Source organism: Candidatus Pedobacter colombiensis, assembly GCA_029202485.1.
In the GTDB taxonomy this organism is placed as follows: Bacteria; Bacteroidota; Bacteroidia; order Sphingobacteriales; family Sphingobacteriaceae; genus Pedobacter; species Pedobacter colombiensis.
This window is the reverse complement of the sequence record CP119313.1, coordinates 2,825,903-2,883,573: the sequence shown is the minus strand read 5'-3', so window position 1 is coordinate 2,883,573 and position 57,671 is coordinate 2,825,903. Positions and strand designations below refer to the sequence as shown.

Sequence of the window (57,671 nt, the reverse complement as noted above, 5' to 3'; positions counted from 1 at the left end):
CTTAAAATTTTTTCCTTTTGTATAGGTCAGTTGGCTCAGTACTTCGTAGCCGGCAGAGGCCGAATCGACCCGATATTTTAACCAGGGGAATTTGAAATAGTCGCCATAAACCGACCAGCTCAGGTTTCTCGGTAATAAATAATTTAGGCCTACATACCAGCCCCTTTCATTATTGGTTTCTGAGCCTTCACCAACAGCTCTGCTAAAGAAATTATGGTAATCTTTGCTATAATTGCGGTGCAATAATACAACAGATAGTTTACGGGATAGGGTCGTCATAGCACCATTAATAAAAGCGTGCCCTGTGCCCACGCTGTATGCCAGTTCTCCATAAAAGTAGGTGTTTCTAAAAGTGTAATTGTAGTGCAATCCGGTATTGGTTAGATGTTTGCCTGTAAAACTGTACTTGTTGTACAGTTGTGTGCCGGTAATGAATTGGTGTTGGTAGTCGGATTGATAGGTGATAAATCCAATATTTAGGTTGTCCGTGATATATTGTAGCGCCCCTCCGTATACTACTTGCTTCAATGATCTTTGGTTCTTAAGTTCTGTTTGTGTGCGATGTAGGCCGGTTATAATAATGTTGGAAAGTGTGTAGTTGTTGTCTGCTGTGGCTTTTAGACTCGCATCAAGTCTCCTGACGGATATAAAAGGGCTTAGATGGATGTTGCGGCCAAGGTTAATGGTGCTTGCTATTCCACGGAAAAAGGAGGCTTCGCTGGCTGAAGTGTAAGGTTTTATGCCAACATCTTTGGCGGCCACACTGGTTACATCAGGGCCTTTCCCAAAAGCAAATCCTGACCATAAGGTTAGTCCCTGGCCAAATTGTAAACTATAGTCTCCAATAATTAGTTTTTTAACCCGTCCAAGCTTAAATAAGGCTATGTTGGCCGAAAGGTGATCTAATCCTGTGTTGCAATTGAAAAGCTGCTCTCCGGCATCCTTTGCCATTACCAGTGCGGCAGATAGGATGTCATGGTTATTGAATCTATAGCGCAATAGTAATTTTTCGGGAGTTCCCAGGTATCTGCTGCCAGGTAGGTCTCTAAAACCTTTCTGTTGCTGGAGTAAGCGCCCGTATCGTAAAATCAAGTCATGATTACTCGTCTGTATTAGTTTTTTTAATTTTAACTGCTCATAGCCCTCCAATGTGCTTATGGTTACGAAGGGTAGTAGTTTGTTGATGGTTTCCGGATCAAAGCCAGGGATAGCCTGCAATTCCAAAACGTTGACTAGTTTGGTATTTGCGATGTAGCTGAAGAAATTACTGATCTGAAGTGGAGAAAGAAAGATCAGATTTTTTAGCTCTTCGGGAGAGGTTTTGTGAAGGTTTATGGGATGTTTACGAAAGAAGCTGATTCGGTCTGTGAATTCCGACAGGTCTTCGCCTTCCGATGAATTTTCGGCAAGATGCTCGATGAGGTCCCTGATTTTTTCTTCTTCTTGAGCGATAGCGCTCATTCCGCCTTGTAGCAGAAGCAACAAGCATAACATTCTCATAGTGATTAGCTTAAATTGGCCAAATCACCGTAGAATTTACTGAATAAAAAAATAATTAAGAAATAAATTAAATTTCTTCGTTAAGCTTTAGTAAGAAGTCCTTTAGCTTTTCAAGCGAAGCAATGATCTTTTGGTTTTCCTTAACCTCACCACTATTTGTTTTTAAATGCTCTTTGGCACCTTTTAAGGTGAAACCTTTGTCATCAACCAGGTGGAAAATGATTTTTAAGTTTTCAATGTCCTCGGGAGTAAATAACCTGTTGCCCTTTTTGTTTTTCTTGGGTTGCAGCACATCGAATTCCTTTTCGTAAAAGCGGATTTGAGATGCGTTGACACCAAACATTTCGGTTACTTCACCCATGGTGTAATACATTTTATTTATTTCCCTTTCTTTATAAGGCATATTTTTGTGTTGATTATTAGTTGATTACAGGTTTTATTTAAAGTATTCAAACTTAGGAAAAGTTATGCAAGTATCAATGCACAGATTGAAAAAAAATCACAGGGGATTTTGCGCTTAATGTAAATGTATCTTAGCGAAATAATCCAATAATATGTTAATTTTGCTCAATATAAATCAAGAGAAGGATGACAGCTAAGGAAATCAGACAGGCATACTTAAAATTTTTTGAATCGAAACAACACCATATCGTTGCATCTGCACCAATTGTAGTTAAAAATGATCCAACCCTGATGTTTACCAACGCAGGGATGAACCAGTTTAAGGATTTGTTTTTAGGTGAAGCAACTATTAAATACCCTCGGGTTACCGATACGCAGCGCTGTCTTCGTGTTTCCGGAAAACACAATGACCTGGAAGAGGTGGGTATTGATACTTATCACCATACAATGTTCGAGATGCTTGGTAACTGGAGCTTTGGTGATTACTTTAAAAAAGAAGCCATTGCCTGGAGCTGGGAATTGTTGACTGAAGTTTATAAAATACCAAAAGATAAGCTTTATGTGTCTATTTTTGAAGGAGATGAGAAGGAAGGTCTACCAAGAGATACAGAAGCCTATGAGCTTTGGAAGCAGTATGTGCCGGAAGAACGCATTATATTGGGAAATAAAAAAGATAATTTCTGGGAAATGGGCGATACGGGACCATGTGGCCCGTGTTCTGAGATCCATGTAGACTGCCGCTCGGATGAGGAACGTAAAGCTGTTGATGGTAAGTCACTCGTTAATGCTGATCATCCCCAGGTAATTGAGATTTGGAACAATGTATTTATGCAATTTAACCGCCTTAAAGACGGTTCGTTGCAGCTGTTGCCTGCTCAACATGTTGATACCGGAATGGGCTTTGAGCGTTTGGTACGTGTGTTACAGGAAAAATCATCTAATTACGATACTGACGTTTTTCAACCATTAATTCAGTTTATTGCTGCTAAGGCAGGAATTGAATATGGAGCAGACGAAAAAACCGATATTGCCATGCGTGTAATGGCCGACCATATCCGTGCAATCTCTTTTGTGATTGCAGATGGACAGTTGCCTTCAAACAATAAAGCAGGTTATGTAATCCGTCGTATTTTACGTCGCGCTGTTCGTTATGCCTATACTTTCCTCAACTTAAAAGATCCTTTTTTAAATGAACTGGTTCCGGTTTTGGCTGAGCAGTTTAAAGGTGTTTTTGATGAGTTGGCGTTACAGCAGGATTTTGTCCAAAAGGTAGTTTTGGAAGAAGAAGTTTCCTTCTTAAGAACTTTAGCCACAGGTATCCAACGCTTTGATAATTATACTAAAAAGCAAGGAGAATTGCTAATGGCTGAGAATGCCATTGAACTTGAAAAACCATTTGAAGACCAGTGGGTATACAGCATTCTGAAAGATCAAATGGTGATCTCAGGAGAGTTTGCATTTGAATTGCAGGATACTTATGGCTTCCCGATAGATCTGACAGAATTGATGGCCAGAGAGCAACGCTGGATCGTTGATATGGATGGGTACAATAAAGAGTTGCTTAAACAAAAAGAACGCTCGCGTGCTGCAACAGCTGTAGATACAGGCGACTGGGTATTGGTTAATCCCGATCTGGAAGTTGAGTTTGTTGGGTATGATGATTTCGAAGCTGAAACGGAGATTATTAAATACCGTAAGGTGATTGCAAAGGGAAAAGAACAATACCAGATCGTATTGAGTAAAACGCCTTTCTATGCAGAAAGTGGCGGACAAGTAGGTGATACAGGTCGTCTGGAAGATCATAGTCGTCTTTTCTTCGTTGAAATTACCGATACTAAAAAGGAGAACGGTGTAATTGTACATTATGCTGATACTTTACCTGAAGATGTTGAAGGGCATTTCTGGGCTGTTATAGATGAGAATAAACGTCTACTTTCGCAGGATAACCATACTGCAACGCATTTACTGCATGCAGCATTGAAAAAAGTATTGGGTGCGCATGTGAACCAGAAGGGATCATTGGTCAACGCTGATTATCTACGTTTCGACTTTTCACATTTTGCTAAGGTTACCGATGAGGAACTGGCTCAAATAGAGCATCTGGTGAATCAGAAAGTGAGAGAGAATATCCCATTGAAGGAGCAGAGATATGTGCCTTATGACCAGGCGATCTCAAGCGGCGTAACGGCTTTGTTTGGAGAGAAGTATGGTGATCTGGTTCGTATCATAACATTTGATGACCATTACTCTAAAGAACTTTGTGGTGGCACGCACGTTAAGGCTACAGGTCAGATTGGTTATTTTAAAATCACCTCTGAGAGTGCCGTAGCTGCAGGTGTGAGACGTATAGAAGCAATCACAGCAGATAAGGCTGAAGCATTTGTTTTAGATCAGAACAGAGAGTTGAATGAATTGCGCGCTTTGTTAAAAGGTAATAAAGATTTGACTTTAGCGGTTTCTGCTTTAATTGAAGAGAATAATAAGTTGAAAAAGGATGTAGAGAAAGCTGTGTTAGAGCAATCTGCTAACCTTAAACATGAAATCGTACATCACCTTAAAACCGTTAATGGTGTTAATTTGATTGCTACTCATGTCGACTTACCTAATGCAGATGCAGTTAAAAACCTGGCATTTGCTGTAAAGGATATGGTTGATGACTTGTTCCTTGTATTTACAACTTTGATTGATGATAAACCGGGTATTACGGTGATGTTGTCGGAAAATCTGGTAAAAGATAAAGGCCTGAATGCATCAAATATTGTACGCGAATTGGCTAAAGATATTCAAGGTGGTGGGGGTGGACAACCCTTTTATGCAACTGCCGGAGGTAAACATAAAGATGGGTTAAAGTTAGTTCTGGAAAAAGCAGAAGGCATTTTAGCTTAAAAGTAATTGCTATTCTACCTGGCCTTTCAGTAAATGAGATATTGTATCTTTTACTGAAAGGCTTTTTTTGTCTCTTTATGCCTTAGAATTCTCCAGGTATACTTTGAGTATATTTTTCAGATAGATTTCAGGCTTAGGCATCGTAATGATGGTGCCTGGTTCTTTATCCTGTGATTGTTTGATGTAATTGGCTTTAATCTTTCCCCAGTCTTTCGAGTAAAGTTGAATAAACATGTCAACAAACTGTTTATCAGTGTAATCTTTAGGAAGTTTACTAAGCACAACTTCAATTTTCTCTTCTTTTCTATGTAATACTGCCATGAGGATCTTTTAATGATGCTCCAAAGTTACAAACAATTTGTGGGATAATTGGGAATGGATTGATTACACTACCTGCGGGCCAAAAGCTCTTCAACCATGATTGGAACCCCAATAGTGGCCGGCTGTTCAATCTTTTTGAGGTGATCACTACCTGAAATATGAGGCACATTTACATCAATTACGTACCTGATCGTTTCTTTTGGTACATATTCTGTTAAACCAGCAGCAGGATACACCTGTAAGCTCGTTCCTATTACCGCAAACACATTAGCTTTACGGCACAGCCGGGAGGCAAACACCATATTAGGCACCGCTTCACCAAACCATACCACATGTGGACGAAGTGGTTTTCCATGGACACAAAGATCGGTAAAACGCAGTTCCCAGCCGGGTATAGGGTAGGTTAAGTTAGGTTCGACATCCGACTGCGATCGGGTAATCACTCCATGTAAATGTAGTACGTTTTTTGAGCCCGCTCGTTCATGTAAATCATCGATATTTTGAGTAATGATTTGAACATTGTATTTGTCCTGTAATCTTGCAAGTGCCTTATGTGCTTCGTTGGGTTGTGCTTCCAACACCGATTTTCGACGTTCATTGTAAAACTGTTGTACAAGTTCCGGGTTACGCAACCAGGCTTCGGGTGTAGCAACATCTTCGATGCGATAATTCTCCCATAAACCATTGGAATCCCTGAAGGTTTTGAGTCCACTTTCAGCGCTAATGCCAGCACCTGTTAATATCACTATGGTTTCCATATGCACGATTTAATAGCGAATATAATCAACTGTATTTCAGTTTTGATAGGGTTTAATGATTGATTTATCATTAATATGAAGGTATATTTTTTTTATTTCAAAAAAAACATACCTTTATTCTATGATTAAATGCCTCTCTGTTATGATATTAGCGGTAATTTTTACCTCGTGTGAGTCGACATTGTCTTCTTCAACCTCAAATGCCGCTGTATCTGCGGTAAGAAAAAAAATACCTTACAAAGAATGGTTGGAAGTGGCTAAGGAAGACATCCGTCTCTATCCAAAATACGGAAATAAGGTTAAAACTCCGGAACAAATTGAGGCGGATAGGATCTTCTTAAAGACGGTTATAGATAAAGACGGGAGTGCAGATTCTGCATCCAATCATTATTTTTTGAAAGCCTGTGATTACCTTAACCATGATGATTTGCAAACTGCTATGTATAGGCTTAACCAGGCATGGATGTTAAACCCTAAAAATCCGGATGTCTTTAGAGGCTTTGGATGGGTTTATAATCGTTTAGAGCAATACCAGTTGGCCTTGGAGCAATTTGAAGAGGGGTTAACTTTCGACCCTAAAAATGAAGAACTCCTTTTAGAGAAGTCATTTGTAGAAAGAAGACTTAAGGAAGCCAAACGGCCTACTTCTTTGTAAATTTCCCTTACCAAATACTGCGCTCCATATATTTAATTTATGGAATTCGGCTTTCTTGTGCATCACTCTTTTAAACCTAAAACAAAAGATTATGGCCGAATTAAACGTTTCCCCGAACAGAAGAGCGGTTCCTAAAGTTGATTTAACCGCTATGGTTGATCTTGCATTTTTGCTGATTACTTTTTTTATGCTCACGACATCACTATCTAAACCAGTAGCAATGGATGTTGTAAAGCCGGATGAGCCTGTTGATGATATACAGGAACCTGTTCCTGCCTCCCGCTCAATGACTATTTTGCTTGGTAAAGACAATAAAGTTGCATGGTACATGGGAGAAGCCGGCAAAAGCCAACCTGTAATTGAAAGTATTGAGGATGTAAGGCAATCTATTTTAAAAAATAAGATGAAAGTTGATGCTGTAAATGTCAACAATCCTAAAAAGTCTTTATTTGTAATCATTAAGCCCACAGCAGGAGCACACTACAAGAATTTTGTAGATATTTTGGATGAATTAAAAGTAGTAGGTATTACCGCTGCTCCAGCAATTGATGATGATCATATTACTAAAGAAGAGCAGGACTTTATGAAACAGCAACAGTTACTATAGTAGCTGTTGCTAATATCGTTGACGTCCCAATTCTGCTTTGAACTCATCTTTTACGCTTTTGACTTTTTCCATCCATTCCGGTGCCTTATCTTTAAGGTCATCTGCTAATGAACGTCCATTGATATCTTTTTTTGTAATATACTTAATAGCGCCGTATACTGCGGCGCCTATTAATGCTGTCTTTAATAGTCCCATGTTTTTAGAGTTTGATATAGGTTAGAACACATTAGATGCGTAAAAGTTCTTACATTGTGCGACAAAATGAAGATACAGGTCTAATGAATTCAACAGATACTTTATTAATTAAACAAGCAAGGCTTGACTCAAACAGGTGTATAGCAAAAAAAGATGTGGCAGGAGTTTCGAAACATTGGATGAAAGATTTTGTGCAGATTGCCGGAGATGGCAGTTATACGGTTGGAAAAGCTAAAATTGCTGCTAACTGGAAATATATGTTCTCAAATAGTAGCCCATTGTTTGAACGCATTCCAGATGTCATAACCATCAGCAAGGCGGGGGATACAGCTTGGGAAAGTGGAACATGGAATTATAAAAATGATAAATATTACGGTAATTATGCCGCAATGTGGCGTAAGGTAAATGGCAAATGGTTAACACAAAATGAACTTTACGTTTCTCTGAATTGATCCGTCAAATTGCATTAACCCATAAAAGTAGAAAAGCCGCAACTAGCGGCTTTTCTACTTTTATGGGTTTGTAGACCAAAGGCTAACATCTTTAACCAATGCACGGTTTGGAAGTTTTAAATGTGCCACCAACAGCTCTGCAAAATCTTGCGGTTGAAGGGTTGAGTCTGGATTGCCATCGGTAAGCTTATTTTCTATTGCCAAATCTGTTGCAATAGTACTAGGAGTAAGTGTGAATACGCGTACGTTAGACTTTCTTGCTTCGAACATCAATGACTCCGATAGGCCAATCAGACCAAACTTGGACGCACTGTAGGCACTTGTTAACGGAGAACCTTTAAGTCCTGCTGTTGAAGAAACATTTACAATATCACCGTTTTTACGTTCCAGCATTTGAGGTAAGATTTGCTTAATAAAATAGTAGGGACCAAATAAATTGGTTTTTATAATGCTTTCCCAATCGCTAACTTCCAGATCCAGGAATTTACCAAATTTGGCTATACCTGCATTGTTCACCAGGATATCTATGTTGCCAATTTCCGTTGTAATTTTTGCACAGGCAGCAGTTACCTCATCAAGGTTAGCAACATCTGCAGTAGCATATACAACTTTAATAGCAGGATTAATTTGTTTGGCTTGCTCGCTTACTTTTTCAAGGTCGCTAACTGTTCTGGCCACAAGCGCCAGGTTTACACCCTCTGCCGCAAGGGTAAGGGCTATTGCTTTGCCTAAACCTTTACCCGCACCCGTAATCAGCGCTGTTTTGTTATTTAGAGTTTCCATAGTTTAAAAGATATTAATGTGATGAAGCTATTTGACAGAAATAGCTTGCTTCGCAAAATTACAGAACAGTATGCAATAGTAGGGTCAAAAAAAAACATCCACCTCAACAGGTGGATGTTTTTAACAATTTATAAATATTTTGATTAGCTAATCTTAACATTAATTGCGTTCAAGCCTTTTTTACCTTGCTCGATGTCATAACTAACAGAATCATTCTCACGAATACTATCTATTAAGCCAGAAGAATGAACAAAAATTTCGGCATCACCATTAGCAGGGATGATAAATCCAAAACCTTTTGTCTCATTGAAGAATTTTACTGTTCCTTGTTGCATTGTATTATTATTTAAATATTCAACAAAGGTAGTGTAATTTATTGTAAATCAAAATATTATTTATTGATGCTGCTGGTCGCTAAGCTAAAGGGTACTATGAACGTTCAATTATTTAATTACCGAATACCCCAATGCAAGCCATATCAGGCCTTTAATCAGAAAGAAAAGGAATCCCCATACTCCAACTTTTTTCAGCCATTTAAATAATGCTGTTTTTCTTTCGGATGTAGATTTGGACGCCATAATGCAAAAGTAAATTGATTTACAAATAAAATTACCGTGGATTTATATTTAGGAAAACGCATTATCATAACAGTCAGTATATGATATTAAAAAAATATTACAGGCAAACTGTAAACTCCCCAAGATTAGTCTTTGCTTAATTTCTTAATCGGTTTAAGTACAATCTTCCTAAATTCTACTTCCGAACCTTCTGCTTGCAATGCTATTTGTCCACTTTGAGCTGTACAGTTCGTGCCATAATTTGCCAGTTTATCGTTTACCCAAACTTTCACTTTATCGTCCAGACACTCTACTACCATTTTATTCCATTTGCCAACAGGTTTTTCCAAACTATCAGCTAGCTTCTTTATCCGACGTTGTTTATTGCCGTTTACTCCCCAGCTTTCTTTTGGACCACGTCTGGCTTCCATATCAGGTACTGTAATGTCTTCTTCAATACACCAAAAATCACCGGCATTTTTATGTTGCATTTGTACTTCTATTGATTTTGGGAACATATTATAAAGCGCCCTTGGTGTGGATGCGTGTACCAATACCCCGCAATTTCCCGGTTTTGCCGAAAAACGATACTGAACTTCTATGCGGTAGTTTTTATAGTTTGCATCAGTAATCAGGTGACCTCGAGGATCGCCCATGCTAACCAGCATGTCATTGCGTACAATAAATGAGGGTTTAATATCAGGGTTTTTATCTTTATCAGGCACATCACTATGCCATCCTGTTAAATCTTTTCCATTAAATAAATCCTTGGTTTGGGCAAAGGATAAAGAACCTGTTAAACACAGGACTCCTATTAGTAATGTGGTCGTTAGCGTTGGTTTCATAAGCTAAATATAACATAACCTAATATAAGCCGGGATAGAATTAAAATAAAATTTTAGTATTATACAATATTCTATTTAAAAGAGCGTCTATATATTTGAGAGCGTTAATTTAGATGAGCGGGAATAGTCGGAGGATTATTCCCGCTTTTTTCTTTTAGCGGGTTTTGCTACTATATTAGGCGGGTCAATCGGCCTTTACTATCCTTCGTTTAGGATTAATGCATAATAGAAATATAAAAGGAGTATTATATTTGCCGCTCGAAATTAAAATATGATGTCTTTAAAACGTGTTGCTCTCCCTGTAATTCTGTCCTCAACGTTCTCAATATTATCTGTTCATGCACAACAGCCCATTAAATTAAAAGGGGATACCATTAATAAACTGAATGAAGTCGTTGTAAAAGAAAATAGGCTTCAGTTACCTTTTTCTAAACAAAATAGAAACATTTGGATTATTGACCGGGAGAAAATTAAAACGTTGCCTGCCCGATCAATTAGTGAGCTATTGAGTTATGTGTCCGGTGTGGATGTTCGTCAACGTGGACCCGGTGGTTTGCAGGCAGATATCAGCATAGATGGCGGTACATTTGATCAATCCTTAGTTTTGATTAATGGAATTAAGGTCTCTGATCCACAAACAGGGCATAACATGATGAATTTGCCGATCAATATGGATGACATAGATCATATTGAAGTTTTACGAGGATCGGCATCGAGGGTTTACGGCATTAATGCTTTAACAGGTGCTATCAATATTGTAACACGTAATCCTGCACAAAGCGGCGTTTTGGCAAATTTATTTGCAGGAAGCAGTTTTAAGAATAACGCATCCGGAGATAAATATTATAATTATGGGGTACGTGCCAGTGGCAATTTAGTACTCAACGGATCGAGCCATTTATTATCAGCAGGTCAGGAAGCAGGCAATGGTTACCGATACAATACGGCTTTTAACAATCAAAAGGTTTATTACCAGGGGAAATATGCGATAGGGAAAACGGATGTAATTGATGTTCTTGGTGGGTATATCTCCAATAATTTTGGTGCCAATGCTTTTTACTCTTCACCAGGTGATAAGGAATCCGAAGAAACAGTAAAAACTGCGCTAGCTTCGATTGCCTATACGACTAAATTAAGTGAAAACTGGACAATCGTACCAAGAATCAGTTACAGGAATAATGTAGATGATTATTTATATATCAAACAAACGCCAGATAAGTTCCATAATCTGCACAAAACTAATGTGTTTGATGCGGAACTGAACAATACCATACAGACTAAAATAGGAACCTTTGGGCTGGGCTTCGAAGCCAGAACAGAGCGTATTAATAGTACAAATCTGGGCAAAAGAAACCGTAATAACGCAGGTATGTTTGCAGAGTATAAATTTGAGCCTGTGGCACGCTTATTAGTTAATGCAGGTGTGTATACCAATTACAACTCAGATTATGGTTGGCAGGTTTTCCCCGGGTTAGATGCAGGCTATAATTTTTATGGCAACTGGCGGGTGTTTGCAAACGTGGGTACAGGACAGCGCTTACCAACTTATACAGACTTGTACTATAAAGGGCCAACAAATATTGGTAACGATCAGCTAAGGCCAGAGAAATCGCAATACGCAGAAGGTGGACTAAAGTTTAACAATGAACATCTGGCATTGAATGCCAGTTATTTTGTTCGTAAGATAGACAATTTCATAGATTGGGTAAAAACGTTGCAGACTGACCCTTGGCAGCCTCAAAATTTTAGCAGGGTTGATACCAAAGGCTTTACCTTAAGTGCAGATTATACGTTAATGCCAGCTATACAAAGTGCATTGGGCAATGTTAGGCTTGGTGCTTCATACACTAATTTAAACCCAAGTTTTAAAAAGACTTTGGTAACAGCGGTTTTCTCACGCTATGCTTTAGAGAGTTTAAGGAACCAGTTGAGTGGTACAATAAGTGCTGATTTTTATAAGCTATTTTCTTTAACAGTAACTAGTCGTTACAATGAACGTATCAATTATAAGGATTACGTGGTAATGGATGCTAGAATAGCTTTTAAACAAAAGCATTACAGTATTTACGCTGATGGTGCAAACCTTTTTAATGTGCAGTATATTGAAGCAGGGGCAGTGCCGATGCCGGGCTCATGGTTTACATTAGGGGTTAAGGCCGCCATTACAAAATAAAATTACTATTGCAGGCATAAAAAAATGATGGCTGCAAAATCAACGATATTTTATGAAAATTGTCGTTTTTTTACTATTTCTATTTTTCGAGTTTGAGCAACTTTAGTTATGCTTAGCGCTTGCTGTGTGTTCTATCTAAACATCGCTCAAACTATGAAAAAACATCTATTTACTTATGCTATGCTGGCGGTCAGCAGTACAGCTTCCGCTCAGCAACTATCCCGATCCGTTACAGCTACCACTGGATCAGGAGTTGTCCTCAACAAAACCATTATTCAGTATACTGTTGGTGAAGTTGTTGTTGCTACACTCCAAAATTCATCGGTATTACTTACCCAGGGTTTCCAACAGCCCGAAGTAGCAGGGAATAATGCTATACCGGACCCCATTTTGGTAACAGGCTTTATAGTATTTCCCAATCCGGCAAATAGCCAAACCAAATTGGAGTTTGATTTACTGGAAGACACTCAGGTGAATATTCAGCTGGTTAATAATGCCGGGCAAACGCTTAAAAATATTGCAATAAATATGCTTGCCGGAAAAGTTCGTTATCCACTACCCTTGACTGGTTTTGCCCCAGGTTTATACTATGTGGTGGTCAAAGCAGGGAATAAAAATTATAGCGAAAAATTGGTCATACAATAAGCTTATGAAACCTAAGATTTACCTTATTGCAAGCCTAATGGTTTGCCTGGTAGGTTGGTGCCAGTACAGTATTGCTCAGGAAGACAACCGGGTAGTAACCAGCGGAGCCTCATTTCTTCTTCTAAGTCCGGACGCCAGATCTGCAGGTGTTGCTGAGGCTGGGACAGGCTTATCAGCTGATGCCAATTCTATATACCTTAATCCCGCAAAATTGAGTTTTGCCGATAATATGGGCTTCAGCCTATCCTATACTCCATGGATGCGGGAACTGACTAAAGATGCAAAACTAGGCTATTTATCTGCCTTTAGAAAACTGAACGAAAGAGAAGCCATAGGCCTTTCGGTGAAGTACCTCGATCTCGGGATGATCAATTTTAGAGATGAGCTTGGCAATATGCTGCAAGAATATAAAGCCAACGAGTTTGCTATTGATGCCAGTTATGCACGAAAACTTGGAGAAACGTTTGCAATGGCCCTAACCGGTAGGTTTTTTAGAAGTGATTTGGGTAATGGGAATTACAATAATTTGCTTTTACAACGTACCAGTGCCTTTGCTGCAGATATCTCCATTTACTCGGAAAAAGATTTGCAAAGTGGGAAATATGCAAGACGTTTTAGCTGGGGTATAAATCTTAGCAATATTGGGACTAAGCTCAAATATAGCGAACAAGAAACTACTTTTTTACCTATGAATTTAAGGATTGGGGCAGGTTATACCTTTTACACTGATCCTGACAACAGGCTTACCTTATTGGCTGATGTGAATAAATTGATGGTACCTACGCCACCAAGGTATAAAAGAGATGAAAATGGTGATCTCACGAATCAGATTGAAAAGGGGCGGGACCCCAACAGGAGTGTGCCAAGTGCGTTGTTTACCTCCCTTTTTGATGCACCAGGTGGGTTTAAAGAAGAATTGTCAGAATTTGTTTTTTCGGGTGGATTAGAATTCTCCTACTATGATCAATTGTTTATCCGAACGGGCTATTTATACGAAGATCCCAAGAAAGGAAACCGCCAGCATTTTGCCGCGGGACTTGGATTTAAAGTGCGTCCCATACGCATTGATATAAGCTATGTATTCCCCAGTGGTGATAGGTATGTGTTGAGAAATACAATGAGGTTCACGCTAAGCTATACACCTGGTGCTAATGAGCTTTCGACAAAAAAATAATAGAGAAGTAGAGCTTTATCAAATAGAATCAAAAACATCTAAATATAATAACATCAGTAAAAAGCATCTAAAATCATTAAAGACATGAAAAGAATATGTTTTACTATTACGTTTATTCTCTTTGTAGGAATACATTGGGTTAATGCTCAGGATGGATTGAAGGGGATAAATTATCAGGCTGTTGCCAGAAATACAAATGGAACAGTACTATCTAATCAAGCCGTTAAAGTAAAGATTTCCATATTAGGTGGTGCTGCTAATGGGCCTGCCCAATATGTTGAACAACATGCTGTGAGTACCAATCAGCTTGGACTCTTTACATTGCAACTTGGAAAAGGAACACCTTCTACAGGAACTTTTACTGGCGTGCCCTGGCAAAATGCCAATCAGTATTTAAAGGTTGAGCTTGCACTTGGAAATGGTGTTTTTAATGATTTAGGTACTACGCAATTGATGAGTGTACCATTTGCATTGTTTGCTGCAGCAGGCAATCCCGGTCCGCAGGGTATACAAGGACCTATTGGGGTGCAGGGGCCGCAAGGTGTTCAAGGGCCAGCCGGAGCAAATGGTGTACTTACCGGACCTGCCGGAGGTGATTTATCCGGTAATTATCCCAATCCTTTAATTGGTAATGATAAGGTGACAACAGCTAAAATATTAGATGGTTCGGTTACGCTTCCTAAGCTGGCACCAGGCGTTATTCCAACTGCCTTGCCTCCAAATGGTGCAGCCGGTGGTGATCTTTCTGGTACTTACCCTAATCCTTCAATTGGTAATGATAAAGTGACTACGGCTAAAATTTTAGATGGATCAGTTACACTTGCTAAACTAGCTCCAGGTATTATTCCTGTTATTCCCGCTGCGCTGCCTCCAAATGGAATAGCAGGAGGTGATTTGTCTGGTACTTATCCTAATCCTGCAGTAGCAAAGTTGCAATCCATACCAATAGATCCTGTGGCTCCTATACTAAATAGTGTGCTAAAGTTTAATGGCGTATCCTGGACACCAGGTTCTATAGGGGGAGGAGGGTTTGTACTGCCTTTTATAGCCAATGAAAATAATGCGGGGACGTTATTTTCAATAAAAAATGCAGGTGATGGCACCTCCGTTGAGGGGATCAGTGCTAGTACTAATGCAAATATTGCAGCGGTCAGGGGCGTGGTGACATCAGCTAGTCCTGGTAGCTTCTCCTCGGCTGTAAGAGGGATTAACAATGGAACCGGCGGGTTTGGGATAGGTGTTTGGGGTTCGCAAGCCGGATCCGGTTGGGGTGTTTATGGGGATACACCAGCTGGCATAGGTGTTTATGGCAATTCATCAGGAAATGGTGTTGGCGTACTTGCCAAGACCGAAAGCGGTACTGGTTTGTTGGCTACAAGTTTTCTCGGTTCGGCAGCTGAGTTATACATAACCAATAATGCAAATAGTAATAATGTAGTTAATGTTTCAACTATAGGTAACGGATCGGGTATACAAGTTACAGCAAGTGGATTCGGTAATGGTATAACTGCTAATAGTTCTAATGGTACTGGTGTGCAGGGAATTACCAAATCTCAGGCTGCCGCAGGCATTATTGGTGATAATACCGGTGGAGGTGAAGCCATTGTGGGGAGGGCAAAAAGTGATATTGCTGGTGCTGTGGTAGGTCGTAATGACGGAGGAGGTTATGGTGTGCATGGCTTTATATCAACTAATGCAACAGGTACAGGAGTTGGTGTTTTTGGGAGGGTTGGCGAGGGAGGGAGTAAAGGTCGCGCAGGCAGATTTGAAAATGTGAATGGGGCTAATCTGTTTAATACATTGGAAGTATATACCATTAGCGGTGGTCAGGTTTTAGATAATAAGGTTGGAAACGCAGCATCTTTTGTGGTGAATAACACAAATAGTGTTTCAGCAGGTGTACGCGCAGAGGTAAATACCATCTTTGCTAACTATGGGGCAGCAGCTGTATTTGGGCTTGCATCAGGAACTGGTGGTTTTGCAGGATTGTTCCATTCTTCTAATTCTTCTGGAAATGGACCTGCTGTGGTTGCTATAACAGATGGTTTGGGTAATGCGATTACAGCAAGTGCAAATAAGAATGGCAATGGCGTAGAAACTAGCGTAAATGGTACAGGAAATTCGCTTTATGCCTGGGTGCCATCATCTGGTACGGGAAGGGCTGGGAGGTTTGAAAACTTTAATAATGCAAATACAAACGACGTAATTACAGTAAAAACAATAGGTTATGGTATTGCAGGTAACTTTAAGGTTGATAATACTAATGGGACTTCTGCTGCTGTAAAAGGTGAAGTGAATTCACAATTTTCAAATTTTGGAACGGCAGGTGTTTACGGTGTATCATCCGGTACCGGAGGGTTTGGAGGCTTGTTTTATTCTTCTAATCCGGTTGGAAATGGACCCGCACTAATTGCTATAGCTAATGGTAATGGTAATGGTATAACCGCAAATGCATCAGCGTTAGGAGATGGTGTTGAAAGTACGGCTGATGGAACTGGAAATGCTTTTTATGGATGGGTATCTAATTTTAGTAATGGAAAGGCAGCCAGATTTGTAAATTTTAATACTGTAAATGTTAATCCTGTTATTACTGCCGAAACGCATAGTAGTGGTAATCTAGCCGTATTTAAAGCAGGAAACCCCAATACAGTAAATGTTGCCCGAATTGATGCTGCAGGCAAAGGATTCTTTAATGGGGGTACCCAAACCGGTGGTGCTGATATAGCAGAATCATTTGATGTTTCCGGAAATGTTTTAAGTTACGAGCCGGGTGATATCCTTGTGATATCTACCAGTAAAGACAGAACAGTCGAAAAATCAACAGGAGCGTATTCTAATTTAGTAGCTGGGGTATATGCTACAAAACCAGGTGTGTTGTTGACCGAGGAATATATAGATTCCGACTTAAAAACGCAGGTGCCTATGGGGGTAATTGGTGTGTTGCCTACCAAAGTTTGTCTGGAAGGCGGGGCAATTTCCAGAGGTGATTTGCTGGTTACTTCTTCATTCTCTGGTGTAGCCATGAAAGCAGATCCTGATAAGGTTAAAATCGGACAAGTACTGGGGAAAGCACTCGAAGCTTATGATGCTAAAGGTGTAGGGAAAATCAAAGTATTGGTGAGTGTTAAATAATTAGTTTAGAAAATAAAAATATGAAGACAATTTATAAAATTAGTTCTGCAGTTATGATTAGCGCTGGTTTGCTGATCTGCTCAGCCGTACAGGCGCAAGAAAAGTACAAAACTACGGAGAGTATTGGAAAGCAATTTATGCAAAACTCGGTACCTGGATTGAAATATGGACCCGAAGGTCAGCGAAAGCAAGAAAATGAACCTGTAGATTCAAAACGAGATACAAAAGGAGACATTAGAGATGTTTTATTTACAGGTGGGATACCAACAGCAGCAGGACAAACATCGAGAACAAATAACCCAGGTTCAGGGAAATCAGCACCTGTAAAGTTATTAAGTGATAGCAAAGTCCCAGAATCGGATAAAAAGCCAGCTGAAGCTGTAAAGCTACCTCCAATGCAGGGTGGGGCGAAAGAGCCTGTTGGTCAGCCAAGCCCTTCTATTTGATCAGAATCATAAGTAAATATACCAGTCAGTGGTTTTAACGACTGCTTTAACATCGCTGAAGCCACCTTTTCTATTTTAATGCTGCGGTATTTTTTAAGTCCACCAATAAGCAATGGATTTAAAACCCGCATCAGCCTGATCATGATGCCTTCAGCGCTGCGATGTTCTTGTCGATCACCATCCAGTAGGGAGGGTCTGTAGATATGTATGCTTTTAAATGGAATGGTTTTAAGATCACGTTCTACTTCGCCTTTTAGTTTGGAATAAAAGATAGAAGAGTTTGGATTCGCCCCGAGTGCCGACACTAAATGGTATTGAGAAGCTCCATTTTGCTGTGCAATAAGTGCAATGTCTAATGGGTATTGGTAATCTATTTTGCGGTACTGGGCTTTGTCGGGCGTTTTATTTTGGGTTGTCCCCAATGCGCAAAATACCACATCACCTTTTATATGTTCCTGATGGTTTTCGAGTCGATCAAAATCAACTACCACTTGTTGAAACTTAGGGTGCTGCAGGTGTATTTCCCTCCTCACTACAGCGGTTACCAATTTATAATCAGGATGATCTAGTAGCTGTTGTAATAAACTGCTTCCAATCAAACCAGTAGCTCCTACGATTATTGCCTCCATTTTATCCAAATATAGGAGATTAACAATTGGATGGGGTATAAGTTCTACCTCCAGGTATAATTATGGCGACATAACTCCGATTGTAAAGTATAAATAGTTATGTTTGTATGTCAAATACATCAAAAATTAAGAAAATTATTGCCTATAAATGAGTACGAAAACTGCAGTTTCTCCATCAGAATTCGAGTTGGTATCAGGTTTAGAGATCCACGTACAATTAAATACACAATCGAAAATATTCTCGTCTGATAGTGCTTCCTTTGGTGCAAAACCTAATGAACATATATCTGCAGTTTCTTTGGCTCTACCAGGAGCCCTACCTAAATTGAATAAAGAGGTTGTGGCAAAAGCGGTAAGAATGGGGTTAGCCTTAAATTGCACCATTAATCAGATCAATTATTTCGATCGTAAAAATTACTTCTATGCCGATTTGCCTAAGGGGTATCAGATTACGCAAGACAATAAGCCCATCTGTAAGGATGGTTTTCTCAATGTAACTTTAAGTACCGGGGAAGAAAAACGGATAGGCATTAACAGGATTCATCTGGAAGAAGATGCAGGTAAAAGCTTGCACGATCAGGATGATAAATATTCGTATGTTGACTTGAACAGAGCCGGTGTGCCATTAATTGAGATTGTAACAGAACCTGATATCAGAAGTGCCGAAGAAGCCTCACTGTTACTAACAGAGATCAGGAAACTGGTTCGTCATCTGGACGTGAGTGATGGAAATATGGAAGAGGGAAGTTTACGTTGCGATGCCAATATCTCTATTCGCAAATATGGAGTTGTTGAATTTGGTACACGCTGTGAGGTGAAAAACCTAAACTCTATCAGAAATGTACGCAGAGCAATAGATTTTGAATATGGACGTCAGAAGGAAGTAATTCTGTCCGGCGGAAAGATTATTCAGAGCACACTTACTTTTGATGCTGATCAGGGCTCTACTGCACCTATGCGAAGTAAGGAAGAAGCAAATGATTACCGTTATTTCCCGGATCCGGATCTTGCTCCTGTACATATCTCTGATGAATGGCTGGCACAGCTAAAGTTTGAAATGCCCGCTTTACCTCAGGAAATTGCTAAAAAGCTGATAGCGGATTATGGTGTAAATGATTCTGAAGCAACTATGTTGTCCGAAGATCATGACCTGTTTAGCTATTTTAATGAAGCATTGCCTTTTGTAAATAATAAAAAGAACCTGGTAAACTGGCTTACCGGTTCCGTTAGGGCATTGCTAAATGAACAGGAAATAGGAATTGTAGATTTTAAAGTGATACCAGAGCAACTTGCCGATGTAATCAATATGGTGGATGATAAGAAAATCACCCAGCAGATTGCATTGCAAAAATTGTTACCAGAGCTGCTTAAAGCACCGGCAGACAATGTAATGGAGCTGGCAGCTCAGTTAAACCTTTTAATTGAAGAAAATAGTAATGAATTGTCGACCTTTGTAGACAATGTACTGGTAAAATATCAGCCACAGGTTGATGCATATAGAAAAGGAAAAAAAGGTGTGTTGGGGCTTTTTGTTGGCGAAGTGATGAAGCTTGCCAAAGGAAAGGCCGACCCTCAGAAAATAAATGAATTGTTACAGGATAAGTTAAAATAATGAAGATTATGATGAAGAGAATAAGCTATATATTATTGTTGTGTGTGGTATTTGCAGCATGTAAAGATAAGGCAAACTTTGTAATAGAAGGGCAGTTTAAGAATGCAACGCCGGGTAGCAAAGTTTATTTGTTTGGCTTACAGAAAGATCATGCACTGCCATTGGATTCTACAGTGTTTTCTGAAAAGGGAGAGTTTAAGTTTACCCACAGTACACCTGCAGTTGACTTTTTTAGAATTTCTTCCGGAAATAGTGAATACATGATCATTGCTAAGAATGGTGATCATATTAAGATTAATGCTGACTTGGCGGACAAAACTCTTGCTTATAATATTTCTGGTGCTATGGAAGCAGATAAACTGGAAGAACTGAATAAAGTGAAAAACCAGTATATGGTCAAAATCTCTGAGATACAGAAGAAATTTGATGAGGCTGTAGTTGCGCAACCTGATAAAAGGGATGTGATTATGGAGCAATTGAGACCAGCATATACTCAGGAAGTTGATGGTTTAAATAAGGCGGTGTTAAAGTTTGCTCAGGACAATACCTCTTCTTTGGCTAGTTTCTATGCCGTTAACCTTTTGAATCCTGGTGAGTATGAAAAGGAGCTGGTAGATTATTCTGATAAAATCAAAAATAATTTTAACAATAACCCAGCTGTAACTGAGTTTTTGGTAAGAATGTCTAAGCTTAAAACTGTACAGATTGGACAGCCAGCACCGGAGTTTACCATTAATGGTATCGATGGCAAACCAATTAAATTATCTGATTTTAAAGGTAAATATGTGATGCTTGATTTTTGGGCTTCATGGTGTACGCCATGCAGACAAGAGAATCCTAACGTAGTTAAGGCTTATAATACTTATAAAGACAAAAATTTCACCATTTTGGGTATATCTTTAGATAAAGATGCTACAGCATGGAAAAGTGCAGTTGCTGCCGATAAATTGACCTGGGCGCAGGCCAGTGATTTGAAGGATTTCGAGAGTCCAACCGCAATGTTGTATGCTATCGAGGCTATTCCAAGTTCTTATATTATCGATCCAAGCGGAAAAATCATTGCTAAAAATCTTCGTGGTGAAGAATTGGACGCATTTTTGAGTAAGACTTTACGATAACCCTAAATTCATGTTAATATACATGAGCTTATTAACAATTTGTTAACCCATGTTTAACTTTACATTGTAATTGATTACCTAATTTCGTAACAAATAATTAAAGCTATGAGCACCGTAAAACAGAAGATACTTATTGTTGATGATGAACCAGATATTTTAGAGCTGATAGAATATAACTTAAAAAAAGAAGGTTATCAGGTTTATTTGGCTGGAAATGGGCAAGAGGGAATTACGATTGCAAAGAAGGTACATCCTGATTTAATTATTCTGGATATTATGATGCCTAAGATGGATGGTATTGAAGCCTGTAGACTTATGCGTGCAATTCCTGAATTTAAAAACACATTCATGGTATTTCTTACCGCCCGCAGTGAAGAATACTCTGAGATTGCTGGTTTTAACGTTGGAGCGGATGATTATATTGCCAAGCCCATCAAGCCTCGGGCATTGGTAAGTCGTATTAATGCAATATTAAGAAGAAATTCAAGTGCTGATGAAGTATCTGACAATAAAGTTGAAATAGGAGATTTGGTGATTGACAGAGAGGCTTACCTCGTTTATCAGAACGGTCAGAAGGTTGTATTGGCTAAAAAAGAATTTGAATTGCTTTATCTGTTAGCCTCTAAACCTGGAAAAGTATATACCAGAGAATCTATTTTAAAGAATATTTGGGAAGACTCTGTAGTAGTTACCAATCGTACTATTGATGTGCATATTCGTAAGTTGCGTGAAAAATTAGGCGAAAGATATGTAGCTACAGTGAAAGGAGTGGGGTATAAATTCGAACTTTCTTAGTACTTTTGCGCTAAGAAATTCTTATCATATTGAAATATCCTTCCTTTAAAGATCTTATCCTATTCGAAAACGATGATTATATCGTAGTAAATAAACCGCCATTTGTAGCTTCATTAGACGAGCGTGGTGGTTCAGGAGAAGTTAATATTCTTCGCCTTGCAAAGCAGTATTGTCCTGACGCACAGGTTTGTCATCGTCTTGATAAAGAAACCTCAGGTGCTATTATCATCGCTAAAACATCAGAAGCCTACCGTTCTGTCTCAATACAGTTCGAAAAACGTAAAATCAGCAAAACTTATCATGCAGTTGTTGACGGACAGTTTACTTTCAAAGATCTTTTTATAGACCTGCCAATCTTAAATGATGGCAATAAAAGTGTTACCATTGACCGTAAGGAGGGGAAACGCGCGGAAACTATCTTTAATACTTTAAAAAACTACAGACACTATACTTTGGTAGAATGTAAGCCCATTACAGGGCGTATGCACCAAATCAGAATCCATTTGGCAACGCAACGTGCTGCAATTGCGGGTGATGATATGTATAGGGGTAAACCAGTATTCCTTTCCAGCATCAAAAAAGGCTATCGCATAGCCAAAGATGATGAAGAACAGCCTATTATGAAGCGTTTTGCCCTACACGCCAGACACCTTGTATTTAAGGGGCTGGACGGACAGGATATTGTAATTGAAGCCCCATATCCTAAAGATTTTGCAACACTCATTAAATTATTGGATAAGTTTGACGCTTAAAAATTAGATAGAAATGTACGTAAGGTTAGTGAATTATTTAGATGCAATTAATCAGTACAGGAAAACAAAGATCTCTAACAGGAACTTTCTTGTAATTGCAGCACTAATTGTAGGTATCCTCGCAGGTCTTGCCGCATCTTTACTTAAAGCCATAACGCATCATATCGAAGATTTTTTGCAGGTAAGCTTTCACTGGAAGTACAAATATTATCTATTTTTCTTCTTCCCTTTTATCGGGATTTTGTTGTCGGTTATGTATGTCCGGCGCTTCATCAGGAAAGGGAAGTTTGAAACAGGGTTAACCCCATTACTATATACAATTTCTAAAAAATCAAGTAAAGTTGAGCCTCATAATGTCTATTCGCAAATCATTACAGCTGCCTTAACAGTTGGATTTGGAGGTTCGACAGGGTTAGAAGCACCTATTGTAACCAGTGGAGGTGGTATTGGCTCAGTTGTTGGCCGTTTCTTAGGCTTATCTTACAGAGAAACCACAATGTTGCTAGCCTGTGGAGCAGCAGCAGGTATCGCAGGAGCCTTTAACAGTCCAATTGCCGGAATTGTATTTGCTATTGAAATTCTTCTGCCGGAATTCACTATTCCTGCATTTATACCTTTATTGCTGTCCTCTGCCACAGCTGCAGTTGTGGCACGTCTATTCTACAACGAACAGCTTTTTTTTCTGGTTACAGAAGGCTGGAAAATGAATGCCCTGATCTATTACGTTTTACTTGCCGTCTTGATTGGTATTTTCTCTGTTTACTTTGGGAAAATCAATGCATTTATAAAGTCTACATTTTATAAGATAACCAATCCTTATAAAAAAGTGGTGATAGGGGGCTTGATGTTAGGTTTATTGGTGTTTTTGTTCCCAACCCTATACGGAGAAGGTTACATCACTATTAAAAGCCTTTTAAGGGGTAATTATACCGCTTTACTTACAAATAGTATATTTTCTGACTACAGTAGTCTTCCCTGGGTGATCATTCTGTTTACTGTAGTTACCGTCTTTGCTAAATCAGCAGCAACGTTAATTACTTTAAGTGCCGGAGGCAATGGGGGAATTTTTGCTCCAAGCTTAATTATGGGCGGTTTAATTGGTTTTGTGGTGGCGTTCTCTGTTAATACATTGGGCATTGGTAATTTAAATGTGGCAAATTTTATTGTTGCTGGTATGGCCGCATCATTAAGCGCTTTAATGCATGCGCCACTTACGGGTATCTTCTTAATTGCTGAAATCACCGGTGGATATGTTTTAATGGTTCCTTTAATGATTACATCGGCCATAGCTTACCTGATTAACAGAAGTAAAAATCAATACTCTATCTATACTAAACCACTGGCAGAAAAAGGAGAGCTTTCGTCACTTGAAGACAAAGATACTACAGTGCTGAATATGATGAAATTAAGATACCTGGTAGAGGTTGATTATTTGGTGTTGAATGAGAATGATTTAATCTCGGCGCGATTGAATGAAATTTTGCAATCTAAAAGAAATCTGTTCCCGGTTGTAGATGATGAAAAGGTATTTAAAGGGTTGGTTTATGTAGAAGATGTTTTAAGAAAAGGAACAAACCATGCAGAAGAATGGTCTGTTAATAACTTAATGCAGGCAGCTCCTGATGTAGTGATCATTTCTGATCATTTGAAAATTGTCTTACAAAAGATGGAAAAGGAAAATGCCTGGTTGTTACCTGTGTTGGGTGAGGGTGGGCAGTATTTAGGCTTTGTGTCCAAGACAGCCATCTTCAATAAATACAGGGCGCTATTGAGCAGGCAGGCTGATTATATGGGTTAATATCCATTTCAATAACTCCCGATGCAATTAATTCATCAGGAGTTGTTGAAAATTGATTATTCTATAGCTCTTTTTAAGCCAAATTTCTCTATTTTACTATACAAATGACTGCGTTGAATTTCAATATCATCAGCAGTTTTGGATACATTCCAATTGTTTTTCTCCAGCTTAAATTTGATAAATTCTCTTTCAGCATGATCTTTATAATCCTGAAAATTGTTGAATTTATCATAGTCAACTGACTGATCATTGCTTGCATTGGCATGACCATTATTTGAACCTATAGCTCCAATGTTTGTTCCTCCTCCGGGATTAGCAAAAGAGATCACATCATTTTCGGTAATGGCCTTATCACTTAAAATAATTAAACGTTCAATCATATTGTGTAATTCACGAACATTTCCAGTCCATGGTAACGCCTGTAGTGCTGACATTGCGCCATCATTGATCTTTTTAACTGGCATGCCATAATCACGACAAATTTCTTCCAGGAAGTTCTGCGCAATTTCAGGAATGTCTTCAGTACGTTCAGTTAAATGAGGAACATGAATATTGATTACATTTAAACGATGGTATAAGTCCATACGGAAATTACCGGCCTCAATTTCTTTTAATAGGTCTTTATTGGTCGCAGCAAGTACCCTAACGTTTACTTCCTGTTCTTTTTCGCCACCTACCCGGGTAATTTTATGCTCTTGTAAAGCACGTAGCACCTTTGCTTGTGCAGAAAGGCTCATGTCACCAATTTCATCCAGAAATAATGTGCCGCCATTAGCCAATTCAAATTTACCGATGCGTTGTTTTACTGCGGATGTAAAAGAACCTTTTTCATGACCAAAAAGTTCGCTTTCAATTAACTCAGATGGTATAGCTGCACAGTTTACCTCAATAAGTGGACTTTCGGCACGCTGAGACTTTTCGTGTAACCAGCGCGCAACCAGTTCTTTACCGCTACCATTAGCTCCGGTTATTAAAACTCTGGCTTCAGTAGGGGCTACACGTTCAATGGTTTCTTTAATTTTATTGATGTTATCAGAGCTGCCGAGAATATCTCTTGTTTTGCTTGCTTTTCTTTTTAAGACTTTAGTTTCGGTAACTAAAGTACCTCGGTCCAGCGCATTTCTGACAGTAATTAATAGCCTGTTTAGATCAGGTGGTTTAGAAATAAAGTCAAAAGCACCTTTTTTACTTGCTTCAATTGCTGTTTCAACTGTACCATGTCCGGATATCATGATAAAAGGAAGATCAGGGCTAATGGCTAATGCCTGTTCCAGCACCTCCATGCCGTCCATTCTGTTCATTTTGATGTCGCAAAGAACAAGATCGTACTTTTTTTTCTTTATAAGTTCTAATCCATCAATACCATTATCAATATCTTCAACCTCGTAATTTTCGTATTCTAAAATCTCACGAAGGGTGTTTCTTATTGCCCTCTCATCATCAATTATCAATAATTTTGCCATAGGTAATGCTAATCATTTTTGCGTTAGGCTACTAATATAATTCATATTATCAATAACCTCTTTATAAAATAAAAAAATGCAAGCCTGTAAGCCGGGTTCTGTTCCCAATGAATTGGGATTCTACCATTAATCTACTATAAATGTTGCCATTTATCTCTAACGACCTACCCACTAACATCGGACGAGTAGCCCTACATACGTTAGCCTATTTGGTCTTTCAACTCCCGGGGTTTACCACCCTTCCGGTCACCCGGAAAAATCGTGAGCTCTTACCTCACGTTTTCAACCTTACCTGTGCTTAAAAGCCATCGGCGGTATATTTTCTGCGGCACTTTCCATAACTCAGGCATTCAGTCCTGAGCCTCTTCCCGTTAGGAAGCGAGATACTCTGTGTTGCCCGGACTTTCCTCTTTCCCTTTTTAATCAGGCCAGCGATAGAACAGCTTGCATTTTGGACAAAGATACAAAAACTTATCAGGGAGAGATTTGAATATATCTTTAAATATTTGATTGTTTTATTTACTTTAATAGTGAAGTATTTGTTGTTTTTAGTATTGTATTTATGATACATTAATTGAAGCGAAGTGTCCAATCTAAAAAACTCAATCGTTATCAGGTTTTAACAACTAAAAATTAAGAAGATGAAAGAATTCATGATGATTTTCAGACAAGAAAAACAAGAAGGTGCTGAAATGCCTTCAGCAGAGCAAATGCAGGCGGTAATGAAACAATGGCAGGATTGGATAGGAGGTATTGCTGCACAAGGCAAATACAGTGGTACCAATCGTTTATATTCTGAAGGAAAAACCTTGAAACCGGGTAACGTGGTTATTGACGGACCTTATGCTGAAGTTAAAGAAATGATTGGCGGTTACCTGATCGTAAAAGCAAACACACTTGATGAAGCTGTGGAAATGGCAAAATCATGTCCTAATTTAATATACGGAGGCAATGTAGAAGTTAGAAGTGTAATGACTATAGAGTACGACCCGACCTCTGCAAAGTTTTTAGATCCTCAATAATTGATTTTTCTTTAGTCGCCCATGTTATTGTAGATTTACATGGGCGACTTTTTTTATGCAAAAGCAAGAACTCATACCGCATTTATTTAGAACCGAATATCGGAAGATAGTTTCCGTGCTCTGCAGATTATTTGGCATCGATCATATTGAAATTGCTGAAGACATTGTAAGTGATACCTTCTTACTAGCTACAGAATTGTGGGGGATGAAAGGCCCACCGGAAAATCCTGCCGCCTGGTTATATACAGTTTCTAAAAATAAAACAAAGGACTATCTGAAGCGCAATACCCTGTTTCTGGATAAAATCAGCACAGAAATAAAATATACATCCTCAACGGTTGAAGACATGGAAATTGATCTGTCCAGCAAAAATATCAACGACAGTCAGCTAGCTATGATGTTTGCCATTTGTCATCCCTGTATTTCTCCGGAAGCACAAATCGCTTTATCCTTAAATCTCCTTTGTGGTTTTAGTACTGACGAAATAGCAAATGCTTTTCTAACCAATCGGGAAACCATTTATAAGCGATTGCAAAGGGCAAAAGAAAAATTAAAGACAGAACAGGTAAAGATAGAGCAACCCTCGAAAGCGGAAATCAATGAAAGGTTGGAAAGGGTATTAACAACACTGTATTTATTGTTTAATGAAGGTTATTATTCCAGCTCTAAAAACACACCACTAAGAAAAGAACTTTGTCTGGAAGCTATGCGTTTAAACGTAATGCTTGCCAATAATGAGCAGACTAATAAACCACCTGTCAATGCACTGCTTGCACTGATGTGTTTCCATGCTTCCAGATTTGAAGCCAGAACAAATTCAAATGGCGAAGTTGTTTTGTATGGGGATCAGGATACGGAACTTTGGGATCTTGATTTAATTGAAAAGGGCAATTATTATATTAATATAGCATCACAAGGGGATCAACTTTCTAAATATCACCTGGAAGCAGCAATAGCTTATTGGCATACTCAAAAAGACGATTCAATTATAAAATGGGAACGTATTTTACAGTTGTATAATCAATTATTACTGATCGAATACTCACCAATTGCGGCCTTAAACCGAACCTATGCACTGGCAAAATCAAATGGAAATGAACAGGCAATTATAGAAGCAGAGAAGCTGGATCTCAAGGGGAATCATTTATACCATTCGCTGTTGGCTAATCTATATGCCAGCATACAACCTGCAAAAGCATTCGAGCATTTTGAGCAGGCAATTTTATTAGCGAAATCTGAAGCCGATAAAGTGAGTCTTAAACAAAGTATGTTAAAGTTAAAGCAGCAAATCTGATTTTATCGGTATGATCATAACCTGATTTCAATACATTTGCCTTTTTAATATTAACCATAAACAATCAAACTAAAATCATGAGTAATTCGACCAATTCTCAAATCAGCCACAATCTCTATTTCGAAGGAAAAGTTCAAAGCCTTGGACTGGAAACAGCCAATGGTAAAGCCACTGTTGGAGTAATGAAAAAGGGTACCTATACTTTTTCTGCCTCTTCAACTGAAAAAATGGTAATCATATCAGGTAGTATGGATGTGAAACTAACCGCTGATGGAGAATTTAAAAAATATGCAGAACAAGAAGAATTTGATGTCGCTGGAGGAACTTCGTTTGAAGTGTCATGTAACGATGATGTAGCTTATCTATGTTATTATGGATAAAAACAAAAGGGTGCAAAATGTACCCTTTTGTTATTGTTGACAACGCATAAATGCACCTGCTTTTAGTCGATTTTTTTAAAGGCAGAGGGAGAAACATTAAATCTCTTCTTAAATGCAACAGAAAAATGATTAGCATGTTTGTATCCCAGCATGCTCGCAATCTCTTTTAAATTATACCCCTTATTCCTGCTGATCAAGTTCTTCGCGCTTTGCATTTTCAATTCTTGGGTAAAGGAATTTATAGTTTTATTAAATACCTGTTTAAATCCCGCTTGCAACTTAGTACGGTTCATACCGGCATAATCAGCCAATTCTTCAATAGAAAAACTCCTCGAAAGATCCTTGCTGATCAGCTCAATGATTTTATAAAATATTTGTAGCTCTTTTTCAGTCCAATGCCGATCATCAGTGGGGGGAGCTGCATTTAAAGTAATGGTTACTTTAAGTATTTGTTGGTTTGTGATAACTACCGTTTTCTCATACTGAAAATCTTCCTTTTCCTGTATTTTTTCAGATAATATAAGTTTTCCATACTTGTCTTTAATGTAAATATCTACCATATAAAGTCCCTTTAATTTTCTGCTTAATTCGTATACTTTACTGCAACTGCCGTACAAAGTAACATATATTTTTGCATCAATTAAGAATAAGTCTAAATAAAATTAATAAATAATATATGCAAATTTATACGCATTACAAGTACATATGGCTGGTCATTCTGCTCATTAGCGGGTTTTCTATACAAGCGCAGGAGAAGTATACCATAACAGGAATTGTAAGATCTACTACTGGGGAACCACTTATTGGAGCAGGTGTTAAGCTTTTGGGTACCAATAAATCTACGGTTACAGATAACGAAGGAAAGTTTAAGATTCAAGATATTGGACAGGGAGAGCATAAGGTAAGTGCCAGGTATCTGGGCTACGTCGAATCCGTACAAAAACTTGCTTTATCAGGCATGCCAACTAACAGGCAGCTCAACTTTAGCTTAAAGTATAATCAAAATGATCTTTCCGAAGTTGTAGTAACGGGGCGTACTGCTGTTAAGGAAGTGAACAGGCAAGCCTATAATGTAACTGCTGTGGATGCTAAGAAGCTATACAACAGTACTCTTGATATCTCCGGTGCATTAGATAGGGTTGCTGGAATTCGGGTTAGGGAATCTGGTGGTGTAGGTTCTAATTTCAACCTTTCTTTAAATGGATTTTCAGGGAACCATATCAGATATTTTATGGATGGAATACCTATTGATAATTTTGGTTCTTCCTTCCAGATTAATAACATCCCAATTAATGTTGCAGATAGAATAGAAGTATATAAAGGAGTTGTACCAATGTGGTTGGGATCTGATGCGCTTGGTGGTGCAATTAATATAGTGACAAGTGATCGTTATCGGAATTATATTGATGCCTCCTATTCCATTGGATCCTTTAATACCCACAGAAGTGTGATCAATACAGCGATGACCACTAAAAATGGTTTCACAGTTCAGTTAAATGCATTTCAAAATTATTCTGATAATAATTATAAGGTAAACGTTGAGGCATCAGACATTTATACTGGTGCATATGCACCTGCGGCAATCTTGCGCAGGTTTCATGATACTTACCATAATGAAACGGCAATTGCCAATGTTGGGTTTGTTGACAAGGTTTTTGCAGATAAATTATTGTTTGGGATTACGATGGGTAAAAACTATAAGGAATTTCAAACCGGGGCAAGAATGCAAGCCGTATTTGGAGCCTGGCATCGTAGGGGCGATATCATCATGCCTACTTTCAAGTATAAGAAGACTGACTTGATTAAGGGCCTTGATGTAACCATCAACGCAAACTATAACCTGGGGACTGAGCAGAATATTGATACTACCAATGTAAGGTACGATTGGTATGGAAACAGTAAAGCCAATGGTTCAAACGGAGAACGCTCCAGGAGTATGTATAAATATAAGAACAACAATGGGCTGGGAACGGCTATGGCAAATTATAGGATTAATGATCACCATTCTGTTACCTTGAATAATGTGTTCAATACTTTTAACCGAAAGGGTAGTGATGTTCTTAGTCCCACTAATGCCGAATATGAACGTACAAAAAAGAGCATTAAGAATATTTTAGGTTTTGGCTATAGTTACGATAGGAGTGGTAAATGGAGTACTTCGATATTTGCCAAATATCTATATCAAAGCAATATAAATGGAACTCGGGCAACGGGCGAATCTGTAAAGGAAAAAGTTGGATATGGTGCTGCATTAACCTATTTCCTACACCCAAATTTACAGTTAAAAACTTCATATGAGTTGACCAATCGTTTGCCTGAAGCACAGGAATTATTTGGTGATGTAGAAAATCTGGAAGGAAATGCCAACCTGAAACCTGAGAAAAGCGATAATTTTAATCTTGGTGTGATTTATGGTTTTGCGGTTAATAAGAATCATAATTTTTCTGTTACCGCTAATGCGGTGTATAGAAATGCCAGCGATTTTATTTATACCCGATTGAATCAGAATCAAGGGAAATTAGTTGCAGATAACAGAGAAGGTGTTAAGACCTGGGGAGGAGATGCAGAGATCAGGTATTCCTATAAAGACTGGCTTACCGCTGGTACAACTGTAACTTATCAATATCTTCAGAACCGTCAGAAAACAGATGGAGTGCCGCCCGTTCCGAGCATTGTATATTTAGATCAGATGCCAAATATTCCTTATTTATTTGGAAACAGTGACGTATCTGTATCACTTAAGGATCTGGGCAAAAAGGGAAATACACTTAATATTGGCTATAATATTTTGTATGTGCATGAATTCTGGCTGGTATGGCCTTCTCAGGGAGGAAGAGATGTATCAGACGAAAAAAGAGTTGTTCCAATGCAACTGTCTCATGACTTGAATTTTGTATACAGTATTAGAAACGGACATTACAATATTGGCCTGGAAGCTAAAAATATCACCGATGCACATCTTTTTGACAATTTCAGTTTACAGAAATCGGGTCGCGCTTTCTATTTAAATCTTAGGTATTTTTTCAATAAAAACCGCAATTAACAATTTCTATTACTTTAAAATCAATTATATAACAATGAAAACAAACATTACGAAAGCATTTACAGCGTTGCTCTTCGCAGCTGTGCTTATTTCCTGCTCAAAAAAAGATAATAACGGAGCTACACAAAACCCGGGTAATTACATATTGGCTGTAACGCCTGTAGCATCGACAGCAGTGGCAGATTACCTTTTAACGGCAAATAGCCTGGAAACTGGTAGCATTACAACAGTAGGAAACGGTGTTGAACAGGATGGTACTTATCGGTATTATGTAACTGCAAACAATAAGTTTTTCAGCATGCTGTATGGACAAGGAAATCCAGGTGCGGTTACCACTTACAGTATTCAAAATGGAAAATTAAGTAAGGTGTCTAACTTCCAGACGGAAACAGTTCAGGCTTTCGCTCCTGTGAATGATGATATTCTATTGATCAAAATACCACGAAATATAGCTACTCCTTTAGCGAACTGGTACAGCGTGAATACAAATAGTTTACTTATTGCTCGTGAAGGAACTATAAATGTGCAAGAACCTTCAAATAATGGTGAATCTGCCCATTTTAGCTGGATCAAACAGGTAGGCAATAAGGTATATGCACCTTACTTCTCTATTAAAGCTTGCTGTGGCGAATCTTTTGGTACTGCTTTTCCTAATAACGCATGGATCGCTGTTTATTCATACCCTCAAATGCAACTGGAAAAAGTAATAACTGATGACAGAACAAGCTTTATCGGACGCTATTTTACTGATGGTCTTTCTGTAGTTGAAAATGGCGATGTTTATGCATTTTCTTCATCAGTAGCTACAACTGGAGGTGTTTTAAGTTCGACTAAACCATCAGCAATTACAAAAATAAAGTCTGGTACTACGGAGTTTGATAAAACTTACTTTTATGATTTTGAAGCCATTTCTGGTGGTTATGTGATTACAGATTGGATATATGTTGGCGGTAACAACTTCGTCGTTAATGCAGCACTCAAAGCTGAAAAGGGTCCTTATGTTGTTGGAAAAAATATTGGTATTGTGAATGTGGTTAATAAAACATTTAAGCTGGTAACAGGAATGCCAAAGCTAGAAGATATTGCAGGTTTGACTACAAGTAATTATACACCAAAAGATGGTAAAACGGCTTTCATAGGGGTGAATTTAGTAAGTGGCCTTAGCTATGTATACAAAATTGATGCAGCTACTCAGGCCGCTAGCCAAGGTTTAAAAGTTGAAGGTGGAAAAATCACTTCAATTCAGCATCTACAATAATATTACTTCCTTAAAAATTTAGAATTCATAACACCAAACGATTAAAACAATGATACCGGCAGCTAAAAATATCCCATCAAAAAAGAAGAGTAAAGATTCACTCTTCACGAGAATTAATAAATGGCTTCATCTTTGGTTGGGGTTAGCTTCAGGAATCATTGTTTTAATAGTTTGTTTAACAGGCTGCATCTGGGTATTTAATGAAGAGATTAATGGTTTATTGGAGCCGGAAACAAAAATTGAAAGACAGGATAAACCTGTCATTACCCCGGCACAGTTATCAGCTATCGTTGCCCGCGAATACCCTGATAAATTACCGGCCTATGCTAATTATCAGCAAGGGCGTACCATAAATCTGAATTTAAAAGATAAAGTTGAAAAGAAGGAGAAAGGAGTGCGTGGTGGAGGAAGAAGAGGAGGCGGGATTACCCTTAAGATTAATCCTTACAGCGGAAAGGTCGTTGCTAAAGATGTTCGTAAAAAAGGAGAGACAGACTTTTTTAGGTTTATTTTAAATGGACATCGATTTTTATGGATGCCTTACGAGATCGGCAGGCCGATTGTAAATTATGGGACTATGGTTTTTGTCGTATTACTAATCACAGGACTAATCTGGTGGTATCCAAAGAAATGGAACAAATCTACCCGGGATAAAAGCTTCAAAATCAAATGGGGAGCTTCTTTTAAACGTGTAAATCTTGATTTGCATAATGTGATGGGTTTTTATGGACTATTGTTTTTATTGGCTATAGCACTCACAGGAATGGTGTATGGTATAAAATGGTATAGCGAAGGCTTATATTGGGTAACTTCTGGGGGAGATACCTTAGCAGAGTTTAAGCGTATGGAGTCAGATTCCTTGCAAGCTAAAAAGTTTTATACACCAGAACAGGCTATGGATTTAGCCTGGAATAAAGTGATTGCAAAACATCCAAAATCCCAGGGGTTTTATTATAATTTTCCTGATACCTCAGCAGTAAAAGCTACAATAAACATTACTGTATATCCAAATACAGGACAATTTTATAACAGTCAGGGTTATACATTTGATCAACATACTGCCCTGGAGCTTAAACGTGAGGATGCATACAATACTGCTTATGAAACAGCAGGATTCGGCACCAAATTGCGGAAAATGAATTATGATATCCATGTGGGGAGTATTTTAGGTTTTCCTGGAAAAGTACTCGCTTTTCTTGCTGCATTAATTGGCGCCAGCTTGCCTGTTACTGGTTTCCTAATCTGGTATGGCAGAAAGTTTAAAAAGAAGAAGTCTGCAAAGAAAATAGAAGGCCGCATTGATGAGAAGGGAAAGCAACTGGAATTTCCACAAGAGACCTTTTTATTGGTAGAGTAATCGCAACGATTAGCTACTTGTATTGATACAGGTTTTAAACGGTTCTTCTACGGCTTCTCTACGGGTTCGGTACGGCTAAAAGCGTATCAAACCTGTAGAGAAGCCGTAAAGAATAGGTAGGGAATACAGTGGCAGATGCTAACTATTCACTTGTAAAGACTAGGATTCCAGATATTACTCACATTGAAGGAATGAAAGACTATGGGCTTGATAAAATAGAATCCGTACAAAAGTCGCAGGTGGTAGTAGCGGGAATAGAAATTCCGATAGGGGAAGGCTATCGGAATTCTTTGCAAACTTACGTAGCCGACAAAAACTTGTAGGTTAGATAGGTTACTTTTATGGATTTACTTAGCGTAAGGGAAATTTTTGATCGGCTTTTTAACAACTCGTTCTATCATGTCCATAGTCGAATACATCTCGTAGTCGCGGTCATTTGTGTAAAATCTCCATAGCAAATCTCCTGCTGTGCTGTCATTTAATGACACTGTTAAAGTCGCAGCGCCCGTAACGGCAGGCAGTGTTGTCTGAGGCGATGGGGTTTCCGTAGCACCAGATTTTGTGCGATCGGGTCTTGCATTAAAATATTCTACTTCATAATTTTCCGAAACTAGAGCATCAACGCCAAGGGCTTTTGCAATTTCCTCTTTGGTGAAATTTTTAAGATTATCCTGAAGTACTCCCGGTTTGCTGGACAGCTATAGGTCAAACTTAAGATTATTTAGGACACTTTTTTATTATTTTGATAGAATACCTCATTTGGCGTAAGATCGTCCATTGACCGATGCCTTCGTTCATTGTTATAAAATTCCACATACCGTTTTATACCCTGGAATAATTCCATACCACCGTTAGGTGGGTTAAGATAAATATACTCCTGTTTCAAAGATCTCCAGAATCGCTCAATGAACACATTATCCAAGGCTCTTCCCTTGCCATCCATAGATATACTTACATTACTGTCTTTAAGTGCTTTAGTGAAGATCGGACTGGTGAACTGTGAGCCTTGATCCGTATTAAATATACCAGGTGTACCATGTTCTTCAATGGTTTCAAGCAGTACATCTCTGCACCATTCTACGGTCATGGTATTTGAAATGCTCCATCCGACAATCTTTCGGCTGTACACATCAATAATGGCAAACATATACATGAAGCCTCTGAACATGGGAATATAAGTGATATCAGCCTGCCAAACCTGGCCCGGCCGATCTATTTTCAAGCCTTTCAGCAAATATGGATATTTATGGTGTGCCGCATTAGCCTTGCTCAGGTTCTTTTTAGGATAAATTGTCCGCAGGTTCATCACACGATAAAGACGACGTATACGCTTGTTATTCACATGACATCCCAAATCTTTGTTAAGATACGCAGTCATCCGGTCCACGCCGTAAAACGGGCAGTCAAGAAACTTACGGTCAATCAAATTCATTATCGACTGGTTGAACAGCGACTCGCCTTTAGGCTTGAAATAATAGCAGCTGCGCTGCAAGTTCAGTAGCTTGCACTGACTGGCAATACTCAGCGCCTGGTGCTCCGGGGAAATAAGGCTACGCCTTTCAATCATACTCATTTCCCCAAGACTTTTTTTAGGAAATCAACCTGGATCTGAAGTTCGCCAATCTTGGAGTACAGTTCCTTCTCTTTAGATTCTTCCTTTTCATCTGGTTTCTCTGAACCAAACACCGTATCGGCTTTCTCAAGAAATTCACGCTTCCACGCGGTGATCTGTGTGGGATGGAGACTGTATTTGGACGCAAGTTCTTGCATGGTACTACTTTCCTTAATTGCTTCAAGCACCACTTTGGTCTTGAAAACAGAACTGAATTTTCTACGCTCTTTTTTCATTTTCAACTGTTAAATTTATGAATTTAATCAGCTGTCCAATATTTGGGGAGTATTATATCCATCATTCCTGCTCTTTTTAATAGGACATTAGTTTTCTCAAGGTCCTGAAAGCTAGTGACGCTTTTAATTCCACGCTCCAGCAAAAAGGTATATAGTGCCGATTGTACTTTATAAGCCAATTCGATCTCTTTATCTCTGTTAGCCTCATAGTCAAAATATCTAGGCTGGGCCTTATAGGTAATTTTTACATCAGCAGGTAAGATTGCGATCAGTTTGTGCTGGCTGCTTAGTTGTTTAAAATTCGGGTTAGTGTAAGGCTTTTGCGCGTAGCTGAAGGTGCCAAAAGCCGCAGCTATGGCTAATAGAAATAGTTTTTTCATGACGTAAATGTTTCATTAGTGTGTAAGCCAATGATAGAGAAAAAAAATGATTTTGCTGTGTAATAATTAGCATACACAAATTTTTCACTTACAGCTTTTCAGTATCATAGATACTTCCTCCGGCGTATACATCCCCTGTTTATTGCCAAAAGAATTACTGATGTAAACCAGCAGTTGTGCAATATCGATATCGTATAATTCGGGAAATGCCGGCATGGTGCCATCATATATTTGCCCATTCACAGTGATGGTGTCTTTTATGCCGTTTTTAATAAAACAAGCGAGTCTATGTTTGTTCGATTTTAAGAAAACAGTATCGGTAAGTGGTGGTGTGAGGCTAGCTAGGCCTTCACCTTTCGTTCCATGGCAATTTTGGCAATGCTTAATGTATAGATCCCTGCCATTAACATAGTAGACATCTTGTTTTAGCTGCCCTGCATCCTGACAAGAATAGATGATGGTAGCCAACGCTAATAGAAATAAAGCACCAATCAGGAACCTACGCATAGCTTATTTTTTATCTTCTGCCAATAAAACCGGGATGTCTTTCATTAACTGAGCAACCTGCTTCGTATCGGTGCCATCATAAGCCCCACGAATGCGTTTTTGCTTATCTATTAGTACCAACCAACCTTGATGTATATAGCCCTCTTTAGCGGTACTATCTTCAATAACGGCTACAAGGTAATCTTTTTCAGCAATCTTATAAACACTGTCTTTACTGCCATATACAAATTGCCATTTACCATTGTCTACACCCAATTTTTGAGCATATTTCTTCAATACAGAAGGGGTATCATATTTAAAGTCGATGGTATGCGAAAGGTACATTACATTGGGGTTGTCTTTATATTTTTCAAAGATTTCCTTCATGTTACGGTGCATAACAGGACATATTGTAGAGCATGAAGTAAAAAAGAAATCAGCAATGTAAATCTTATCCTTAAACTTATCGTTGGTGATATAAACACTATCCTGATTCAGAAAGCTAAAGTGAGGTATGGTTTTGTATACCGTATCTATACCGGTAGATCCATCTGGCTTTTTAACAGTCTCTACTGTTCTGGGACCCAATATAGGTAACTTTTTTTCGCCTTGGCAAGAGGTAATTAAGACTATAGCGGCAGCGAATAAAGATAGTGGTATAGAAAGTTGTAGCTTCATAAGAATAATGATAATTTAAGAAGAGCAAAGGTACTTAAAATGAAATTAACCCTACCATTTTGATAAGGTATACTATTGCCATAAAAGCGTCAGAAAGGCAAGTTCCAATCACTAATAATAAGTATCTCATTTTAATTTATAGTTTACTTAAAATATATAAAGCTTCGTTCCATTCCATAAAAAGGACCTTTTACATAAATTATTTTATTGCTACTACTCCTTTTAATTATATTAAATTCTCGAATATTAAAAGATCCTAGCTTATTTGCAATGTTAGGATATTTTAGGGCTAGTTCTGTTATGCTGAAAAGATATTTTTCACCAACTCTAAAAATTGGTCCGGTAATTCCTTTTAAAAGGCTTCCGCCAAATAGGTCAATTGATAGATTTACGGCAGAAGATGTATAATTTTGTTCAGCAACCAGAGCATCAAGGGCTGAATATCCAGGTACAAAACCAAATATAATTATGTGATTATGATGTATTCTTTTAATATTTTCACTCAAGACCGTATATCTACGATTCATTTCATCACGTTCCTGGGCTTCTTCTATATTTTTTGGTTGATCTATTCCTTTATATCTCCTAAACAAAGCTCTTACTTTTTCCCAAAATGGAGGTTCCTCAAAAGCTGACAAATTGTCTATTTCTAATTCGTTATTCCTATATTCGGCTTCAGTTAATTGTTCAAATATTAATCTGGATATTTCATTCAACTCTTCGGTTGTTAATTTATCTTCAATCCATTACTAATTCACCTATTAACATAAGTTTTTTGCATTTTTTCTTGATCGTTGACTATACTCCACGGTTTATATTTGTAAATATAGAAAATAGCTTTTATGATATGACAGTATTAAAATCACTCTCCATTTTCCTGCTTGCAGGGATATGTGAAATAGGCGGGGGATACCTGATATGGCTTTGGCTCAAAGAAGATAAACCTTATTGGTATGGTATTCTGGGGGCACTGATTTTGGCTCTTTATGGTGTAGTAGCTACCTGGCAAACTGCCAACTTTGCCCGGACTTATGCTACCTATGGTGGCATTTTCATTGTACTTTCCCTGCTATGGGCATGGAAGATTGATGGTTTCAAGCCTGATCGTTATGATATCATCGGTGCGCTGGTCGCTTTGGCCGGTGTCTGTATCATTTTTTACGCCCCACGTTCAATCCAATAATAATGTAAACATGAAATACATCTTCCTCATCCCATTGCTGGCGTTTTCCCTTTCGGGATACTGCCAGAATAAAAAGCCAGAAAGAAAAAGTATGAAAAAGACAACAGCCGCTACTTTTTCGGACGGTGCAATGATAATTGCGGCAGTGAAAGAACGCTAAGCTGCAAACTGACCGGCCCGGAGATGCAAAAGCGCAAGGCAACAGTCATTGCGAGCCTAAAAAGCCAGATCATTGAAAAGAAGGAATTGGAAAACGGCTATATTTATAAATTTAAGGGTAACGATCCTGTATTGGATGAACTGGCTGAATTTATCAAAACAGAAAGACAGTGCTGCGACTTTTTCCCGCAGGTCACATTAAAAACAACAGGTAACCGAGTATTGCCCCAGCCAATATGATAAATGCACTGTTAACTTTGCTGAATCTGAAAACAAAAATTAAGCTGACAATTGCTATAAGTATAGTTCTCCAATCAGCAATACTGTCTTTTGCCATGTCATAGCAGACTACTAAAATGATAGCTACTGACGCAACATTTACTGCATCTAAAAATGCAGATAGCATTTTTGAGGAACGCATCTTTTTCATCAGCGGATGAAGCAGTGCCACAAATGCAAAGGAAGGGAGAAAAATAGCAACAGTAGAAACAATTGCCCCTGAAAGGCCATTAATCTGATACCCTATGAAAGTAACCGAAGAGAAAACAGGTCCGGGAGTGAATTGTCCAACAGCAATAGCGTCTATCAATTCCTGTCTGGTGAGCAGTCCCGATTTAACCAGGTCAGCATCCAAAAAAGCAAACAGCACATAGCCGCTTCCGTACAGAATAGACCCGATTTTTAGGAAGGCCAGGAAGAGATGTACGTTCTTAGACGAAAGAAAACCTGAACCGGCAAGCTGCAACAAGGTGACCGGGATAATTGAATGGACAGTCTTTTCCTTATTTATCAGGTATAATAGCATTGCCGCTATGCCGGCACCAAATAAAAGGAAGATTTCATTGATGCCTAATAAAGACAGAATCAAAACGATAATACCGATGGCCCAAAGCTGCGGGGTTTTCAGCGATTTTTTTGCCAAGGGGTAAATAGCCGCCAATATCACAGCGATTATAGCGGGCTTTATTCCATAAATGAAAGGCTGGACCTCGGGAAGCCGACCGTACTGCCTATACAACCAGGCAAAAAATAAAGTAATGATAACGGCAGGACATATAAAACATAAACCGGCAACCAGTAATCCTTTCCATCCTTCTCTTTCTTGCCCGATATGGATTGCCATTTCTGTACTGTTGGGTCCAGGGATTAAGTTAGTTGCACCTATCATATCGAGAAAATGTTCTTCGGATATCCACCGGCGCTTTATTACTACTTCCCGCCGCATCATGGCAATATGAGCCGCAGGCCCTCCAAAGGCTGTAAATCCCAATTTCAGAAACACCCGGGAAAGGTCTTTCAGGTTATGCTCTTTCTCCACGCTTGATTAGGTATTGATCAACAGAATAATTGCCACTGCCCAAGAAAAGCAACACTATTTTGGCAAAACGTCCCGCACCCACAAGCCCCGGTACAACGAACTTTTGAACACCTTCCGAAAGAAAGACCAAGCCAACGATCATCCTTGGGATAACCAATGGCAATGGCTTCGTTATCAAAATACTATTTTTCATAGTGCAGTTTAAAATCCTGGTTGGTAAATGGCGGTGAAGACGGAACTGTAATCACATTGAACTCGTGCTTGGTTGCCTGGTGGCAGGAATTGCAGGCATTGGTCAGATTGATATAGCCTTTTTTAAAAGCAGCGCTGTTCTGCTGCTGAATGGCTTTTCGGATATTGTCCAATGCGGGATCTATCATAGGCAGCGATTGGGTTTCCGGACGGTCAGTGCAGTATTGCCTGATGCCGTCCATACTTTCCTGAATTTCGCCAACCTCGAAATCCGCGAGCTTCCAGTTATTGCTAATGCCTGCAAACCATAGTTTATTATGGTGAACCTGTATGCTGCTCATAAATTCACCAAATCCCGGTTTATAGCTGTGATCCAATCTGGACTGGAGGCTATCAACCTGATCTTGTAAAGCCTGCTGATCGCCGACCTTCTGATTACAGGCGAATAGCAGCAATATGAACGGAGTGACAAATAAATTTTTCATACCCTATAATTTTCGGCGAAGGGATATCCCCCTTATACAAAGTTGGCACAATAATTTTGATGCTTTGAGGTATATTTGAAAATACTATGGTTCTTTATCGCTCTCTGCGAAAGGCTTGCGGTGTGAAGCCAGTATGGCGTCTGAAATATTTGACAAAGTGGGAGGTGTCATTAAAGCTCAGGCTGTAAGCTATCCCAGATACACTAGTTTCCGTGTATATCAATAATCTTTTTGCTTCGGAGATGATATGCTGCGCTATTAGTTGCGAGGCGGAAAGACCCAGTGCCTTTCTCGAAATGGCATTTAAGTTCTGCGGCGTAGTATTTAGCTTTTCGGCATAGTAAGCAACATTATTCCTTAGTTCATCCGTATTATCGAGCAACTCTCTAAATAATAAAGCAACATTACCGGTTTTATTCTCCCTATCTGTAGAAATAAGGTGTGCATTATTCAATATTTTTGCCAATAGCGCTTTTAAAATTCCTTCGGTCACTGTAAAATCACTCTCTGAAGCAAGCAACCGAAAAAATGGCTCAATCATGCAGCTTTCCTTAAGATATAAGCAGTTTAATGCACTTGCCCGGGACAAAAGCTTTTTCAGTTCGCTGTCCAGCGATTTTTCGACAAAGCCGTTTTGCAGCAGCAGGACATAACCTTCCGGTGAAGTTTCTATATCCCAGTGATGGACCTGCTCTTTGCGGACAAAGAAAATAGCCGGTGTTTCTATAGCATATTGAACATAGTCAATGGTGTGCGTACCTTTTCCCTTGAGCAGGTATATGATCTCAAAATAATTGCTATGCTTATGCGGCTGTGTTCTTCGTTTCTCCTTGCTGAACGGCGAAACCCTGATCAGTTCAGCCGTTTCTATCTTGTTCTTTATGGTGATGGACCTCTTCAATTATTTTCGATCTTGAATTTCTCTTTAAAATTAACGATAATATTTCTTCTTCATCCACAAGCTCGCCCTAACCAGCAGTATCAATACAGGAACTTCCACCAGTGGACCGATAACCCCAACAAAAGCCTGCGGAGAGTGAATGCCAAATACCGCAATTGCTACTGCGATTGCCAACTCGAAATTGTTTCCTGTAGCAGTAAATGCTACAGAGGCGTTTTTGTCATAAGGAACATTTAAAGACTTACCAATAAAGAAGCTTACGAAAAACATCAGCACAAAATAGATGATCAGCGGTATAGCGACTTTTATCACGTCCATCGGCAATGCTAGTATTTTGTCACCTTTCAGACTGAACATTAATACTATGGTAAAGAGCAGTGCATACAATGTGACAGGCGATATTGCGGGCACAAATTTCCTGTTATACCATTCTATGCCTTTTGTTCTTACCAATACATATCGGCTTAAAAAACCGGCTAAGAAAGGAATCCCCAAATACATCAGTACACTTTCTGTAACATCCTTTATAGATACGTTTACATTGAAATTAGCCAAGCCTAATCTGCGTGGCAATACATTGATGAACAGCCATACCAGAAAGCTGTAAGTCAATACCTGAAAGATACTGTTTAATGCCACCAATAAAGCTGCGTATTCCCTGCTGCCTTTTGCAAGATCATTCCAGACAATGACCATTGCGATACATCTTGCCAGTCCGATCAATATTAAACCTGTCATATAATCGGGTTCGCTGCGCAAAAACAAAACAGCCAGTCCGAACATCAGTACGGTACCAATAACCCAATTGAGCAGCAATGATAGGCCAATTACTTTTTTGTCCTTAAATGCCTGAGGCAGCAGTGTATAGTCAACTTTTGCCAATGGGGGGTACATCATCAATATCAGACCTGCGGCCAGCGGAATATTTGTCGTACCTATGGATAAGGCATTGGTCACATTGGAAATAGCCGGAAAGGAATATCCCAGACCAATGCCTGTTGCCATCGCCAGAAATATCCATAACGTGAGATAGCGATCAAGAAATTTTAATCTTGGCTGCATAGGTCAAGGATTAATAAGGGAGAAAACATAAAACATTTCAGCGGCAATCTGCAAACTTCTTTCAGCATATACCTTTGTTTGTTCCTGCATACCATCTGAAACCTTTGGGTCATCAAATGTGACCGGTATTCGTTTTTCTGCACCTGGGATAAGAGGGCATCCACCGTCTGCCTGTGAACAGGTCATAATCGCTGCAAACTCTGATACAGGATTAAAAGGGCTATCATATTTCTTCGAAAACCCAATGACAGGCAAATCATTATCACCGTATTTTATAGCATAAACTGGATTATTGCTATCCGCAATTTTGAAAATATTGAAATCTTGATCTACCAATGTTTCCGCCACTTTCGGGAATAATGCCGTTTCTTCCGTACCGCCGGAATAGCAATGGACATTTGGAACGTTAAAGTGCATTGCTGCTGCCTGTGCCCAAATCTGGGATAAATGGCTTCTGCGGGAATTATGAGTACAGATAAAATTGAGATTGACATTCTTCCGCAGGTATATTTTCTGCTGGATGAACTCCAGCAGGGGCTGCAATACAATTTTACGTTTTTCACCGATATTTTGCGGCTCCAACTGTGCTATTGTTTTCGATAATACTGTGTACATAAATGAATCGTTATTTCTTACGAAAACTGCAGAACACAAAATTCTGCACTGTATCAAAAGGGGTTTTATGGTCAACGGTAATACATTCTATTTTTTCAAAATCATTTTGAAACAAATCTGTCATCGTATGTTCCGAATATTGTCTGATTTGGATGCCGCTGCATTTTGTTGGTCCCTGTTCTGAGAAAGTACCGATAACCATCATTCCATTTACTGAAACGGCGCCTGCTGCAATAGCGAGATAATTATCAATTTCCAGCTCATTCGTCAAAAAATGGAATGTGGCCCTGTCATGCCAAAAATCATATTGTTCCGTCGGCTGGAATTTCGAAACATCTTCAACGATCCATTTTACTTTATCTGCCTTGCTACCTAATCTTGCCTTTGCCCGCTGAATGGCGGCATCGGAAATATCGAGCACCGTAATATCAACGTAGCCTAAATCAAGCAAATGGTCAACGAAAAAGCTGTCACCTCCACCGATATCAATGATTTTGGCGGTCTTTTGCAGATTAAATTGATTGAGAAAAAACAGTGAGGTTTCCGGGTTGGGTTGATACCAGCTAACTGTTTCCAGGGGGTTGTTTTCGTAAATATTTTCCCAGTGGGCTTTTCGATTTGAATCTTCCATTTCTTAAAAATTTTTTGATTAGCAACATCCCGAATTAGGTGTGCAACAAGGAGCATTTAATTCCGACAGTTTTATTTTTTGCTTTTCCACGGGAATGCCGCAGGCTTCGTTCGCCAGACAAGCGGTTCGCTTGTTCTTCAGCACAAAATGATCTCCGTTAAAGTCCAAATCGTATTTACCAATAGTTCCTGTTTGGTATTCTACCTCAATTTCTGCATCTTCAATACCTAATTTTTCCTCTGATAGCTTAATAATATGCAATAATTTGGTTGGCTTTAACCTATGCTCATAGTCGTCCGCATTCCAGAGCTGAAAGTTTACCACCTTTTCGTTGCGAATTACACCGCCGCAATCAATAAAGTGCTTCGTGATCATTCCAATTTCCGTTACATGAAAGTGTACCGGAACAAATGTTCCGTTCTCCATCTGAAATTCAACATTAGTCAATGTTGGCAGGATTTCTTTGATTTCTGATAGTTTCATAAGAATCTAATTTAAGGTTTTAATTAATTACATATTGCAATGTGACGATGTTAATAGCTATAAAAAAAGAGATCAGCAGCAGTTTTTTACTTTAACCTCCTGATTGAAGAAGGCATTGAACTCATTTTGAACAGACTTCCAGACTTCCTCATTAATACAATAGCAGACCGATTTTCCTTCGATAGTCCCCTGTATGATACCTGTACTTTTGAGTTCTTTTAAATGCTGGGAAATTGTTGCCTGGGCAAGCCCCAATTCATCAACGAGATCATTGCAGATACAAGCTTTTTTATCAATGATATATTGAAGTATAGCAATCCTGGCCGGATGGCCCAAGACCTTGAAAGCCGATGCCAGTTTATTCTGCTTGTCTCCAAAAATTTCTGTTTTAGTAAGTCCCATACTTCAATCTTTTAACATCGCAATATTACGATATTAAAATCTACAATACAAGTACAAAATGAAAAATCATTGTTGGTTAGGTTTCAAATAAGCCGTACAGCATTGCCGTGATCAAATTGAGGATCATACGGAGTATCTTTTTTCCACAGGTAATACATCATGGAAAGGAACTTTTTCTGAACCGCTACATAGGCTTTCATCTTAACCTTAGTCCGATCGTAAACCCTCAAGAATAAGTTGTAAAATTGTGGCTGGTCGTCTCTTACCGCACAAAGAGCGGGCATATGGAGCACACGGCGTATCCATTTTATCAGCTTCTATAATTTCAGCAATTGTATCGCCTAATTCCTTAATCTGCCTGTCAATTGCCTATCTCGTCAACATCGTATAACGTGTTTCTGCCCGCCCATGATTTACCTCCTTTCTGTATAGGAACAAAGATATGAGCCCATTCTGTAGATCTTTAGAATTTGGCATTAGATTCTCTTTACGACAGGATTGTGCTAAAAATAGACATAAGAGAAAGGCAATGTGACTGTAATAGACCGTGGGTATGGGGACTACCAATCAACCGTTTTCTATTACTATAAAAAATTGTACAAAAACCACACATCAAATCAATTTCTATTTAGTTTTTTAATACGTTAACTATGGGCATCAGCTTTGAACAGCCTGCTGATAAAAAATAATTACTAATATTGTTGAAATTATCAGCTATGCAGTACACAGTTCTAATTATAGATGACGAGAAAAAGATCTGCAGCCTTCTGGCACGCATTATAGAACTGGAGGGTTTTAAAGTTTTGCAGGCCAATACAGGAAAGGAAGGATTAAAGATATTGGCCAATAATGAAGTTTATGTGGTGATTAGTGATGTAAAACTTCCGGACATTAATGGTGTTGAACTGATTAAAGAAATCAAGAAAATTAGGCCTTATGCTGAGGTAATTAACCTGACTGCTTTTGGTACTATTGCGGACGGTGTAATGGCGATGCGAAATGGGGCATTTGATTACATTACCAAAGGTGATGATAACGATAAGATCATTCCATTGGTCTATAAAGCACTTGATAAAGCAAAGCTTCAATATAGAGTGAGTGAGTTGGAAACCAAAGTGGTTAAGAAATACAGTTTTAGTGGTATATTGGGGCAGTCTAAGGCCATACAGGAAGCCATAAATCTCTCTCAGAAAGTTGCCTCAACAGATACCACTGTACTTTTACTAGGTGAAACGGGGACGGGAAAGGAAGTCTTTGCTCAGGCCATACATTATGAAAGTTTGCGTAAAATGAAGCCTTTTGTGGCCGTAAACTGCAGTGGTTTTAATCACGAGTTATTGGAAAGCGAATTGTTTGGTCATAAGGCCGGGGCTTTTACAGGTGCCATTAAGGATAAAAAGGGATTACTTGAAGAAGCCAATGAAGGAACTATCTTTCTGGATGAAATAGGAGAGATGAATCTGGATTTACAGGCAAAATTATTACGGGTACTCGAAAATCAGACCTTTATTAAGGTAGGGGATACGCACACCAGTAAAGTAAATGTACGTATCATAGCGGCCACGAATAGAGATTTGAAATTAGAAGCTGAAGCTGGTAAATTTAGGTTAGATCTTTATTACAGACTTTCGGTATTTTCTATTGAATTGCCACCTTTATCACAGCGTAAATCAGATATTTTGCTGCTAGCCAGGTATTATTTAAAGGAGTTTGCCAATAAGGTGAATAGACCTGGTTTTAAGATGGATGAGAATTTTGAAGAACTATTGTTGAAGCATTCCTGGAAAGGAAATATCAGAGAGTTGAAAAATGTAATGGAGCGTGTGGTGATTTTGGCTGATGGACCCCTGCTTAATGGAAACTTGTTGCCGTATGAATTCCATGTAACAGAACTTGCTACCGAAGAGGATATGATGAAATTGGAAACAGTAGAGAAACATCACATCGAAAAGATCCTTAGGTATACAGGGGGAAATAAAACGGAAGCCGCTCGTTTGTTGGGGATTGGCTTGACTACCTTATACCGGAAAATTGAAAATTAAGCCTTTAATAAAAAAACAACCCATACTAAACTAATAGTACAGGCTGCCAATTAACGCTCTCATGACAAATATAAGTCATCTTAAATGAAGATTTGATGAAGGAGAAGGTGGTTAAAATTATTTTAAAGAGAATGGCTCATACCGGACATCAAATCGTCCCTGAAAAACATTAATTTCCTCTTTGGCTGTATGTTGTTCGTTTCTTTTAAGATAAAGCAGAAAATCTCCTGCTATGCGTTTTTCAGGATTGTCAATGATAAGTATTTTAAGCTTGTTAGGCTTAGTTGTATCCAGAGAATAGCTATCTGAAATAGCTGCGCTGGCTTTAAAGGGAGTAATAAGAACACCCGATGAAAAATCTTTCATTATTCCGGTAATGGGAATGTTCCCCTTTTTAAATGATATTTCAAAAGATTCATTATCCTTTCCTGACATTACATGAACAATATCTTCATCCACATTATAGCTGGCATAAACACCCTCACTTTCCCAGGCTATATCATTCTTATTTACGGTGATTTTTGACACCGGTTTCGCAGGTGGCGAGGTTTGTTTACTGCAATTGGTTAGTAAACAAACGCATAAGGCAAGCAAAATAAAATATTTCATAGTTGTTCTTTTATACTTAACTTAATGTTAATTAAAATTGGTATGTTGCATGTTATTGTTTTAGGATTAAAATTAACACTTTATAATGATACAACAAGAAATTTTCTTTACAGAAGATCAAATGTTTAGACAATGGTGGCTTTGGCTTATTTTGTTGGGTATAGATGGTACTATTCTATTTTGGCTTTATGAGCAGTTAACTCTAAAAACTCAGGTCTCCGGGAAATCAGTGAGCAATTATGCACTGCTGACATCAGCAGGGGTAGTTGTTCTGGTTACTGCACTATTTTTTTGTATTAGATTGAATACACAAATCAAAAGGGATGGTGTTTATATGAAGTTTTTCCCTTTTCACTGGTCGTATAAATATTACAGTTGGGATATGATAGCTAAGTCTTACGTAAGAACATATAGTCCTTTAGGAGAATATGGGGGATGGGGTATACGTCACAGCAACTCTGGGGAAGGAATGGCCTATAATATATCAGGTAATAAAGGATTGCAATTGGAACTCAACAATGGTAAGAAGATCCTGATTGGTACCAATAAGCCTGAAGAACTAGAAGCGGTGCTGATTAAGTTAAATAAAAGTAATTTTTAATGATAGCTTAAAGGGAGCAATGTTTGTCCGTCCCTGCGGCGCAATTGTGAATCGATCTTATCAAAATGGTAAAAAACCCTTCCAAAATGGAAGGGTTTTTTATTTGGTACGCTAAAACTTATCCTTATTAAATATTGTTGTTTATTGATAATCAGCGCTTTGTTTTTATGTGTCTGATTGTGGTATGCCAATTGGCTATTGTTCATCAAAAACGACACAATTATGTTAACAATCCTCCTTCTACTCGCCCTGCTGCTACTGTGCCGGGTGTTTTACAAATCAATTGACTGGTTCGAGAAAATCTAAAAATTATGATCGCATTATTCATTATTGCATTAGCAGTATTCATTTATATGATTTACGTGCTCATTAAACCCGAAAAATTTTAATTAACAGCTATGAACACTGAATTACCTGGAATTATTGCTACCTATCTGCTTACGCTCGCAATAGCCATTCCGCTTGGCAAATACCTGGCAAAGGTTTTTGCCGGAGAGAAAGTCTGGACAGACTTTCTAAAACCTATTGAAAACGGCATATTTAAATTGTCCGGGATCAACCCCAAAGAAGAAATGAATTGGAAGCAACATTTAAAAGCGATGCTGACGATTAACATGGTTTGGTTGGTGTACGGATTTTTTATGCTCATATATCAGGATAAACTACCCTTAAATCCTGACGGAAATCCAGGGATGTCGCCAGATCTTTCCTTTAACACCATTATTAGTTTTGTGGTAAATTGTAATCTTCAGGATTACTCCGGAGAAACCGGTGTGACATATCTGACACAACATTTTGTATTGATGTTTTTGCAATTTGTAAGTTGTGCAACAGGTTTAACAGCTGCGGTGGTTTTATTTAAGGCTTTTAGAGATAAAACATCCGTTAAGTTGGGAAACTTCTGGGATTTCTTTGTGAAATCGATTACACGTTTGTTATTGCCTTTATCATTAGTTATGGCTTTAATTTTAGCCTTTAATGGTACACCTACCAGTTATGAAGGTAAAGATCAGTTTATGTCGGTACAAGGTGATACTGTAAATGTATCCAGAGGGCCTGCTGCAGCATTTATTGCCATCAAACACCTCGGTACAAATGGAGGTGGCTGGTTCGGTGCAAACTCTGCACATCCATTAGAAAATCCTAACTACTTAACTGCTATGGTTGAGCTGATGGCTCAGGTAATTATTCCAATTGCCATGGTTATTGCATTCGGTTATTTCATCAGGCGTAGAAGACTAGCCTGGATGATTTTTGGTGTAATGACTATAGGTATGCTACTCCTATTAATTCCAACATTGACTTCAGAGCTTGGTGGAAACCCGGCGATAGCCAAAATGGGTATTTCACAGGCAACAGGCGCTATGGAGGGCAAAGAGGTACGTTTTGGACCGGCTTTATCTGCTTACTGGAGTACAGTAACCACTATTATTTCTACCGGCTCCGTAAACAGTATGCACGACAGTACGATGCCACTTACAGGTCTTTGGCAATTGTTGGGCATGATGATTAACTCGTTTTATGGTGGTTGTGGAGCAGGTATACTCAATTATTTCATCTACTTGATTATAGCCGTATTCATTTCCGGATTAATGGTAGGGCGTACACCTGAGTTTTTAGGCCATAAAGTAGAAGCGCGGGAGATCAAAATAGCTGCATTGGTTACTTTGCTGAGCCCTTTTTTAATTCTTGGGGGTACAGCAATAGCAAGTTATGTCTTTGTCAACCATGGTGATGCAGCCTGGTCAGTACAGCCAAAAAACTGGTTAAATAACCCCGGATTTCACGGTTTCTCTGAAATGCTGTATCAAATGACTTCCTCAAATGCTAACAATGGTTCCGGATTTGAGGGCCTGAGTGATAACAATGTATTCTGGAATGTAGTCACAGGCTTTGTGATGATACTTGGACGTTTTCTACCTATCATTGGTCCCGTAGCCATCGCAGGTTTATTGGGTGCTAAAAAATACATTCCTGAATCTGCAGGTACACTGAAAACAGATACGTTGACCTTCAGTGTAATGACCTTCGCTGTTATCGTGGTGCTTAATGCCCTTTCTTATTTCCCCGCGCTGGCATTAGGCCCATTGGCCGAATACTTTACGATGCTTAAATAGAAAAAATATATAAATAATATAGATGAAAACTTCTAATAAATTATTTGAACCTGCTTTGGTGCAAACTGCATTGAAACAATCCTTTATCAAGCTAGATCCACGGGTTATGGTTCGCAATCCGGTGATGTTTACTGTTGAGATTGGTACATTGATCATGGCTTATGTTACGATTTATTCGTTTACGCATACTGATCAAGGTTCATCTGTATACAACTTTTTGATCTTCACAATTTTATTACTTACAGTGCTTTTTGCCAATTTTGCTGAAGCTATTGCCGAAGCCCGCGGTAAAGCACAAGCAGATAGTTTAAGAAAAACAAGGGAAGAAACACCTGCAAAAGTGTTGCTGGCCAATGGAACTATTGAAATCCGTTCTTCTAATCTGCTTAAAAAGGGCGATATATTTATATGCGAAGCAGGGGATACCATACCAACTGATGGCGAGATTATTGCTGGTATCGCTACGATTGATGAGTCGGCCATTACCGGAGAATCTGCTCCTGTGATCCGTGAATGTGGAGGAGATAAATCATCCGTTACAGGCGGTACAAAAGTGCTTTCCGATGAGATTAAAGTTCAGGTGAGTACACAGCCCGGCGAGAGCTTTCTGGATAAGATGATAGCATTGGTTGAAGGCGCATCTCGTCAGAAAACACCTAATGAGATCGCATTAACCATTTTGCTGGCCAGTTTTACATTGATATTTATTATTGTATGTGTAGCCTTAAAGCCTTTCGCTGATTATGCCAATACACCCATAACTATTGCCGCTTTAATTTCCCTGTTTGTTTGTCTGATCCCTACAACCATTGGCGGTTTATTGTCGGCCATAGGGATAGCTGGGATGGACAGAGCATTGCGTGCCAATGTGATCACTAAATCCGGTAAAGCAGTAGAAACTGCCGGTGATATTGATGTGTTGTTGTTGGATAAAACAGGTACCATTACCATCGGCAACCGTAAAGCAACCAATTTTTATCCTACAGCAGGAGTGATAATCAAGAACTTTACGGATGCCTGTGTACTCAGCTCACTAGCTGATGATACCCCTGAAGGAAAATCCATTGTAGAGCTTGCAGGAATAGAAGACACCCATATACTGACCAAAGTACCGGAGGGGGCTAAATTTATCAAGTTTACGGCCGAAACGAGGTCGAGTGGTATTGATACTCCTGATGGTAGACGAATTAGAAAAGGTGCTTTTGATTCGATCAGAAATATTGTTTTGATGGCCGGTAATCCTTTTCCCGTGGATATTGAGGAACAGGTAAAAGCCATAGCAAGTAATGGTGGAACACCATTGGTGGTTGCTGAAAATGAAAAAGCACTGGGTGTAATTGAGTTGCAGGATATTATAAAAACTGGCATTAGCGAGCGCTTTGAACGTCTGCGCAAAATGGGTGTAAAAACAGTAATGGTAACCGGTGATAACCCACTTACCGCTAAGTTTATTGCCGAAAAGGCCGGTGTAGATGATTTTATTGCTGAGGCCAAACCCGAAGATAAAATGAACTACATTAAAGAGGAACAAGCCTTAGGTAAGCTGGTAGCGATGATGGGGGATGGTACCAATGATGCCCCGGCATTGGCGCAAGCAGATGTTGGCGTGGCCATGAATAGTGGGACACAGGCTGCCAAAGAAGCGGGCAATATGGTGGATTTGGACAATGATCCAACCAAGCTGATAGAAATTGTTGAAATAGGCAAACAACTGCTCATCACGCGTGGCACACTAACTACCTTTTCTATCGCCAATGATGTGGCCAAGTATTTTGCGATTGTACCGGCCTTATTTATCGCTTCAATCCCTGCTTTGCAGCATTTGAATATCATGGGACTGCATAGCCCGGAAAGTGCAATTCTCTCGGCCGTAATTTTTAACGCCATCATTATTCCTTTCCTGATTCCGCTGGCCTTAAAAGGTGTGGCTTATAAACCTATAGGAGCAAGTGCTTTGTTACGCAGAAACTTGTTTATATATGGACTTGGAGGTGTTATTGCACCATTTATCGGCATCAAGCTAATTGATTTGTTTGTTGGATTATTTGTTTAAAAAAGAACATGAAAAAATATTTGTTACAATCTATACGCCTTACTGCAGTGCTGATGTTGCTGCTATGCGTTATATATCCCTTAATAATTGCCTTTGGAGGTAGTTTTTCTAAAGGACATGGTGGGGGTGAGAAAATCACTAAAAATGGTAAGGTGGTTGGTTATGCTTTAATTGGGCAGAACTTTACCAAACCAGAATATTTTTGGGGTAGACCATCGGCTGTCGGCTATAATGCTGCCGGATCTGGAGGCTCCAATAAAGGCCCATCGAATGTAGAATACCTGGCCCTTGTGTCGGGAAGAATTGACACGCTCTTAAAGTACCACCCTTATTTGAAAAAAGCAGATATACCCGCCGATATGGTAACGGCATCGGGTAGTGGTTTAGATCCCAATATCTCCGAGCAATCTGCAATTATTCAGATTAAAAGAGTTGCTGCAAACCGTGGTCTTTCCGATAGAGCCGTTGCAGAACTTGTTGTAAAAAATACAGAGGGGCCTTTGCTGGGCATGTTTGGTCCTTCAGTTGTAAATGTTTTAAAATTAAACCTTGCCCTCGACGAATTAAAAAAATAACATGAAGAAACTATTATTGCTTTCGGCGGCCCTAAGTTCGGCTGCCTGTTCTTATGCGCAGGAAGAATCCAAAATTAAAGTAACGGGTTACCTGGAAACAGCTTATGGATACGACTTTAACAAACCATCGGATAATAATAGACCAGGTTTTATTTACTCGCATAACCGCCACAATGAGGTGAGTTTAAACCTTGGATTTATAAAAGGAAGTTACGACAATGGAGCCATTAGGGCTAATGTGGCTATAATGGCTGGTACTTATGCCAATGCCAATTTAGCTACCGAACCGGGAGTGTTAAAAAACCTTTTTGAAGCCAATGCAGGCATAAAACTCTCTAAAACAATTAATTTATGGGCAGATGCAGGTATCTTCTCCTCCCACATAGGCTTTGAAAGTGCAATATCTAAAGATTGTTGGGTACTAACCAGAAATATTTCTTCAGAAAATACACCTTATTATGAATCGGGGGCCAAGGTAAGTTATGCAACCAATGATGGTAAATTCTCTGCAGTATTGTTATATTTAAATGGTTGGCAGCGTATTAACCGTCTAAATGGAAATAGTAAACCAGCTGGAGGTGTACAATTAACCTGGAAACCTACCAGCAAAATTACCGTAAATTACAGTAATTATTTGGGGACAGAAGGTGCTGACGATGTTAGGGTAAAGCGCTTTTATCACAATGTGTACGGAATATATCAAATGACCGATGATTTCGATTTAACGATAGGGTTTGATTATGGAACGCAACAAAAAGCTAAAGGTAGTAGCGAATGTAGCGAAGTATTGTCACCGGTTGCCATTGCACAATATGCCATTGCCAGCAAATGGAAGGTTGCCGGTAGGGTAGAGTATTATCAGGATAAAGATGGTATTTTTATTGCCACAGCTACAGAAAATGGGTTTAAGACCACTGGTTATTCTGTAAACCTGGATTATGCACCATTTAGCAATGCAGTTGTAAGACTTGAAGGAAAAGTATACAATAGTGAGGATAAGGTTTTTATACGCAATGAAAAACCTGTTGATACCGATGCTGCAGTTACTGCGAGTATAGCAGTTTCTTTTTAAGATTGTATAGTTTTTACAGGGCTGGTTTTGGTGTGGCCGGTCCTGTATTAATATTTAATAGGATGAATAAAAAATATATTGTTAAACTGATTCCTGTTTTAAGTGTTTCTTTATTGTTATTACTCGGGATTTGGTACTTAATAACTGAAGCGTATATCATCGTTAAATGGTAATCCTTAATGGAAGAAGAAAATAAAGAGAGTTCCGTACGTAAGTTTCTCGATCTGGTAAAAAAATCAAGAAGAGGAAAATTTAAAGTTTATATAGGCATGAGTGCAGGCGTAGGTAAAACCTACAGAATGCTACAGGAAGCTCATGCTTTACTGAAAAATGGGATTGATATACAGATTGGATATATTGAAACGCACAACCGTGCAGAAACGCAGGCACTCTTGTTAGGCCTTCCTTTAATTGCCAGAAGGAAAATATTTTATAAAGGTAAGGAGCTGGAAGAAATGGATGTCAATGCCATCATGAGCCTGCATCCTGAAGTTGTGATCGTCGATGAGCTTGCCCACACCAATGTGGAAGGGAGCAAAAATGGTAAGAGGTGGCAGGATGTAGTTGATATTCTCGAGGCTGGTATTAGTGTGATCTCGGCGGTAAACATACAGCATCTGGAAAGTATGAATGGAGAAATTGAAAAGATAGCCGGCATATCCATTACAGAAAGGATACCAGATAAGATTTTAGAATTGGCAGACGAAATCGTAAATATAGATTTAACTGCTGATGAATTGATAGACCGTTTAAAATCAGGAAAAATCTATGATGAAAGTAAAATAGAACGTGCTTTAGGAAATTTTTTTCAGTCAGAAAGGATATTACAATTACGAGAGCTGGCTTTAAAAGAAGTAGCCCATCATTTGGAGAGAAAGATTAGTTTAGAGATCCCTAAACAAATTAAACTAAGACCCGAACGTTTTATGGCCTGCATTTCGACCAATCATGATACTGCTAAGATTGTGATCCGTAAAACAGCCAGACTTGCTTCATATTATCGTTCGCCCTGGATTGTTTTGTATGTACAAAATAGCAATGAGCGGGGAGATCGCATAAAGCTTGATTTACAACGTCATTTGATCAATAATTTTAAAATGGCAACAGAACTGGGAGCTGAAGTGATTAAGGTTAAAAGTAACGATATTACACAGGCAATTATTAAAATGGCTGAAGAAAAGGAAATCACAACAATATGTATAGGCAAGCCGCATTTAAATTTATTTCAAATTATCATGAGAACTGCGATTTTTAACCAACTTTTGCAAAGAATTTCGGCCACAGAAACAGATTTAGTCATTTTATCATAAGCGCTACTTAAAGAATTTAAAACAAAATAATAATGAAGATAAAAAACAAACTTCGCCTCGGATTCGGATTCTTGTTCGTGGTGATACTCTTTTTTGGAGGCATTTCCTTATACTACATGAACGAAATCTCCAAAAGATCAAAGGTTATTTTGAAAGACAATTATGAGACGTTGGGCTTTACCAGTAAAATGCGTTCTATCATAGATGAGCATCCACTACCCTTATCGGCAGAGGCTCAGGCAATGTTTAACCAGGAGTTGGCATTGGAAGGCAAAAATGTGACTGAACCGGGGGAAGATCAGGCTGTGGCGGCATTGAAGGCCGCTTATACCAGTATTATAGATCCTGCAACAGATTTAGCTGCTAAACAAAAAGCCTTAACTGAGGTAAGATATCAATTAAAGCTAATTGACGATTTGAATATGAATGCCATTGTAAGAAAAAATGGAGTAGCACAAAATTCAATAGAAAAGTCGGCCATGTATGTACTTTTTGCAGCTTCTGTCTGCTTTCTGATTCTATTCTCTTTCATTGTTAATTTTCCTGGCTTCGTAGCCAATCCCTTAAAGGAATTCGCAGATGCCATACGCGAAATCAGTCGCAAAAACTATAAACAGCGATTGGAATTTAAAGGTTCTAATGAGTTTACAGAATTGGCTGATTCTTTTAATGTGATGGCTAGTGAATTAAATAAATGGGAGAATAGTAATATGGCTAAATTACAATCTGAAAAGCTAAGGATTGAGACGATTATTGAGCAGATGCAGGATGCCATAATTGGGGTAAATGAGCATGATGAGATTATTTTCTTTAATAAAGTAGCAGGTCAGTTGTTGAACCTTGAGCAAAAACTTGTAATAGGTGCGAATGCAATGGAACTTAGGAAAAAGAATGATCTGCTAAACCGAATTTTGCAGGAGGATAGTGTTAATAAACCAATGAAAATTTACGCAGATCAAAAAGAGTCTTATTTTCAATTGGAACGTAGAGAAATCAAGATACCTAATTACGATGACAACGCCGATAATGCTATGGTACAAACCGGAAAAGAAGCCGGCGAAGTTTATGTCCTTAAAAATATTACGAAGTATAAGGAACTGGATGAAGCGAAAACCAATTTCATTGCCACAGTGTCTCATGAGTTAAAAACACCTATATCTTCTATTAAAATGAGCTTAAAATTAATGGATGATGAGCGTGTGGGATCATTGAATACAGAGCAAAAAGAATTGGTGCAACATATTAAGGAAGATTGTGGTCGTCTGCTAAAGATAACTACTGAATTGCTTGATCTTGCACAGTTAGAAACAGGAAACCTCCAATTGAATTTTGCAAAATCTGACCCACGCAAGATTGCTATTTATGCGATGGATGCGGTAAGGTTTCAGGCCGAGCAGAAATCTATTGAACTGGAACTGATTTCCAAAAATAACCTATCTCAGATTAGTGTAGATATCGAAAAAACAGCATGGGTACTGGTTAATTTTCTATCCAATGCACTTAGGTATAGTTCAGAAAAATCAAAGATCATTGTTCAGGTAGTTGAAAAAAGAGATACTATAGAGTTCTCTGTTCGTGATTTTGGTAAGGGAATAGAAGAAAAATACCAAAAACGCTTGTTTGAGAAGTATTTTCAGGTACCTACAGATGGAAACAATAAATCGGGTTCCGGACTGGGGTTAGCCATTTCTAAAGACTTTATAGAAGCCGAAAATGGTACAATATGGGTTGAAAGCGAGTTAGGAGAAGGAAGCCGGTTTTGCTTTTCATTACCTGTTGTGCCATAACAGGTAATGAATGGACTTTTATTAGGGGATCATATCTGGGGCATCAATAATTGTTGCTGAAAATTTTCCATCAGAAAAGACCTTAGTTACTTCCGTATTGTTATTTTGGTTCCCTATGTTGATTATAAAGGCTACGCCTTTGAATTCAAATTCGCCTTTTATACTTTTTCCCTCCGTATATTCAGTAATTTTAATCTTACCTTCTTTACTGATTATGCTTTCTTCAAACTCCGGAGTATTGTAAATTCCTATGAAATTTTCCTCGCCGGAATATTCTCCAACACCATGGAAATTGTTAATCATAAGAGAAATTTGCTGATCTCCTGTGGCGTCAAGATTTCCGATAACCATCATTATATTTTCCTCTTTTGCGTATGCGGAAAATACATTTTTATTTCCCTTGGCTTCTTTGGATACACCGTCAATTTTGAAGGATATACTGGAATTTGTATAGTTGATCACTGGTATTTTCTTACAAGAACCAGTTATCAATACTATAAGTAGCAGCAGGGCAGAAAAGCTGAGTTGTTTCATTAGCGTTAAAATGATTTAAAAACGGAAGATAATAAAAATCAAAAGAATACAAATAAAATGTTTTAAAATTCAGGCTTTACACTACCTTTACGCGAT

General features: G+C 38.7%; 59 protein-coding genes and 1 other RNA gene (1 of these 60 cut by a window edge). 31 read left to right on the top strand and 29 right to left on the bottom strand.

Features of this window, described 5'->3' with window-relative positions:
- Positions 1–1,500 carry the 5' portion of a type II secretion system protein GspK gene (locus P0Y49_12390; GenBank protein ID WEK17594.1) on the bottom strand. It extends 522 nt beyond the left edge of the window, so 1,500 of the gene's 2,022 nt are visible here — the first part of the coding sequence; the start codon lies at positions 1,498–1,500; the stop codon falls past the left edge of the window.
- Between the two features lie 67 nt (positions 1,501–1,567).
- The gene (locus P0Y49_12385) at positions 1,568–1,903 is read right to left on the bottom strand and encodes a MerR family transcriptional regulator (protein ID WEK17593.1); all 336 of its coding nucleotides are present in this window, start codon (positions 1,901–1,903) and stop codon (positions 1,568–1,570) included.
- 185 nt (positions 1,904–2,088) lie between these two features.
- Here P0Y49_12385 and alaS point away from each other — a divergent pair, with 185 nt between their 5' ends.
- The gene (gene alaS, locus P0Y49_12380; GenBank protein ID WEK17592.1) at positions 2,089–4,788 is read left to right on the top strand and encodes an alanine--tRNA ligase; all 2,700 of its coding nucleotides are present in this window, start codon (positions 2,089–2,091) and stop codon (positions 4,786–4,788) included.
- Between the two features lie 75 nt (positions 4,789–4,863).
- Here the strand turns inward: alaS and P0Y49_12375 are convergent, their stop codons facing one another.
- On the bottom strand, positions 4,864–5,109 hold the full coding sequence (locus P0Y49_12375) for a hypothetical protein (protein ID WEK17591.1): 246 nt from the start codon (positions 5,107–5,109) through the stop codon (positions 4,864–4,866).
- A gap of 68 nt (positions 5,110–5,177) precedes the next feature.
- Positions 5,178–5,867, bottom strand: coding sequence for an NAD-dependent deacylase (locus tag P0Y49_12370; GenBank protein WEK17590.1), 690 nt, complete (start codon positions 5,865–5,867; stop codon positions 5,178–5,180).
- 142 nt (positions 5,868–6,009) lie between these two features.
- Here P0Y49_12370 and P0Y49_12365 point away from each other — a divergent pair, with 142 nt between their 5' ends.
- Positions 6,010–6,522 carry a hypothetical protein gene (locus P0Y49_12365; protein ID WEK17589.1) on the top strand — a complete coding sequence of 171 codons (513 nt, stop codon included), beginning with the start codon at positions 6,010–6,012 and terminating at the stop codon, positions 6,520–6,522.
- A gap of 91 nt (positions 6,523–6,613) precedes the next feature.
- Positions 6,614–7,129 carry a biopolymer transporter ExbD gene (locus P0Y49_12360; protein ID WEK17588.1) on the top strand — a complete coding sequence of 172 codons (516 nt, stop codon included), beginning with the start codon at positions 6,614–6,616 and terminating at the stop codon, positions 7,127–7,129.
- A 9-nt stretch (positions 7,130–7,138) separates the two neighbouring features.
- Here the strand turns inward: P0Y49_12360 and P0Y49_12355 are convergent, their stop codons facing one another.
- The gene (locus tag P0Y49_12355; GenBank protein ID WEK17587.1) at positions 7,139–7,324 is read right to left on the bottom strand and encodes a YtxH domain-containing protein; all 186 of its coding nucleotides are present in this window, start codon (positions 7,322–7,324) and stop codon (positions 7,139–7,141) included.
- Positions 7,325–7,359: 35 nt separating this feature from the next.
- On the opposite strand from P0Y49_12355, the gene P0Y49_12350 reads away from it, so the two are divergent.
- Entirely contained in the window at positions 7,360–7,776 is a 417-nt protein-coding gene (locus P0Y49_12350; GenBank protein WEK17586.1) for a nuclear transport factor 2 family protein, read from the top strand.
- A 60-nt stretch (positions 7,777–7,836) separates the two neighbouring features.
- Here the strand turns inward: P0Y49_12350 and P0Y49_12345 are convergent, their stop codons facing one another.
- The 3 genes from P0Y49_12345 to P0Y49_12335 all read right to left on the bottom strand — a co-directional run bounded on the left by P0Y49_12345 (position 7,837) and on the right by P0Y49_12335 (position 9,961).
- A complete protein-coding gene (locus tag P0Y49_12345) occupies positions 7,837–8,559 on the bottom strand; it encodes a 3-ketoacyl-ACP reductase (GenBank protein ID WEK17585.1) in 723 nt (240 codons plus the stop codon).
- 143 nt (positions 8,560–8,702) lie between these two features.
- Entirely contained in the window at positions 8,703–8,894 is a 192-nt protein-coding gene (locus tag P0Y49_12340) for a cold shock domain-containing protein (protein WEK17584.1), read from the bottom strand.
- Positions 8,895–9,262: 368 nt separating this feature from the next.
- The gene (locus P0Y49_12335; GenBank protein ID WEK17583.1) at positions 9,263–9,961 is read right to left on the bottom strand and encodes a DUF1080 domain-containing protein; all 699 of its coding nucleotides are present in this window, start codon (positions 9,959–9,961) and stop codon (positions 9,263–9,265) included.
- A gap of 271 nt (positions 9,962–10,232) precedes the next feature.
- On the opposite strand from P0Y49_12335, the gene P0Y49_12330 reads away from it, so the two are divergent.
- The 5 genes from P0Y49_12330 to P0Y49_12310 all read left to right on the top strand — a co-directional run bounded on the left by P0Y49_12330 (position 10,233) and on the right by P0Y49_12310 (position 17,531).
- Positions 10,233–12,134 carry a TonB-dependent receptor gene (locus P0Y49_12330; GenBank protein ID WEK17582.1) on the top strand — a complete coding sequence of 634 codons (1,902 nt, stop codon included), beginning with the start codon at positions 10,233–10,235 and terminating at the stop codon, positions 12,132–12,134.
- A 153-nt stretch (positions 12,135–12,287) separates the two neighbouring features.
- Entirely contained in the window at positions 12,288–12,779 is a 492-nt protein-coding gene (locus P0Y49_12325) for a T9SS type A sorting domain-containing protein (protein ID WEK17581.1), read from the top strand.
- A gap of 4 nt (positions 12,780–12,783) precedes the next feature.
- A complete protein-coding gene (gene porV, locus P0Y49_12320; GenBank protein WEK17580.1) occupies positions 12,784–13,953 on the top strand; it encodes a type IX secretion system outer membrane channel protein PorV in 1,170 nt (389 codons plus the stop codon).
- 84 nt (positions 13,954–14,037) lie between these two features.
- Entirely contained in the window at positions 14,038–17,085 is a 3,048-nt protein-coding gene (locus P0Y49_12315; GenBank protein WEK17579.1) for a collagen-like protein, read from the top strand.
- A gap of 20 nt (positions 17,086–17,105) precedes the next feature.
- Positions 17,106–17,531, top strand: coding sequence for a hypothetical protein (locus P0Y49_12310; GenBank protein WEK17578.1), 426 nt, complete (start codon positions 17,106–17,108; stop codon positions 17,529–17,531).
- On the opposite strand, the gene P0Y49_12305 is transcribed toward P0Y49_12310, so the two are convergent.
- Positions 17,510–18,160, bottom strand: coding sequence for an oxidoreductase (locus tag P0Y49_12305; GenBank protein WEK17577.1), 651 nt, complete (start codon positions 18,158–18,160; stop codon positions 17,510–17,512). The two genes, P0Y49_12310 and P0Y49_12305, sit on opposite strands and share 22 nt — an antisense overlap.
- Positions 18,161–18,308: 148 nt before the next feature.
- On the opposite strand from P0Y49_12305, the gene gatB reads away from it, so the two are divergent.
- The 5 genes from gatB to P0Y49_12280 all read left to right on the top strand — a co-directional run bounded on the left by gatB (position 18,309) and on the right by P0Y49_12280 (position 24,235).
- A complete protein-coding gene (gene gatB / locus P0Y49_12300; GenBank protein WEK17576.1) occupies positions 18,309–19,772 on the top strand; it encodes an Asp-tRNA(Asn)/Glu-tRNA(Gln) amidotransferase subunit GatB in 1,464 nt (487 codons plus the stop codon).
- 8 nt (positions 19,773–19,780) lie between these two features.
- Positions 19,781–20,890: a TlpA disulfide reductase family protein gene (locus P0Y49_12295; protein ID WEK17575.1), complete on the top strand. Its 1,110-nt coding sequence runs from the start codon at positions 19,781–19,783 to the stop codon at positions 20,888–20,890.
- Between the two features lie 105 nt (positions 20,891–20,995).
- A complete protein-coding gene (locus P0Y49_12290) occupies positions 20,996–21,685 on the top strand; it encodes a response regulator transcription factor (GenBank protein ID WEK17574.1) in 690 nt (229 codons plus the stop codon).
- A gap of 29 nt (positions 21,686–21,714) precedes the next feature.
- Positions 21,715–22,437 (top strand): RluA family pseudouridine synthase, encoded by a 723-nt coding sequence (locus P0Y49_12285; GenBank protein ID WEK17573.1) that lies wholly within the window; start codon positions 21,715–21,717, stop codon positions 22,435–22,437.
- Between the two features lie 13 nt (positions 22,438–22,450).
- A complete protein-coding gene (locus tag P0Y49_12280; protein ID WEK17572.1) occupies positions 22,451–24,235 on the top strand; it encodes a chloride channel protein in 1,785 nt (594 codons plus the stop codon).
- A 56-nt stretch (positions 24,236–24,291) separates the two neighbouring features.
- On the opposite strand, the gene P0Y49_12275 is transcribed toward P0Y49_12280, so the two are convergent.
- Positions 24,292–25,698, bottom strand: coding sequence for a sigma-54 dependent transcriptional regulator (locus P0Y49_12275; protein WEK17571.1), 1,407 nt, complete (start codon positions 25,696–25,698; stop codon positions 24,292–24,294).
- Between the two features lie 71 nt (positions 25,699–25,769).
- Positions 25,770–26,149, bottom strand: an RNA gene (gene rnpB, locus P0Y49_12270) — RNase P RNA component class A.
- Between the two features lie 190 nt (positions 26,150–26,339).
- Here rnpB and P0Y49_12265 point away from each other — a divergent pair.
- The 3 genes from P0Y49_12265 (at position 26,340) to P0Y49_12255 (ending at position 28,394) form a co-directional block, all read left to right on the top strand.
- Positions 26,340–26,720, top strand: coding sequence for a YciI family protein (locus P0Y49_12265; protein WEK17570.1), 381 nt, complete (start codon positions 26,340–26,342; stop codon positions 26,718–26,720).
- A 55-nt stretch (positions 26,721–26,775) separates the two neighbouring features.
- Entirely contained in the window at positions 26,776–28,014 is a 1,239-nt protein-coding gene (locus P0Y49_12260; GenBank protein WEK17569.1) for a sigma-70 family RNA polymerase sigma factor, read from the top strand.
- Between the two features lie 77 nt (positions 28,015–28,091).
- Entirely contained in the window at positions 28,092–28,394 is a 303-nt protein-coding gene (locus tag P0Y49_12255; protein WEK17568.1) for a pyrimidine/purine nucleoside phosphorylase, read from the top strand.
- A 62-nt stretch (positions 28,395–28,456) separates the two neighbouring features.
- On the opposite strand, the gene P0Y49_12250 is transcribed toward P0Y49_12255, so the two are convergent.
- Complete coding sequence (locus tag P0Y49_12250) at positions 28,457–28,954, bottom strand: AraC family transcriptional regulator (protein ID WEK17567.1); 498 nt, start codon at positions 28,952–28,954, stop codon at positions 28,457–28,459.
- 116 nt (positions 28,955–29,070) lie between these two features.
- Here P0Y49_12250 and P0Y49_12245 point away from each other — a divergent pair, with 116 nt between their 5' ends.
- Genes P0Y49_12245 through P0Y49_12235 form a run of 3 tightly spaced genes read left to right on the top strand, consistent with a single transcriptional unit; the run spans position 29,071 to position 34,052 of the window.
- Positions 29,071–31,437 carry a TonB-dependent receptor gene (locus tag P0Y49_12245; protein WEK17566.1) on the top strand — a complete coding sequence of 789 codons (2,367 nt, stop codon included), beginning with the start codon at positions 29,071–29,073 and terminating at the stop codon, positions 31,435–31,437.
- A gap of 34 nt (positions 31,438–31,471) precedes the next feature.
- Positions 31,472–32,695: a DUF4374 domain-containing protein gene (locus P0Y49_12240; GenBank protein WEK17565.1), complete on the top strand. Its 1,224-nt coding sequence runs from the start codon at positions 31,472–31,474 to the stop codon at positions 32,693–32,695.
- A gap of 49 nt (positions 32,696–32,744) precedes the next feature.
- Complete coding sequence (locus P0Y49_12235; protein WEK17564.1) at positions 32,745–34,052, top strand: PepSY-associated TM helix domain-containing protein; 1,308 nt, start codon at positions 32,745–32,747, stop codon at positions 34,050–34,052.
- Between the two features lie 721 nt (positions 34,053–34,773).
- On the opposite strand, the gene P0Y49_12230 is transcribed toward P0Y49_12235, so the two are convergent.
- The 6 genes from P0Y49_12230 to P0Y49_12205 form a co-directional block, all read right to left on the bottom strand.
- Entirely contained in the window at positions 34,774–35,625 is an 852-nt protein-coding gene (locus tag P0Y49_12230) for an IS3 family transposase (GenBank protein ID WEK17563.1), read from the bottom strand.
- A complete protein-coding gene (locus P0Y49_12225; protein WEK17562.1) occupies positions 35,622–35,900 on the bottom strand; it encodes a transposase in 279 nt (92 codons plus the stop codon). The genes P0Y49_12230 and P0Y49_12225 overlap by 4 nt, the downstream gene beginning before the upstream one ends.
- Positions 35,901–35,923: 23 nt before the next feature.
- On the bottom strand, positions 35,924–36,280 hold the full coding sequence (locus tag P0Y49_12220) for a hypothetical protein (protein ID WEK17561.1): 357 nt from the start codon (positions 36,278–36,280) through the stop codon (positions 35,924–35,926).
- Between the two features lie 84 nt (positions 36,281–36,364).
- Positions 36,365–36,787, bottom strand: coding sequence for a cytochrome c (locus P0Y49_12215; protein WEK17560.1), 423 nt, complete (start codon positions 36,785–36,787; stop codon positions 36,365–36,367).
- A gap of 3 nt (positions 36,788–36,790) precedes the next feature.
- Entirely contained in the window at positions 36,791–37,444 is a 654-nt protein-coding gene (locus P0Y49_12210; GenBank protein ID WEK17559.1) for an SCO family protein, read from the bottom strand.
- A gap of 143 nt (positions 37,445–37,587) precedes the next feature.
- Positions 37,588–38,160 (bottom strand): hypothetical protein, encoded by a 573-nt coding sequence (locus P0Y49_12205; protein WEK17558.1) that lies wholly within the window; start codon positions 38,158–38,160, stop codon positions 37,588–37,590.
- A 131-nt stretch (positions 38,161–38,291) separates the two neighbouring features.
- On the opposite strand from P0Y49_12205, the gene P0Y49_12200 reads away from it, so the two are divergent.
- Both P0Y49_12200 and P0Y49_12195 read left to right on the top strand, forming a co-directional pair.
- On the top strand, positions 38,292–38,627 hold the full coding sequence (locus P0Y49_12200) for a YnfA family protein (GenBank protein WEK17557.1): 336 nt from the start codon (positions 38,292–38,294) through the stop codon (positions 38,625–38,627).
- 10 nt (positions 38,628–38,637) lie between these two features.
- A complete protein-coding gene (locus tag P0Y49_12195) occupies positions 38,638–38,787 on the top strand; it encodes a hypothetical protein (protein ID WEK17556.1) in 150 nt (49 codons plus the stop codon).
- A gap of 192 nt (positions 38,788–38,979) precedes the next feature.
- Here P0Y49_12195 and chrA read toward each other — a convergent pair whose 3' ends face one another.
- The 9 genes from chrA to P0Y49_12150 all read right to left on the bottom strand — a co-directional run bounded on the left by chrA (position 38,980) and on the right by P0Y49_12150 (position 44,875).
- On the bottom strand, positions 38,980–40,104 hold the full coding sequence (gene chrA / locus P0Y49_12190) for a chromate efflux transporter (GenBank protein ID WEK17555.1): 1,125 nt from the start codon (positions 40,102–40,104) through the stop codon (positions 38,980–38,982).
- Positions 40,088–40,297: a hypothetical protein gene (locus P0Y49_12185; protein WEK17554.1), complete on the bottom strand. Its 210-nt coding sequence runs from the start codon at positions 40,295–40,297 to the stop codon at positions 40,088–40,090. The genes chrA and P0Y49_12185 overlap by 17 nt, the downstream gene beginning before the upstream one ends.
- Positions 40,287–40,781, bottom strand: a complete 495-nt coding sequence (locus P0Y49_12180) for a hypothetical protein (protein WEK17553.1) — start codon at positions 40,779–40,781, stop codon at positions 40,287–40,289. The genes P0Y49_12185 and P0Y49_12180 overlap by 11 nt, the downstream gene beginning before the upstream one ends.
- 94 nt (positions 40,782–40,875) lie before the next feature.
- A complete protein-coding gene (locus tag P0Y49_12175; GenBank protein ID WEK17552.1) occupies positions 40,876–41,682 on the bottom strand; it encodes a helix-turn-helix transcriptional regulator in 807 nt (268 codons plus the stop codon).
- A 30-nt stretch (positions 41,683–41,712) separates the two neighbouring features.
- Complete coding sequence (gene arsB, locus P0Y49_12170; GenBank protein ID WEK17551.1) at positions 41,713–42,744, bottom strand: ACR3 family arsenite efflux transporter; 1,032 nt, start codon at positions 42,742–42,744, stop codon at positions 41,713–41,715.
- A 3-nt stretch (positions 42,745–42,747) separates the two neighbouring features.
- A complete protein-coding gene (locus tag P0Y49_12165; protein WEK17550.1) occupies positions 42,748–43,359 on the bottom strand; it encodes a protein-tyrosine-phosphatase in 612 nt (203 codons plus the stop codon).
- A gap of 10 nt (positions 43,360–43,369) precedes the next feature.
- Entirely contained in the window at positions 43,370–43,990 is a 621-nt protein-coding gene (locus P0Y49_12160; protein WEK17549.1) for a class I SAM-dependent methyltransferase, read from the bottom strand.
- An 18-nt stretch (positions 43,991–44,008) separates the two neighbouring features.
- Positions 44,009–44,473, bottom strand: a complete 465-nt coding sequence (locus tag P0Y49_12155; protein ID WEK17548.1) for a DUF6428 family protein — start codon at positions 44,471–44,473, stop codon at positions 44,009–44,011.
- 72 nt (positions 44,474–44,545) lie between these two features.
- The gene (locus tag P0Y49_12150) at positions 44,546–44,875 is read right to left on the bottom strand and encodes a metalloregulator ArsR/SmtB family transcription factor (protein ID WEK17547.1); all 330 of its coding nucleotides are present in this window, start codon (positions 44,873–44,875) and stop codon (positions 44,546–44,548) included.
- A 716-nt stretch (positions 44,876–45,591) separates the two neighbouring features.
- Between P0Y49_12150 and P0Y49_12145 the strand changes: the two genes are divergently transcribed.
- A complete protein-coding gene (locus P0Y49_12145; GenBank protein WEK17546.1) occupies positions 45,592–46,917 on the top strand; it encodes a sigma-54 dependent transcriptional regulator in 1,326 nt (441 codons plus the stop codon).
- A gap of 117 nt (positions 46,918–47,034) precedes the next feature.
- Here the strand turns inward: P0Y49_12145 and P0Y49_12140 are convergent, their stop codons facing one another.
- Positions 47,035–47,526 carry a hypothetical protein gene (locus P0Y49_12140; protein WEK17545.1) on the bottom strand — a complete coding sequence of 164 codons (492 nt, stop codon included), beginning with the start codon at positions 47,524–47,526 and terminating at the stop codon, positions 47,035–47,037.
- 85 nt (positions 47,527–47,611) lie between these two features.
- Here P0Y49_12140 and P0Y49_12135 point away from each other — a divergent pair, with 85 nt between their 5' ends.
- From P0Y49_12135 to P0Y49_12100, 8 genes are all read left to right on the top strand, one after another.
- Positions 47,612–48,127 carry a DUF6141 family protein gene (locus P0Y49_12135; GenBank protein ID WEK17544.1) on the top strand — a complete coding sequence of 172 codons (516 nt, stop codon included), beginning with the start codon at positions 47,612–47,614 and terminating at the stop codon, positions 48,125–48,127.
- Between the two features lie 311 nt (positions 48,128–48,438).
- The gene (locus P0Y49_12130; GenBank protein WEK21793.1) at positions 48,439–48,516 is read left to right on the top strand and encodes a potassium-transporting ATPase subunit F; all 78 of its coding nucleotides are present in this window, start codon (positions 48,439–48,441) and stop codon (positions 48,514–48,516) included.
- Positions 48,517–48,525: 9 nt separating this feature from the next.
- Entirely contained in the window at positions 48,526–50,244 is a 1,719-nt protein-coding gene (gene kdpA, locus P0Y49_12125; GenBank protein ID WEK17543.1) for a potassium-transporting ATPase subunit KdpA, read from the top strand.
- A gap of 22 nt (positions 50,245–50,266) precedes the next feature.
- A complete protein-coding gene (gene kdpB, locus P0Y49_12120; GenBank protein WEK17542.1) occupies positions 50,267–52,297 on the top strand; it encodes a potassium-transporting ATPase subunit KdpB in 2,031 nt (676 codons plus the stop codon).
- Positions 52,298–52,305: 8 nt separating this feature from the next.
- Positions 52,306–52,872: a K(+)-transporting ATPase subunit C gene (locus P0Y49_12115; GenBank protein ID WEK17541.1), complete on the top strand. Its 567-nt coding sequence runs from the start codon at positions 52,306–52,308 to the stop codon at positions 52,870–52,872.
- A gap of 1 nt (position 52,873) precedes the next feature.
- Positions 52,874–53,944 carry a porin gene (locus tag P0Y49_12110; GenBank protein ID WEK17540.1) on the top strand — a complete coding sequence of 357 codons (1,071 nt, stop codon included), beginning with the start codon at positions 52,874–52,876 and terminating at the stop codon, positions 53,942–53,944.
- A 179-nt stretch (positions 53,945–54,123) separates the two neighbouring features.
- Positions 54,124–55,254 (top strand): sensor protein KdpD, encoded by a 1,131-nt coding sequence (locus P0Y49_12105; protein ID WEK17539.1) that lies wholly within the window; start codon positions 54,124–54,126, stop codon positions 55,252–55,254.
- A gap of 32 nt (positions 55,255–55,286) precedes the next feature.
- Complete coding sequence (locus P0Y49_12100; protein ID WEK17538.1) at positions 55,287–57,041, top strand: ATP-binding protein; 1,755 nt, start codon at positions 55,287–55,289, stop codon at positions 57,039–57,041.
- A 21-nt stretch (positions 57,042–57,062) separates the two neighbouring features.
- Here the strand turns inward: P0Y49_12100 and P0Y49_12095 are convergent, their stop codons facing one another.
- Positions 57,063–57,575 carry a hypothetical protein gene (locus P0Y49_12095; GenBank protein WEK17537.1) on the bottom strand — a complete coding sequence of 171 codons (513 nt, stop codon included), beginning with the start codon at positions 57,573–57,575 and terminating at the stop codon, positions 57,063–57,065.
- Between the last annotated feature and the right edge of the window lie 96 nt (positions 57,576–57,671).

Excerpts from the sequence above, each read along its gene's own strand:
- P0Y49_12385 (WEK17593.1), bottom strand. The coding sequence starts at position 1,903 with ATGCCTTATAAAGAAAGGGAAATAAATAAAATGTATTACACCATGGGT.
- alaS (WEK17592.1), top strand. The coding sequence starts at position 2,089 with ATGACAGCTAAGGAAATCAGACAGGCATACTTAAAATTTTTTGAATCG.
- P0Y49_12375 (WEK17591.1), bottom strand. The coding sequence starts at position 5,109 with ATGGCAGTATTACATAGAAAAGAAGAGAAAATTGAAGTTGTGCTTAGT.
- P0Y49_12370 (WEK17590.1), bottom strand. The coding sequence starts at position 5,867 with ATGGAAACCATAGTGATATTAACAGGTGCTGGCATTAGCGCTGAAAGT.
- P0Y49_12365 (WEK17589.1), top strand. The coding sequence starts at position 6,010 with ATGATATTAGCGGTAATTTTTACCTCGTGTGAGTCGACATTGTCTTCT.
- P0Y49_12360 (WEK17588.1), top strand. The coding sequence starts at position 6,614 with ATGGCCGAATTAAACGTTTCCCCGAACAGAAGAGCGGTTCCTAAAGTT.
- P0Y49_12355 (WEK17587.1), bottom strand. The coding sequence starts at position 7,324 with ATGGGACTATTAAAGACAGCATTAATAGGCGCCGCAGTATACGGCGCT.
- P0Y49_12350 (WEK17586.1), top strand. The coding sequence starts at position 7,360 with ATGCGTAAAAGTTCTTACATTGTGCGACAAAATGAAGATACAGGTCTA.
- P0Y49_12345 (WEK17585.1), bottom strand. The coding sequence starts at position 8,559 with ATGGAAACTCTAAATAACAAAACAGCGCTGATTACGGGTGCGGGTAAA.
- P0Y49_12340 (WEK17584.1), bottom strand. The coding sequence starts at position 8,894 with ATGCAACAAGGAACAGTAAAATTCTTCAATGAGACAAAAGGTTTTGGA.
- P0Y49_12335 (WEK17583.1), bottom strand. The coding sequence starts at position 9,961 with ATGAAACCAACGCTAACGACCACATTACTAATAGGAGTCCTGTGTTTA.
- P0Y49_12330 (WEK17582.1), top strand. The coding sequence starts at position 10,233 with ATGATGTCTTTAAAACGTGTTGCTCTCCCTGTAATTCTGTCCTCAACG.
- P0Y49_12325 (WEK17581.1), top strand. The coding sequence starts at position 12,288 with ATGAAAAAACATCTATTTACTTATGCTATGCTGGCGGTCAGCAGTACA.
- porV (WEK17580.1), top strand. The coding sequence starts at position 12,784 with ATGAAACCTAAGATTTACCTTATTGCAAGCCTAATGGTTTGCCTGGTA.
- P0Y49_12315 (WEK17579.1), top strand. The coding sequence starts at position 14,038 with ATGAAAAGAATATGTTTTACTATTACGTTTATTCTCTTTGTAGGAATA.
- P0Y49_12310 (WEK17578.1), top strand. The coding sequence starts at position 17,106 with ATGAAGACAATTTATAAAATTAGTTCTGCAGTTATGATTAGCGCTGGT.
- P0Y49_12305 (WEK17577.1), bottom strand. The coding sequence starts at position 18,160 with ATGGAGGCAATAATCGTAGGAGCTACTGGTTTGATTGGAAGCAGTTTA.
- gatB (WEK17576.1), top strand. The coding sequence starts at position 18,309 with ATGAGTACGAAAACTGCAGTTTCTCCATCAGAATTCGAGTTGGTATCA.
- P0Y49_12295 (WEK17575.1), top strand. The coding sequence starts at position 19,781 with ATGATGAAGAGAATAAGCTATATATTATTGTTGTGTGTGGTATTTGCA.
- P0Y49_12290 (WEK17574.1), top strand. The coding sequence starts at position 20,996 with ATGAGCACCGTAAAACAGAAGATACTTATTGTTGATGATGAACCAGAT.
- P0Y49_12280 (WEK17572.1), top strand. The coding sequence starts at position 22,451 with ATGTACGTAAGGTTAGTGAATTATTTAGATGCAATTAATCAGTACAGG.
- P0Y49_12275 (WEK17571.1), bottom strand. The coding sequence starts at position 25,698 with ATGGCAAAATTATTGATAATTGATGATGAGAGGGCAATAAGAAACACC.
- P0Y49_12265 (WEK17570.1), top strand. The coding sequence starts at position 26,340 with ATGAAAGAATTCATGATGATTTTCAGACAAGAAAAACAAGAAGGTGCT.
- P0Y49_12260 (WEK17569.1), top strand. The coding sequence starts at position 26,776 with ATGCAAAAGCAAGAACTCATACCGCATTTATTTAGAACCGAATATCGG.
- P0Y49_12255 (WEK17568.1), top strand. The coding sequence starts at position 28,092 with ATGAGTAATTCGACCAATTCTCAAATCAGCCACAATCTCTATTTCGAA.
- P0Y49_12250 (WEK17567.1), bottom strand. The coding sequence starts at position 28,954 with ATGGTAGATATTTACATTAAAGACAAGTATGGAAAACTTATATTATCT.
- P0Y49_12245 (WEK17566.1), top strand. The coding sequence starts at position 29,071 with ATGCAAATTTATACGCATTACAAGTACATATGGCTGGTCATTCTGCTC.
- P0Y49_12240 (WEK17565.1), top strand. The coding sequence starts at position 31,472 with ATGAAAACAAACATTACGAAAGCATTTACAGCGTTGCTCTTCGCAGCT.
- P0Y49_12235 (WEK17564.1), top strand. The coding sequence starts at position 32,745 with ATGATACCGGCAGCTAAAAATATCCCATCAAAAAAGAAGAGTAAAGAT.
- P0Y49_12230 (WEK17563.1), bottom strand. The coding sequence starts at position 35,625 with ATGAGTATGATTGAAAGGCGTAGCCTTATTTCCCCGGAGCACCAGGCG.
- P0Y49_12225 (WEK17562.1), bottom strand. The coding sequence starts at position 35,900 with ATGAAAAAAGAGCGTAGAAAATTCAGTTCTGTTTTCAAGACCAAAGTG.
- P0Y49_12220 (WEK17561.1), bottom strand. The coding sequence starts at position 36,280 with ATGAAAAAACTATTTCTATTAGCCATAGCTGCGGCTTTTGGCACCTTC.
- P0Y49_12215 (WEK17560.1), bottom strand. The coding sequence starts at position 36,787 with ATGCGTAGGTTCCTGATTGGTGCTTTATTTCTATTAGCGTTGGCTACC.
- P0Y49_12210 (WEK17559.1), bottom strand. The coding sequence starts at position 37,444 with ATGAAGCTACAACTTTCTATACCACTATCTTTATTCGCTGCCGCTATA.
- P0Y49_12200 (WEK17557.1), top strand. The coding sequence starts at position 38,292 with ATGACAGTATTAAAATCACTCTCCATTTTCCTGCTTGCAGGGATATGT.
- P0Y49_12195 (WEK17556.1), top strand. The coding sequence starts at position 38,638 with ATGAAATACATCTTCCTCATCCCATTGCTGGCGTTTTCCCTTTCGGGA.
- P0Y49_12185 (WEK17554.1), bottom strand. The coding sequence starts at position 40,297 with ATGAAAAATAGTATTTTGATAACGAAGCCATTGCCATTGGTTATCCCA.
- P0Y49_12180 (WEK17553.1), bottom strand. The coding sequence starts at position 40,781 with ATGAAAAATTTATTTGTCACTCCGTTCATATTGCTGCTATTCGCCTGT.
- arsB (WEK17551.1), bottom strand. The coding sequence starts at position 42,744 with ATGCAGCCAAGATTAAAATTTCTTGATCGCTATCTCACGTTATGGATA.
- P0Y49_12165 (WEK17550.1), bottom strand. The coding sequence starts at position 43,359 with ATGTACACAGTATTATCGAAAACAATAGCACAGTTGGAGCCGCAAAAT.
- P0Y49_12160 (WEK17549.1), bottom strand. The coding sequence starts at position 43,990 with ATGGAAGATTCAAATCGAAAAGCCCACTGGGAAAATATTTACGAAAAC.
- P0Y49_12155 (WEK17548.1), bottom strand. The coding sequence starts at position 44,473 with ATGAAACTATCAGAAATCAAAGAAATCCTGCCAACATTGACTAATGTT.
- P0Y49_12150 (WEK17547.1), bottom strand. The coding sequence starts at position 44,875 with ATGGGACTTACTAAAACAGAAATTTTTGGAGACAAGCAGAATAAACTG.
- P0Y49_12145 (WEK17546.1), top strand. The coding sequence starts at position 45,592 with ATGCAGTACACAGTTCTAATTATAGATGACGAGAAAAAGATCTGCAGC.
- P0Y49_12140 (WEK17545.1), bottom strand. The coding sequence starts at position 47,526 with ATGAAATATTTTATTTTGCTTGCCTTATGCGTTTGTTTACTAACCAAT.
- P0Y49_12135 (WEK17544.1), top strand. The coding sequence starts at position 47,612 with ATGATACAACAAGAAATTTTCTTTACAGAAGATCAAATGTTTAGACAA.
- P0Y49_12130 (WEK21793.1), top strand. The coding sequence starts at position 48,439 with ATGATCGCATTATTCATTATTGCATTAGCAGTATTCATTTATATGATT.
- kdpA (WEK17543.1), top strand. The coding sequence starts at position 48,526 with ATGAACACTGAATTACCTGGAATTATTGCTACCTATCTGCTTACGCTC.
- kdpB (WEK17542.1), top strand. The coding sequence starts at position 50,267 with ATGAAAACTTCTAATAAATTATTTGAACCTGCTTTGGTGCAAACTGCA.
- P0Y49_12115 (WEK17541.1), top strand. The coding sequence starts at position 52,306 with ATGAAAAAATATTTGTTACAATCTATACGCCTTACTGCAGTGCTGATG.
- P0Y49_12110 (WEK17540.1), top strand. The coding sequence starts at position 52,874 with ATGAAGAAACTATTATTGCTTTCGGCGGCCCTAAGTTCGGCTGCCTGT.
- P0Y49_12105 (WEK17539.1), top strand. The coding sequence starts at position 54,124 with ATGGAAGAAGAAAATAAAGAGAGTTCCGTACGTAAGTTTCTCGATCTG.
- P0Y49_12100 (WEK17538.1), top strand. The coding sequence starts at position 55,287 with ATGAAGATAAAAAACAAACTTCGCCTCGGATTCGGATTCTTGTTCGTG.
- P0Y49_12095 (WEK17537.1), bottom strand. The coding sequence starts at position 57,575 with ATGAAACAACTCAGCTTTTCTGCCCTGCTGCTACTTATAGTATTGATA.